Origin of the sequence: Sphingomonas sp. BK345 (genome assembly GCF_014193845.1) — a bacterium.
In the GTDB taxonomy this organism is placed as follows: Bacteria; Pseudomonadota; Alphaproteobacteria; order Sphingomonadales; family Sphingomonadaceae; genus Sphingomonas.
Map to the genome: position 1 here is coordinate 679,370 of NZ_JACHZX010000003.1, position 56,722 is coordinate 736,091.

55 protein-coding genes and 1 tRNA gene (2 of these 56 cut by a window edge) are annotated in these 56,722 nt (G+C 66.5%); 27 read left to right on the plus strand and 29 right to left on the minus strand.

Features of this window, described 5'->3' with window-relative positions; translation table 11 throughout:
• From FHY03_RS12460 to FHY03_RS12485, 6 genes are all read left to right on the plus strand, one after another.
• Positions 1-412: the 3' portion of a hypothetical protein gene (locus tag FHY03_RS12460; protein WP_311721511.1), read on the plus strand. The gene continues 254 nt to the left of window position 1, outside the view; only the last 412 of its 666 coding nucleotides appear in the window; its start codon lies off the left edge, out of view; it ends in the stop codon at positions 410-412.
• 127 nt (positions 413-539) lie between these two features.
• The gene (locus FHY03_RS12465; protein WP_183931095.1) at positions 540-908 is read left to right on the plus strand and encodes a hypothetical protein; all 369 of its coding nucleotides are present in this window, start codon (positions 540-542) and stop codon (positions 906-908) included.
• Between the two features lie 452 nt (positions 909-1,360).
• On the plus strand, positions 1,361-2,383 hold the full coding sequence (gene ruvB, locus FHY03_RS12470; RefSeq protein WP_183923785.1) for a Holliday junction branch migration DNA helicase RuvB: 1,023 nt from the start codon (positions 1,361-1,363) through the stop codon (positions 2,381-2,383).
• 464 nt (positions 2,384-2,847) lie between these two features.
• Positions 2,848-3,891 carry a heat-inducible transcriptional repressor HrcA gene (hrcA, locus tag FHY03_RS12475; protein WP_183931097.1) on the plus strand — a complete coding sequence of 348 codons (1,044 nt, stop codon included), beginning with the start codon at positions 2,848-2,850 and terminating at the stop codon, positions 3,889-3,891.
• Between the two features lie 43 nt (positions 3,892-3,934).
• Positions 3,935-4,486 (plus strand): nucleotide exchange factor GrpE, encoded by a 552-nt coding sequence (grpE, locus tag FHY03_RS12480; protein ID WP_183923783.1) that lies wholly within the window; start codon positions 3,935-3,937, stop codon positions 4,484-4,486.
• Between the two features lie 318 nt (positions 4,487-4,804).
• The gene (locus FHY03_RS12485; protein ID WP_183931099.1) at positions 4,805-6,028 is read left to right on the plus strand and encodes a threonine synthase; all 1,224 of its coding nucleotides are present in this window, start codon (positions 4,805-4,807) and stop codon (positions 6,026-6,028) included.
• A gap of 11 nt (positions 6,029-6,039) precedes the next feature.
• Here FHY03_RS12485 and FHY03_RS12490 read toward each other — a convergent pair whose 3' ends face one another.
• Entirely contained in the window at positions 6,040-6,780 is a 741-nt protein-coding gene (locus FHY03_RS12490; protein ID WP_183931101.1) for a folate-binding protein YgfZ, read from the minus strand.
• 54 nt (positions 6,781-6,834) lie between these two features.
• Between FHY03_RS12490 and FHY03_RS12495 the strand changes: the two genes are divergently transcribed.
• From FHY03_RS12495 to FHY03_RS12505, 3 genes are all read left to right on the plus strand, one after another.
• A complete protein-coding gene (locus FHY03_RS12495; RefSeq protein WP_183931103.1) occupies positions 6,835-8,169 on the plus strand; it encodes a dihydroorotase in 1,335 nt (444 codons plus the stop codon).
• A 229-nt stretch (positions 8,170-8,398) separates the two neighbouring features.
• Positions 8,399-8,863, plus strand: coding sequence for a MarR family winged helix-turn-helix transcriptional regulator (locus tag FHY03_RS12500; protein ID WP_221190140.1), 465 nt, complete (start codon positions 8,399-8,401; stop codon positions 8,861-8,863).
• Entirely contained in the window at positions 8,860-9,720 is an 861-nt protein-coding gene (locus FHY03_RS12505) for an SDR family oxidoreductase (RefSeq protein WP_183931107.1), read from the plus strand. Before FHY03_RS12500 ends, FHY03_RS12505 begins: the two co-directional genes overlap by 4 nt.
• A gap of 142 nt (positions 9,721-9,862) precedes the next feature.
• Here the strand turns inward: FHY03_RS12505 and FHY03_RS12510 are convergent, their stop codons facing one another.
• A complete protein-coding gene (locus FHY03_RS12510; RefSeq protein WP_183931109.1) occupies positions 9,863-10,624 on the minus strand; it encodes a DUF1134 domain-containing protein in 762 nt (253 codons plus the stop codon).
• Between the two features lie 159 nt (positions 10,625-10,783).
• Between FHY03_RS12510 and FHY03_RS12515 the strand changes: the two genes are divergently transcribed.
• Positions 10,784-10,873, plus strand: a tRNA-Ser gene (locus FHY03_RS12515).
• 869 nt (positions 10,874-11,742) lie between these two features.
• On the opposite strand, the gene FHY03_RS12520 is transcribed toward FHY03_RS12515, so the two are convergent.
• From FHY03_RS12520 to FHY03_RS12545, 6 genes are all read right to left on the minus strand, one after another.
• Positions 11,743-12,498 carry a hypothetical protein gene (locus tag FHY03_RS12520; protein ID WP_183931111.1) on the minus strand — a complete coding sequence of 252 codons (756 nt, stop codon included), beginning with the start codon at positions 12,496-12,498 and terminating at the stop codon, positions 11,743-11,745.
• On the minus strand, positions 12,495-12,881 hold the full coding sequence (locus tag FHY03_RS12525; RefSeq protein ID WP_183931113.1) for a hypothetical protein: 387 nt from the start codon (positions 12,879-12,881) through the stop codon (positions 12,495-12,497). The genes FHY03_RS12520 and FHY03_RS12525 overlap by 4 nt, the downstream gene beginning before the upstream one ends.
• 471 nt (positions 12,882-13,352) lie before the next feature.
• On the minus strand, positions 13,353-14,036 hold the full coding sequence (locus FHY03_RS12530; RefSeq protein WP_183931115.1) for a hypothetical protein: 684 nt from the start codon (positions 14,034-14,036) through the stop codon (positions 13,353-13,355).
• 152 nt (positions 14,037-14,188) lie between these two features.
• A complete protein-coding gene (locus FHY03_RS12535; RefSeq protein WP_183931117.1) occupies positions 14,189-16,192 on the minus strand; it encodes a phage/plasmid primase, P4 family in 2,004 nt (667 codons plus the stop codon).
• Positions 16,189-16,365 carry a helix-turn-helix domain-containing protein gene (locus tag FHY03_RS21090; protein WP_260158895.1) on the minus strand — a complete coding sequence of 59 codons (177 nt, stop codon included), beginning with the start codon at positions 16,363-16,365 and terminating at the stop codon, positions 16,189-16,191. The genes FHY03_RS12535 and FHY03_RS21090 overlap by 4 nt, the downstream gene beginning before the upstream one ends.
• A 76-nt stretch (positions 16,366-16,441) precedes the next feature.
• Positions 16,442-17,626, minus strand: a complete 1,185-nt coding sequence (locus FHY03_RS12545) for a hypothetical protein (RefSeq protein ID WP_183931121.1) — start codon at positions 17,624-17,626, stop codon at positions 16,442-16,444.
• Between the two features lie 283 nt (positions 17,627-17,909).
• On the opposite strand from FHY03_RS12545, the gene FHY03_RS12550 reads away from it, so the two are divergent.
• On the plus strand, positions 17,910-20,915 hold the full coding sequence (locus tag FHY03_RS12550) for a type ISP restriction/modification enzyme (protein ID WP_183931124.1): 3,006 nt from the start codon (positions 17,910-17,912) through the stop codon (positions 20,913-20,915).
• A 100-nt stretch (positions 20,916-21,015) separates the two neighbouring features.
• On the opposite strand, the gene FHY03_RS12555 is transcribed toward FHY03_RS12550, so the two are convergent.
• The 4 genes from FHY03_RS12555 to FHY03_RS12570 all read right to left on the minus strand — a co-directional run bounded on the left by FHY03_RS12555 (position 21,016) and on the right by FHY03_RS12570 (position 24,177).
• Positions 21,016-21,174, minus strand: a complete 159-nt coding sequence (locus FHY03_RS12555) for a hypothetical protein (protein ID WP_221190141.1) — start codon at positions 21,172-21,174, stop codon at positions 21,016-21,018.
• Positions 21,175-21,249: 75 nt separating this feature from the next.
• Positions 21,250-21,519, minus strand: a complete 270-nt coding sequence (locus FHY03_RS21415) for a GIY-YIG nuclease family protein (protein ID WP_409314198.1) — start codon at positions 21,517-21,519, stop codon at positions 21,250-21,252.
• A 65-nt stretch (positions 21,520-21,584) separates the two neighbouring features.
• Entirely contained in the window at positions 21,585-22,712 is a 1,128-nt protein-coding gene (locus FHY03_RS12565; protein ID WP_183931128.1) for a DGQHR domain-containing protein, read from the minus strand.
• A gap of 244 nt (positions 22,713-22,956) precedes the next feature.
• Positions 22,957-24,177 carry a site-specific integrase gene (locus tag FHY03_RS12570; RefSeq protein ID WP_183931130.1) on the minus strand — a complete coding sequence of 407 codons (1,221 nt, stop codon included), beginning with the start codon at positions 24,175-24,177 and terminating at the stop codon, positions 22,957-22,959.
• A gap of 767 nt (positions 24,178-24,944) precedes the next feature.
• Here FHY03_RS12570 and FHY03_RS12575 point away from each other — a divergent pair.
• The 3 genes from FHY03_RS12575 to terL are packed head-to-tail and all read left to right on the plus strand — an operon-like array spanning position 24,945 to position 28,211.
• Positions 24,945-26,366 (plus strand): site-specific DNA-methyltransferase, encoded by a 1,422-nt coding sequence (locus tag FHY03_RS12575; RefSeq protein ID WP_183931132.1) that lies wholly within the window; start codon positions 24,945-24,947, stop codon positions 26,364-26,366.
• Positions 26,353-26,862: a DUF5681 domain-containing protein gene (locus FHY03_RS12580; protein ID WP_183931134.1), complete on the plus strand. Its 510-nt coding sequence runs from the start codon at positions 26,353-26,355 to the stop codon at positions 26,860-26,862. The genes FHY03_RS12575 and FHY03_RS12580 overlap by 14 nt, the downstream gene beginning before the upstream one ends.
• Positions 26,859-28,211 carry a phage terminase large subunit gene (gene terL / locus FHY03_RS12585; RefSeq protein ID WP_183931135.1) on the plus strand — a complete coding sequence of 451 codons (1,353 nt, stop codon included), beginning with the start codon at positions 26,859-26,861 and terminating at the stop codon, positions 28,209-28,211. Before FHY03_RS12580 ends, terL begins: the two co-directional genes overlap by 4 nt.
• A 202-nt stretch (positions 28,212-28,413) precedes the next feature.
• Here terL and FHY03_RS12590 read toward each other — a convergent pair whose 3' ends face one another.
• Complete coding sequence (locus tag FHY03_RS12590) at positions 28,414-28,710, minus strand: hypothetical protein (RefSeq protein WP_183931137.1); 297 nt, start codon at positions 28,708-28,710, stop codon at positions 28,414-28,416.
• On the minus strand, positions 28,707-29,216 hold the full coding sequence (locus FHY03_RS12595) for a hypothetical protein (RefSeq protein WP_183931140.1): 510 nt from the start codon (positions 29,214-29,216) through the stop codon (positions 28,707-28,709). Before FHY03_RS12595 ends, FHY03_RS12590 begins: the two co-directional genes overlap by 4 nt.
• A 134-nt stretch (positions 29,217-29,350) precedes the next feature.
• Between FHY03_RS12595 and FHY03_RS12600 the strand changes: the two genes are divergently transcribed.
• The 3 genes from FHY03_RS12600 (at position 29,351) to FHY03_RS12610 (ending at position 30,452) form a co-directional block, all read left to right on the plus strand.
• Complete coding sequence (locus tag FHY03_RS12600; RefSeq protein WP_183931142.1) at positions 29,351-29,554, plus strand: helix-turn-helix domain-containing protein; 204 nt, start codon at positions 29,351-29,353, stop codon at positions 29,552-29,554.
• 72 nt (positions 29,555-29,626) lie between these two features.
• A complete protein-coding gene (locus tag FHY03_RS12605; protein WP_183931144.1) occupies positions 29,627-29,806 on the plus strand; it encodes a hypothetical protein in 180 nt (59 codons plus the stop codon).
• A gap of 106 nt (positions 29,807-29,912) precedes the next feature.
• Positions 29,913-30,452 carry a MucR family transcriptional regulator gene (locus tag FHY03_RS12610; protein ID WP_183931363.1) on the plus strand — a complete coding sequence of 180 codons (540 nt, stop codon included), beginning with the start codon at positions 29,913-29,915 and terminating at the stop codon, positions 30,450-30,452.
• Here FHY03_RS12610 and FHY03_RS12615 read toward each other — a convergent pair.
• The gene (locus FHY03_RS12615; protein WP_183931146.1) at positions 30,449-30,649 is read right to left on the minus strand and encodes a hypothetical protein; all 201 of its coding nucleotides are present in this window, start codon (positions 30,647-30,649) and stop codon (positions 30,449-30,451) included. The two genes, FHY03_RS12610 and FHY03_RS12615, sit on opposite strands and share 4 nt — an antisense overlap.
• 83 nt (positions 30,650-30,732) lie before the next feature.
• Between FHY03_RS12615 and FHY03_RS12620 the strand changes: the two genes are divergently transcribed.
• The 8 genes from FHY03_RS12620 to lysA all read left to right on the plus strand — a co-directional run bounded on the left by FHY03_RS12620 (position 30,733) and on the right by lysA (position 35,602).
• Positions 30,733-31,086, plus strand: coding sequence for a DDE-type integrase/transposase/recombinase (locus FHY03_RS12620; protein WP_311721522.1), 354 nt, complete (start codon positions 30,733-30,735; stop codon positions 31,084-31,086).
• Positions 31,087-31,253: 167 nt separating this feature from the next.
• Positions 31,254-31,790 carry a hypothetical protein gene (locus FHY03_RS12625; protein ID WP_183931148.1) on the plus strand — a complete coding sequence of 179 codons (537 nt, stop codon included), beginning with the start codon at positions 31,254-31,256 and terminating at the stop codon, positions 31,788-31,790.
• On the plus strand, positions 31,783-32,175 hold the full coding sequence (locus FHY03_RS12630; RefSeq protein WP_183931150.1) for a hypothetical protein: 393 nt from the start codon (positions 31,783-31,785) through the stop codon (positions 32,173-32,175). Before FHY03_RS12625 ends, FHY03_RS12630 begins: the two co-directional genes overlap by 8 nt.
• A 13-nt stretch (positions 32,176-32,188) precedes the next feature.
• Positions 32,189-33,157 (plus strand): magnesium and cobalt transport protein CorA, encoded by a 969-nt coding sequence (locus FHY03_RS12635; RefSeq protein WP_183931152.1) that lies wholly within the window; start codon positions 32,189-32,191, stop codon positions 33,155-33,157.
• A 147-nt stretch (positions 33,158-33,304) separates the two neighbouring features.
• Positions 33,305-33,568 carry a hypothetical protein gene (locus FHY03_RS12640; RefSeq protein ID WP_183931154.1) on the plus strand — a complete coding sequence of 88 codons (264 nt, stop codon included), beginning with the start codon at positions 33,305-33,307 and terminating at the stop codon, positions 33,566-33,568.
• A gap of 23 nt (positions 33,569-33,591) precedes the next feature.
• Positions 33,592-34,098, plus strand: a complete 507-nt coding sequence (locus FHY03_RS12645; RefSeq protein ID WP_260158896.1) for a class I SAM-dependent methyltransferase — start codon at positions 33,592-33,594, stop codon at positions 34,096-34,098.
• Positions 34,095-34,358, plus strand: a complete 264-nt coding sequence (locus tag FHY03_RS12650) for a hypothetical protein (RefSeq protein ID WP_183926590.1) — start codon at positions 34,095-34,097, stop codon at positions 34,356-34,358. The genes FHY03_RS12645 and FHY03_RS12650 overlap by 4 nt, the downstream gene beginning before the upstream one ends.
• Before the next feature lie 11 nt (positions 34,359-34,369).
• Positions 34,370-35,602, plus strand: coding sequence for a diaminopimelate decarboxylase (gene lysA, locus FHY03_RS12655; RefSeq protein WP_183931158.1), 1,233 nt, complete (start codon positions 34,370-34,372; stop codon positions 35,600-35,602).
• A 176-nt stretch (positions 35,603-35,778) separates the two neighbouring features.
• Here lysA and FHY03_RS21095 read toward each other — a convergent pair whose 3' ends face one another.
• Genes FHY03_RS21095 through FHY03_RS12665 form a run of 3 tightly spaced genes read right to left on the minus strand, consistent with a single transcriptional unit; the run spans position 35,779 to position 37,720 of the window.
• The gene (locus FHY03_RS21095; protein WP_260158897.1) at positions 35,779-35,907 is read right to left on the minus strand and encodes a hypothetical protein; all 129 of its coding nucleotides are present in this window, start codon (positions 35,905-35,907) and stop codon (positions 35,779-35,781) included.
• Positions 35,904-36,503 (minus strand): DUF1826 domain-containing protein, encoded by a 600-nt coding sequence (locus FHY03_RS12660; protein ID WP_183931160.1) that lies wholly within the window; start codon positions 36,501-36,503, stop codon positions 35,904-35,906. Before FHY03_RS12660 ends, FHY03_RS21095 begins: the two co-directional genes overlap by 4 nt.
• On the minus strand, positions 36,500-37,720 hold the full coding sequence (locus FHY03_RS12665) for a GTP-binding protein (RefSeq protein WP_183926596.1): 1,221 nt from the start codon (positions 37,718-37,720) through the stop codon (positions 36,500-36,502). The genes FHY03_RS12660 and FHY03_RS12665 overlap by 4 nt, the downstream gene beginning before the upstream one ends.
• 306 nt (positions 37,721-38,026) lie before the next feature.
• On the opposite strand from FHY03_RS12665, the gene FHY03_RS21420 reads away from it, so the two are divergent.
• On the plus strand, positions 38,027-38,194 hold the full coding sequence (locus tag FHY03_RS21420) for a GTP-binding protein (protein WP_409314200.1): 168 nt from the start codon (positions 38,027-38,029) through the stop codon (positions 38,192-38,194).
• 359 nt (positions 38,195-38,553) lie between these two features.
• Here FHY03_RS21420 and FHY03_RS12675 read toward each other — a convergent pair whose 3' ends face one another.
• The 7 genes from FHY03_RS12675 to FHY03_RS12705 form a co-directional block, all read right to left on the minus strand.
• The gene (locus tag FHY03_RS12675; RefSeq protein ID WP_311721531.1) at positions 38,554-40,854 is read right to left on the minus strand and encodes a TonB-dependent receptor domain-containing protein; all 2,301 of its coding nucleotides are present in this window, start codon (positions 40,852-40,854) and stop codon (positions 38,554-38,556) included.
• 195 nt (positions 40,855-41,049) lie between these two features.
• The gene (locus tag FHY03_RS12680) at positions 41,050-41,295 is read right to left on the minus strand and encodes a hypothetical protein (RefSeq protein WP_183924963.1); all 246 of its coding nucleotides are present in this window, start codon (positions 41,293-41,295) and stop codon (positions 41,050-41,052) included.
• 79 nt (positions 41,296-41,374) lie between these two features.
• Positions 41,375-43,303, minus strand: a complete 1,929-nt coding sequence (locus FHY03_RS12685; RefSeq protein ID WP_311721535.1) for a M1 family metallopeptidase — start codon at positions 43,301-43,303, stop codon at positions 41,375-41,377.
• A gap of 134 nt (positions 43,304-43,437) precedes the next feature.
• Positions 43,438-45,462: a TonB-dependent receptor gene (locus FHY03_RS12690; RefSeq protein WP_183924959.1), complete on the minus strand. Its 2,025-nt coding sequence runs from the start codon at positions 45,460-45,462 to the stop codon at positions 43,438-43,440.
• A gap of 74 nt (positions 45,463-45,536) precedes the next feature.
• A complete protein-coding gene (locus FHY03_RS12695; protein ID WP_183931165.1) occupies positions 45,537-45,920 on the minus strand; it encodes a DUF2946 family protein in 384 nt (127 codons plus the stop codon).
• Between the two features lie 441 nt (positions 45,921-46,361).
• Positions 46,362-48,269 (minus strand): M14 family metallopeptidase, encoded by a 1,908-nt coding sequence (locus FHY03_RS12700; protein WP_260158898.1) that lies wholly within the window; start codon positions 48,267-48,269, stop codon positions 46,362-46,364.
• A 37-nt stretch (positions 48,270-48,306) separates the two neighbouring features.
• Positions 48,307-48,777: a Fur family transcriptional regulator gene (locus tag FHY03_RS12705; protein ID WP_183924955.1), complete on the minus strand. Its 471-nt coding sequence runs from the start codon at positions 48,775-48,777 to the stop codon at positions 48,307-48,309.
• A gap of 146 nt (positions 48,778-48,923) precedes the next feature.
• On the opposite strand from FHY03_RS12705, the gene FHY03_RS12710 reads away from it, so the two are divergent.
• The gene (locus tag FHY03_RS12710) at positions 48,924-51,104 is read left to right on the plus strand and encodes a TonB-dependent receptor (protein ID WP_260158899.1); all 2,181 of its coding nucleotides are present in this window, start codon (positions 48,924-48,926) and stop codon (positions 51,102-51,104) included.
• Between the two features lie 63 nt (positions 51,105-51,167).
• Here the strand turns inward: FHY03_RS12710 and FHY03_RS12715 are convergent, their stop codons facing one another.
• The 4 genes from FHY03_RS12715 to FHY03_RS12730 all read right to left on the minus strand — a co-directional run.
• On the minus strand, positions 51,168-52,502 hold the full coding sequence (locus FHY03_RS12715) for a DUF3526 domain-containing protein (RefSeq protein ID WP_183931169.1): 1,335 nt from the start codon (positions 52,500-52,502) through the stop codon (positions 51,168-51,170).
• Entirely contained in the window at positions 52,499-53,938 is a 1,440-nt protein-coding gene (locus FHY03_RS12720) for a DUF3526 domain-containing protein (RefSeq protein ID WP_183931171.1), read from the minus strand. Before FHY03_RS12720 ends, FHY03_RS12715 begins: the two co-directional genes overlap by 4 nt.
• The gene (locus FHY03_RS12725; RefSeq protein WP_183931173.1) at positions 53,935-54,675 is read right to left on the minus strand and encodes an ABC transporter ATP-binding protein; all 741 of its coding nucleotides are present in this window, start codon (positions 54,673-54,675) and stop codon (positions 53,935-53,937) included. The genes FHY03_RS12720 and FHY03_RS12725 overlap by 4 nt, the downstream gene beginning before the upstream one ends.
• 70 nt (positions 54,676-54,745) lie before the next feature.
• Positions 54,746-56,722 carry the 3' portion of a TonB-dependent siderophore receptor gene (locus FHY03_RS12730; protein ID WP_183931176.1) on the minus strand. The gene runs 99 nt beyond the window's last position, so 1,977 of the gene's 2,076 nt are visible here — the last part of the coding sequence; the start codon falls outside the window, past its right edge; it ends in the stop codon at positions 54,746-54,748.

Consider the following 56,722-nt stretch of genomic DNA (forward strand, 5'->3'; position numbering starts at 1 on the left):
TGACGACCAGGGCAGCGACGTGATCACGCGCGTCACCTTCGACGTGCGCGCGCGCCGCGTCCGCGCCGACTCGCCGCGCGACGTGACCTTGCCCTATTTCATCGCGATCACGCGCGGCGGCAGCTCGGTGGTGGCCAAGCGGCTCGGCCAGGTCGCGCTCCACTTCGACGCCGGCCAGCCGGTAGCGACCGCTTCCGCCGAGGCCACCAGCGCGGTGTCGCGCGCCGCGGCGACGCTGCCGTCCGAGGTGCGCGACCGGCTGACGAAGAAGCGCAAGGCGGGCGACGAGGACGCCGCGCTCGATCCGCTCGCTGACCCGCAGGTGCGCACCGCGGTCGCCTCGGCCAGCTTCGAGGCGCTGGTCGGCTTCCAGCTCACGCCCGATCAGCTGAAGTATAACGCAACCCGCTGACGACGCGGTACTTTCACACCTTCTGCGACGAGCCGAGTCGGAGCGGCGGCGAGCCGGTCACCTTTGAGCAACCATTATCGGCCTAAGCCTTTGGTTGAAGGCGCTATCGGTGCCGCAGGAGTTGTTCGTGACCGCATTGACGCCGCTGTTGTCCTCCTCGTCGCTGGCTCCCACGGCCGCGCCGACGACGCGTCCGACGGTCCCGGTGGCGGCCGTTCCGGGCGCGGCCGCGACGCCGGACCGAACGATCGGCGCCCGGGTCGACTCGCAGGTGGCGGGCGGGGCGCTCAGCGCGGACGCGGGCGCCTCGCTCAAGGACTTCTTCGGCGAGACGGGGGAGGCGGGCTCGACCGGCAGCCTGATCCGCCGCGCCGGCGCGCAGCTCGATCAGTTCGACCGCGTGCTCGACACATTGCGCGCGAGCCTCGGCGGCGGCGCGACCTACGGCGGTCTCGCGCCGGGCAGCAGCGGGATGGTGGTCGACCGGCTGGCGTGAGCCAGCGGGGGCTGCTCCTTTTCTAGGGCTGGCGGTCTCACGCGCTGGCCCGAGATGGTCGCGCTCTGCCGCCTTCCCCTCGCATCATCGTCGCGCCTGTGTGGCGTCATCGCCCCTCTCCCTCCGTCATCCCCGCGCAGGCGGGGATCCAGACGCGCTGACATGGCGGCGCTTTTCCTGACCTCAGTGCGTCGTCGCTGCCGGTCATCGAAGTAAGAGACAATGCGGCCGTCGTCGCACCCCGCCTCGAAGCGCCGCGCGTCTGGATCCCCGCCTGCGCGGGGATGACGAGAAAGGGGGGCGGATGATGAAAAGGGGAGAGCCGGGATGACGATCATGGGGCAGGTCGCGCGCGCTCCTCGCCGACCCTCCCCGCGCCTTCGCCAAGGCTTTGCCCTTCCACCACCCGCCGGGGCTTTGCCCGCGCCCCGCCGCGCGCTACGGAACGAAGCGTGACCGACGCCGACCGCCTGATCTCGTCCACGCGCCGCGTCGAGGACGTCGACGCCGCCTTGCGCCCCAAGACGCTCGACGATTTCGTCGGCCAGAAGGCCGCGCGCGAGAATCTGCGAGTCTTCATCGACGCCGCGCGGGGCCGCGGCGACGCGCTCGACCATGTCCTGTTCTTCGGCCCGCCGGGGCTCGGCAAGACCACGCTGGCGCAGATCATCGCGCGCGAGATGGGGGTGGGCTTCCGCGCCACCTCGGGGCCGGTGATCGCCAAGTCGGGCGACCTCGCCGCGCTGCTGACCAACCTCGAGGACGGCGACGTGCTGTTCATCGACGAGATCCACCGGCTCCAGCCAGCGGTCGAGGAGGTGCTGTACCCCGCGATGGAGGACCGCGCGCTCGATCTGATGATCGGCGAGGGGCCGTCGGCGCGCTCGGTGCGGATCGACCTGCCGCGCTTCACCCTGGTGGGCGCGACGACGCGGCAGGGGCTGCTCACCACGCCGTTGCGGGATCGCTTCGGGATCCCGGTGCGGCTGCAATTCTACACCGTCGAGGAGCTGACCCGCGTGGTCGCGCGCGCGGCGGGGCTGCTCGAGCTCGGCATCGCCCCCGACGGCGCCGCCGAGATCGCGCGGCGCGCGCGCGGCACGCCGCGCATCGCGGGGCGGCTGCTGCGCCGCGTGCGCGACTTCGCCAACGTCGCCGGGGCGACGACGGTGGACGCGGGAGTCGCCGACCGCGCGCTCAACCGGCTCGAGGTCGACAAGCTCGGGCTCGACGCGATGGACCGGCGCTATCTCACGATGATCGCCGACGTGTATCGCGGCGGCCCGGTCGGGGTGGAGACGCTCGCCGCCGGGCTGAGCGAGCCGCGCGACACGATCGAGGAGGTGATCGAGCCCTATCTGATCCAGCTCGGGCTGGTGGCGCGCACCGCGCGCGGGCGCGTGCTCAACGCGGGCGGGTGGAAGCATCTCGGGCTCAACCCGCCGGCGGGGAGCCAGGACGGGTTGTTCGATTAGAGCGGGCGAAGATTGTCCCGGCATGGCGGGGAGGGGCTTTCCAAGTAGCGCAGCAATCGTCGGCTGACCTCGCCGGCCGGGAGCCAGGACGGCCTGTGCAATCGAGGGCTAAGATCCTCCCCGCATGGCGGGGAGGGGGACCGCCGCGCGCAGCGCGGTGGTGGAGGGGGCTCTCCACGCAGCGCAGCGCTTGCGGATGCCCCCCTCCACCACTCGCTGCGCGAGCGGTCCCCCTCCCCGTGCCGGGGAGGATCGGAGAGCGGCAGCGCTGTCCTACGCCACACACGCTCGGCTAGATCGCGCGGGTGACCGCTCGCTGCCTGCTCGCCCCGCGCCGCTCCCACCCGCGACTCAACATCCGACCCCAGACGCGCCAGCGACTCAACATTCGCAACATTCGCGCCCGCCGCCGCCGTCACCCGCACCCGGTTGAGCCCGCCCCCGCCGCCGCCTACATTGCGCGCGTGACGCCCTCGCCCCCGATCGCCGAGCTGACCGACCGCGCGCGCGACATCTTCCGCCGCGTCGTCGACGGCTATCTCCACAGCGGCCAGCCGGTCGGCTCCAAGGCGCTGGCGCAGGCGGGGCTCAACCTCTCGCCCGCGTCGATCCGCAACGTCCTCGCCCAGCTCGAGGCCGCCGGGCTGCTCGCCGCGCCGCACACATCGGCGGGGCGGATGCCGACCGAGCGCGGCCTGCGGCTGTTCGTCGACGGCATGATGCAGGCGCGCGAGCCCTCGATCGAGGAGCGCGCACAGATCGAGGCGCGCGCCGCCGCCGCCGGGCCGGTGGAGGAGGCGCTCGCCGCCACCACCGCGGCGCTGTCGGGCCTGTCCGCCTGCGCCGGGCTGGTGATGGTGCCCAAGCGCGAGGCGGTGCTGCGCTCGATCGGCTTCGTCCCGCTCGGCCCGGCCCAGGCGCTGGCGGTGCTGGTCGGCGAGGACGGCGCGGTGGAGAATCGCGTGATCGACCTGCCTGCCGCGCTCGATCCCTCGGCGCTGGTCGAGGCGGGCAATTACATGACCGCGACGCTGGGCGGGCTGACGCTCGCCGAGGCGCGCCAGCGGCTCGATCGCGAGCTGGCCGACGGGCGGAGCGCGCTCGACGCGGCCGCGCGCGCGCTGGTCGAGCGCGGGCTGGCGGTGTGGAGCGAGGATGGCGCGCGCCGCCCGGTGCTGATCGTGCGCGGGCAGGGGCGGCTGCTCGACGACGCCGCCACCGCCGACCTGGAGCGCGTGCGCGGGCTGCTCGACGACCTCGAGGGCAAGCAGGAGATCGCCGCGTTGCTCGACTCGGCGCGCGCGGGCGACGCGACCCGCATCTTCATCGGCGCGGAGAACAAGCTGTTCGCGCTGTCGGGATCCTCCGTCATCGCGAAACCGTTCCGCGGGCATGACGGGCGCGTGGTCGGCGTGGTCGGGGTGATCGGGCCGACGCGGTTGAACTATGCGCGGGTCGTGCCCATGGTGGATTTCACCGCCGCGACGCTCGCCCGCCTGCTCGGGTGACGCGCGCGCACCCGTTCGAGACGCTTAAGTAGACAGGGACAGAATGAGCGACCAACCGACTTCCGCCGACGACCTGCGCGAGGCCACCGCCGAGGCCGCGCCCGAGGTGGCCGAGCACGACACCCAGGCGCAGCGCATCGCCGAGCTGGAGGACCAGCTCGCCGCCGCGCGCCAGGAGACGCTGTACGCGCAGGCCGACATCCAGAACGTGCGCCGCCGCGCGGAGAAGGACGCGGCCGACGCGCGCGCCTATGCCGCCACCAACTTCGCGCGCGACGTGCTGTCGGTGAACGACAATCTCGAGCGCGCGCTGGCCGCGATCCCGGAGGAGCTGCGCGCCGACGACAAGTTCAAGGGGCTCGTCACCGGGCTGGAGGCGACCGGGCGCGAGCTGACCAACGTGTTCGCGCGCCACGGGCTGACCAAGATCGAGGCGATGGGCCAGCCGCTCGACCCCAACCGCCACCAGGCGATGGTGGAGATGCCGAGCGACGCTGAGCCGGGCACGGTGGTGCAGGAGATGCAGTCGGGCTGGATGATCAAGGACCGGCTGCTGCGCCCGGCGCTGGTCGGGGTGGCGAAGAGGCCGGAGTGAGGTGAGGGCGGGGGTGGCCTGCCGCCGCGTTGGTGGCGCTGCTGCGTACCTCTGAGCTGCAGGGCAGGCGCGCGATGAGCGCGCGCCGGTCACCCTCCACCGTCATCCCGAACTTGGTCCGGGATCCACCATGCCGCACATCCTGCAGGCGTTCCTCTTGCAGGGGGCTGGATCCCGGAACAAGTCCGGGATGACGGAGGGTGTGGAGGCGAGACGGGACGCGTCTCGCTGAACATGCCGCATCAGGACCGGCCACCCTCGACCGCCCGCCGCGCCGCCGCAGTGGACGCCGCCGCGCCACCCGTTAAGGCTAGAGGCATGAACGACAATCTCACCGCCGAGCGCGCCACCTTCGTGACCCATCTGGAGTGTTCGCTGACCGGCGAGCATTACGCGGCGGACCAGCTCCACAACCTCTCGCGTGCCGGACGTCCGCTGCTGGTGCGCTACGACCTCGACTCGGTCCGTGCCGCGCTGCCGCGCGACACGCTGGCGGCGCGCGCGACGGACCTGTGGCGCTGGCGCGAGCTGCTGCCGGTGCGGCACACCGCCAATGTCGTCAGCCTCGGCGAGATCGAGACGCCGCTGATCCCGGTCGTGCGGAGCGGCGGCGCCAACGTCTGGGTCAAGGACGAGGGCCGCCTGCCGACCGGCAGCTTCAAGGCGCGCGGGCTGGTGATGGCGGTGGCGATGGCGAAGGAGCTGGGTGTCACCCGCATCGCGATGCCGACCAACGGCAACGCCGGCGCGGCGCTGGCGGCCTATGCCACGCGCGTGGGCATCGAGACGATCGTCTTCTGCCCCGAGGACACGCCCGAGGTGAACGTGCGCGAGATCGCGGCGCAGGGCGCGCGCGTGTGGCGGGTCAACGGACTGATCGACGACTGCGGCGCGATCGTCGGCAAGGGCGCGGCGGAGGGACGCTGGTTCGATTTCTCGACTCTCAAGGAGCCCTATCGGATCGAGGGCAAGAAGACGATGGGGCTGGAGCTCGCCGCGCAGCTCGGCTGGCGGCTGCCCAGGGCGATCTTCTACCCGACCGGCGGCGGCACCGGACTGATCGGCATGTGGAAGGCGTTCGACGAGCTCGAGCGGCTCGGCTGGATCGGCAGCGAGCGGCCGCGCATGTACGCGGTGCAGGCGTCTGGCTGCGCACCGATCGTCCGCGCCTTCGAGGCGGGGGAGGAGCACGCCGAGCGCTGGGAGGACGCGCACACCGTCGCCGCGGGCATCCGCGTGCCGCGCGCGGTCGGCGACTTCCTCATCCTGCGCGCGGTGCGCGAGAGCGGCGGCAAGGCGCTGGCGGTGGGTGACCCCGCGATCCTGGCGGCGGTCGACGCCTGCGCGCGGCAGGACGGGCTGCTGCTCTGCCCCGAAGGCGGGGCGACGCTGGCGGCGTACCACCAGGCGCTGCGCGACGGCGAGGTCGACGAGGACGAGGAGGTGGTGCTGTTCAACTGCGCGACCGGGCTGAAATACCCGCTGCCGCCGGCGGAGCAGCGGCTCGATCGCCACGGCGCGATCGACTTCGATCGGCTGTGAGCGCCTAGATCTCAGGCGTCCGCGTCGAGCGTCTCGGCCAGCCACGCGGGGCGAAGCGCGTCGCCGAGCGCCTCGACGCGGCGCAGCGCCACCATCAGCCCCAGCTCGGGGTAGAGCGCGCGCGCCTTGGCCTCGTCGGGGGCGAGCGGCGCCACCACCAGCCGGCGGTTGACCTTGCTGCGATGGTGCATCCGCGCGGTATTCTCCTGGCCGACGTAGCAACCCTTGGCGAAGCTCACCCCGCCCAGCTCGCGCGCGTTGGCCTCGAGCCAGAGCGTCTCGCCGTCGCCCAGCTCGGCGCGTCCCTCGGGTACGCCGAGCGACAGCCGGTGCGCGCGCCACGGTGCCGAAGCGTCCCCCGCGTCCGCCGGTGCGAGCCAGCGCCAGCCGAGCGCCGCCAGCCGCGGATCCGGCGCCGCGTCCGCGCCCGCGGGCCGCTCGGCCGCCCAGTGCACCGCCAGGGAGTCCTCGGGCGCGATCGTGATCGCGCGGCGCAGCCGGTACATCGTCAGACGCCGCGCCAGCGCATCGCGCGCGTCGCGCTCGACGTCGAGCAGAAGGTCGTCGCCATTCGCCCAGACGAGGAAGTCGAACAAGGCCTTGCCTTGCGGCGACAGCAGCCCCGCCCAGCACGGCAGCGGGCCCGCCATGTCGTTGGTGACGAGCCCCTGGAGGAAGCCGCGCGGGTCATCCCCGGAGAGCCGCAGCAGCGCGCGATCCGCGAGCGTGGTGGCCGGTCTGGTATCGGTCATGCCGGCAAGGTAGGGAGGCGGCGTACACGGTGAAAGACCCGGAAAGGACGGACGATGGTGAGCTACGATCTCCTGCTGAGCGGCGGCACCGTCCATACCCCGGGCGGCCCGGTGAGGGCCGACGTGGGCGTGAGCGACGGGCGCGTCGTCGCGATCGGCGCGAGCGGCGACGCGGGGCGGCGGATCGACTGCACCGGGCTCGACATCCTGCCCGGCGTGATCGACACACAGGTGCATTTCCGCGAGCCCGGGCTGGAGCATAAGGAGGATCTCGCGAGCGGCAGCGAGGCCGCGGTGCGCGGCGGCGTGGTAGCGGTGTTCGAGATGCCCAACACCAAGCCCAACACCGACTCGGCCGAGGCGATCGCGGACAAACTGGCGCGCGCGCAGGGGCGGATGTGGTGCGACCACGCCTTCTACGTCGGCGCGACCAACCACAATGCGCGCGAGCTGGCCGAGCTGGAGCGGCTGCCCGGCACCGCGGGGGTGAAGATCTTCATGGGCGCCTCCACCGGCGACCTGCTGGTGAGCGAGGACTCGCGCCTCGCCGAGGTGCTGGCGCACGGCGTCCGCCGCGTCGCGATCCACGCCGAGGACGAGGACCGGATGAACGCGCGCGCGGACGAGCGCGTCGCGGGCGATCCGTCGTCGCACCCGGTGTGGCGCGACGACGAGAGCGCGATGCTGGCGACGACGCGGATCCTGCGGCTGGCGCGCGCGGCGCGGCGGCGCATCCACGTGCTGCACGTGACCACGCCGGCCGAGCTCGAGCTGCTCGGGCGCAACAAGGACATCGCGACCTGCGAGGTGACGCCGCAGCATCTCACGCTGGCGGGCGAGGAGGCCTATCCGCGGCTCGGCACGCTGGCGCAGATGAACCCGCCGATCCGATCGGGCGCGCACCGCGACGGGCTGTGGTACTGGCTCAACCAGGGCGTGCCCGACGTGATCGGTTCCGACCACGCGCCGCACACGCTGGAGGAGAAGGGCAAGGCCTATCCGGCGAGCCCGAGCGGCATGCCGGGCGTGCAGACGCTGCTGCCGCTGCTGCTCGACCATGCCGCCAACGGCCGGCTGTCGCTCCAGCGCGTGATCGAGCTGACCAGCGCGGGCGCGCAGCGCATCTTCGGGCTGGTCGGCAAGGGGCGGATTGCGCGCGGCTATGACGCCGACTTCACCGTGGTGGACCTGCGCAAGCGCTGGACGATCGAGGACCGCTGGCTGGCGTCGCGCGCGGGCTGGTCGCCCTTCACCGGCATGGAGCTGACCGGCAAGCCGATCGGCACGATCATCCGCGGCGAGGTGGCGATGTGGGAGGACGAGCTCGGCACCGCGCCGCAGGGCCAGCCGCTGCGCTTCGAGGCGACTCAGTTCCCGGGCGGGAAGTAACGGCGCTGCGCAACCGCGGGGCGGGCCATCGCTGACGGGGGGGCGCACTTTGGCTTAAAGCACGAGCGCCGACGCTGGTGTGCGACGGCGCGTCCGGCCGCGTCGCATGCGTCTGCCTCCACCTCGCGCGGCTCGGCCGGAACAGCTTATGCGATCACGGGTTTGACAGGATGTTGTCAATCTAACAGCAGGCTGTCCAATGCAGGGTCAGACGACCGACGTACGCGCGTTGGCGTTCGCGATCTTCGCGGCCAACGGGCGTCTGGTCAGTGCAGGAAATGACCTCGTCGCGCATCTGGGTCTCACCAGCGCCTGGTGGCAGGTGCTCGCGGCCTTGCGCTATGCCGCCACCCCGCTTCCGACCGCATCGATCGCCCGCAACATGGGTCTGGCCCGGCAAGGGGTACAGCGGATCGTCGATGTCCTCGCCGTGCGGGGACTGGTCGAGTTCAGGGCGAACCCGCATCACCGCCGCGCCAAACTCGTGGTGCTGACCGAGGCCGGGCTGCGGGCGGTCACCGCCGCCGAACAGGTCGTAGCCCCGCTCGATCAGGCCATCGTCGACCGGATCGGCGCGGATCGCCTGCGCCACGCGGTCCGGACGTTGGACGAGATGATCGACGTCATCTCGCAGGAGATCGACGCGCGCCGCGATGTCAGTGCCGCTCGAACCTCGGAGACCATGGCCTCATGATCCTGGTGTCAGGAGCGACCGGCGGTATCGGCGGCGAACTATGCCGGTTGCTGGGCGACGCCGGCGTGCCGTTCCGCGCGCTGTGCCGCAAGCCATCGCAGGTCGAAACACTACGACGTAACGGCATGGACGCCGCGCAGGGCGATTTCGATCGGCCGGAGACATTGCCGGCCGCGATGCAGGGCTGCGACACGATGTTCCTGATCACGCCGCCGACCCCTGAACAGGTTCGGCAGGAGACCGGGGCAATCAACGCGGCCAAGCGCGTCGGGGTCGGAAGGATCGTGAAGATCTCCGCGTCCGACAGCAACGTGCGATCGCCGGTGCCGTGGGCGAGATCGCACGCGCTGATCGACCATCATCTGCGCGGGTCGGGTATCGGCTGGACGATCCTGAAGCCCACCGCCTTCATGCAGAACTTCCTGTGGTTCAAGAACCCGATCGCCAGCGGCTTCTTGCCGCAGGTCGCAGGCGAAGGATCGGTTTCCTGGGTGGATACGCGAGACGTCGCACGCGTCGCCGCCACCGTGCTGACACAGGAAGGTCATGAGAAAGCGACTTATTTTCTCACCGGGCCGGAGACGTTCGACATGAAGGCCGCGGCGCTGCGGCTGTCGCAGGTACTGGGCCGCAAAATCCGCTATCTCGATCTACCGACGCCGGTGTTTCGGGCGATCCTTCGCCTGACCGGCAACTCGCGCTGGATGGCCGGCGGGCTCGTCGCGCAGTTCAACGATGTCGTCGCGGGACATCACGATATCGACCCTACCTTCGAGATCGAGCGCCTCACCGGTACGCCCTCGCTTGATTTCACTGCGTTCCTTCGCGATCACCGCGAGCGTTTCACGCTTCCCTGACGCAGCGCCGGTCGGGACCGGTGCCTCGTAGGGTCGATGGCGCAATCCGCTGTGCCGTGGGGGGCACGCGACGGCGGCCCGGCACTCTTGCCAGGCGTTCCCGAGCGACGCGCGGGCAGCGCGCGCGCCCGCGCTCACCCGATCAGAACGGCAGCCATTTGGCGGTCTCGCTGAACTTCATGTAGCCGACGTTGATCCCGGCGCGCCAGCCGACGCCCAGCCGCACCGGGATCAGCACGACGTTGCCGCGGCGCAGATACGTCGCCGCGAAGCCGCCGACGAAGTAGAGCCGTCCCTCGGCACCGGGAAAGCGGTTGAACAGGTCGTGCGTGTCGTAGAGGTTGTAGACCAGCACGAAGACCTTGTTGGCGTCGCCGCCGACGTCGAAGCCGACCGACGGCCCGGTCCAATAGACCGGGCGCTGGCCCTCGACCTTGTGCGTCATGATGCCCGAGCCGTAGCGCAGCCCGACGACGAACGCGCCCGAGGCCTCGCGCCCCGCGATATAGGCGTTGGGCTCGCCCTGGTCCTTCAGGATCTTCTCGATGATCTGCGCGAAGCCTTCCGCGCCCTTGCCGAACACGCCCTCGCCCGCGGCGATCAGATCGTCGCGCTTGTACGTCTCCGCCGCGTTGGTGGTGGCGTTGGCACGCGCGTCGCCCTGCGGCGTGGGCGGACTCGGCGTGGCGGGCGGCGTCTCGGCCGGGGGCAGCGGGTCGTCACCGCTTTGGGTCGGCTCGGCGGGCAGTGGCGCGCGCGGCGTGCGCACCGCCGGCTGGCCGCCGACGTCCTGATCGATCGCGGCATTGGGATCGATCGTGCGCACCTGCGCGCTCCCCGGTCCGGCGAGCATGAGCCCCGCCACCATCATCGCGCCCCGCGCGCCGCGCCATATCGTCCGCATCGTCACTGTCCCCACACCGGAGCGCGAGCATAGCGACAGCGGTGCTGTCGGGGCAATGAACACCGCGACGACCCGACTCCGTGACGCGCCGCGCTGAATCGCCGCAGGCCCATTGATCACGCCGATGACGCTCGCTATAGCCGCGCCTCACGCCGGCCCGGAGACGTGGGTGAGTGGCTGAAACCAACGCTTTGCTAAAGCGTCATACGGGAAACCGTATCGAGGGTTCGAATCCCTCCGTCTCCGCCACCGAGCTGGACTAGGGCGTTCATTTCGCTCGGGTTTATGGCACCATAACCATATGGCCCTACTTTCGGTCCTACTTTGTGAGTTCGGCCGATCGCGATAGACCGCGTTACCCGAGAGAATGCCAGTCCTTCGAATCGACCTATCGTGAGCGGAGTCGAACGCTCCTGATTTTTATGGGGCGTTCGAGGCGCCGTTGACGAGCAAGCGCCCTTGCGGTCGCGTAGGATGCTTTGTCGGTACTAAGCGTCTCTCAGCAAACGAACGTTGGAAGGGTACTATCCAGGTACAGCAGGCCGTGTTGACGGCGCCAGCAGAGGGCGCGGACTCTGTCGAGAGGAGGGCTCCTCCGCCGCGATGTCCGCTACTGGGAGGCTGAGCGGCCCGTTCGATCTCGGGCGGCAGCCCGCGGTAAGCTGCCGTTTGTTCAGGGAGCCGAGCGGGGGCTTGAACTCTTATTGGTGTTGGTAAGCGGAATCGCCGCTTGACCGGATCGCCACGTATACGTCGGGATCCTGATGCCGTGTTTTGCGACGCACGCTGGCGGTATCCATACCCGCCCTGCTGCTCGCGCAGCGCCGCGATGATCTGCTGATCGCTGGACATGATCTTCTTCACGTCCGTTTCCTTGCGAAGCCGACGCCAGCTCAAATTGGCGGCTTTCCAAAGGGTGGTCACGACGCACTGGAAGTCCGACTGGCCGCTTTGAAGGCGAGGCGATTACCGCGTCTCGCAGTACACCATTAAGCCAGTAGACGCCGTGATGCCTATACTCTTGCCCGAGTGGCTGGCTTGTAAATGGGCATGCGGGCTGGCGCTTTCTGCAGCACAGCCCGTAGCAACAGCCAACCTACAGATCGGTGACCGGCTGGTCAACGAACTCCTTCACTGGACAAGATGTGAGTTATAGCGTCCCTAAGCTTTTCACGTAGCTCACCCAAGTTCTCAAAGAGAACTATGTACTTAGACTGAAGGTCAAACGGCACACTATCAAGAGTTGGTGCAACCAATATTGTCGGCTTACCCAGCGCGTGAGCTATTCCTAGTTCATAATAAACGTTTGGATTCCGACCGCTGATATTTGCAACGATAAACCGGGCGCTGACAATAAGTCGTACAACGTGAGGAAGAATCTCACCCGATATAAACTCATCATCGCTCTTTACCGTTCTGAACGCCAGCCTGTTTGCGACGTCTTGAATAGCCTTATAAGTCACGCGTTCTTTCTGGCTGAACGGCGTAAGTACAAAAACCAGCTTTGGATCTACTGAGATTTCATTAAGCTGAATACCAAATGGCGTTAAGAATCTCCCAATAGATACCTCTGAGTCTTGTACGCGTGGCGCACTCGCAGGATGGCTGCGTTGACTGTCAATAATTAGGTGGTTAACGTCCCTAAAGCGTTCCTCGGTAGCAAGAAGACGCTGGTTCATGTCAGCTATCTTTTCTTCATAGCTCGCTCGCATGAGGCTGAACATAGCATTTTGATGCTCTTCGTTGCTACGTATCTGAAAACGCTGTTGTCGATATATTGCATATAAGGCGACCGCCATCACAGGTATTAAAAATGATCCAGCAAAAGCTGCAAATTCGACAGCGTCTCTTGAGAGCGATAGCACATTATTCATACAATCGTCTCGCAGTGAAGTGCAAAATACAGCACGAAAAAAGCTGCAGCGTACGCACAAACGGCAGAAAGACCGACAAGTACATACTTTTCTTCATCAAGAGAGGCATCGGAGAACTTAACAATCTTTGTTGTCAGGATAGCGAAAATAATGACTGCAACCGTTAGTGTCATCACGTTCTTTGCATCGGGCTGCACTCCACGGGCAGCTGAAATAAGCGCCATTGTTGCCGCGCCATAGGAAAACGACAGGAAGGTCACGTCGACAGGGAAGGCAAGCAGGGCGCGAAAGGCGTCCACCCATCGCGGCTTTTGATCCACGAAAATTTTGAACAGGAGTTTGAGTATGAGTACACACCCAGGCAGTCCGTAAGCCGCTAACATCCGCGCAGCACCTCCAAAACCCCGGAGTGAACGACCTCCGCTCTGCTCGCCGGGTAGGCGAAAAACTGCGGTTACCGCAAGCGGATAGCTCGCACGATTAACATCGAGATAGTGGTGGGCGTCGGTGCATCGTGTTGAAACGCGAGAGCAAACCCCTCGCCGCGACCACCACCACCACCACGACCACGACCACGACCATGCCCGTCGTAGACGCCTTTAGGCTCAAGGACCCGCTGATTGAGAGCGAGCCGCTAAGTTTCTTCCGGTAGCCTCAAACTTTGAATCTGCCAGTCTGCTGCCTGCCCATCCGCTGCCGTTGCAACCTCCGTGAACTAACGTCTGTCACCGGAGCGCCGCTAAGGTGGCGTGAATGGCCGATTTTGGGCTTGCTGACGTTCAGCGTGTCTGGCTCACCGGCCCTCTCGCTGCTCCACTAGCAGTTCGTGCATCAGCTCGCGAAGTCGCGTCAACTCAATCCTGAGCGCCGGCCGCCTTCCGCCTTTGTCGGCGTTGCGGCTTGCGAGTGCCTTGCCGTCCTCCGTTCGCGGACCCGTCGACTGCTCCCAAGGCTTCCAGCGCCGGATCGCTGCCGATTGTCGTGCCCGCCGCTCCAGGCTCCAGCCGTTTGCCATGCTCCGTCTCCAATAGTCCGTTCGGCGAGCTTCCCGAATTGCTCGCGCGCGGGAGCGGAGCGCCGTTGTTCACCTGTTGCGGTCCGTTCGCGATGTTCGCCTGCCGGGCATACACGACTGGCGGGTTCTTGATCGTGGCCAGCGTCTCCAGCGTCGCGCGGCATTGCGCCTGCGCCTTCAGCGCCAGTCGCATGTAGGTTTCGGCGGCTTGCATATACTCGCCCATGTTCGCGCCCGATCGCCGGGCCAGCTCCAGGAACATGGCGTTCAGCGCGGCGGCCTGCGCCGTCAGCATATCTTCCGCGCTGGCTAGCTTGTTGTCTCGAACTGCCTTGGCGCGGTCATGGAGAGCCTGGTACAGCGCTGTCAGGTCGATCTCACCAGTTATCAGCTTTCCAAACGACGACGTGACGATGGCGCCACCGAAGAGAGGGTCAAGCGCGGTTTCCGCGAGCTGCCTCTCTGGCGAGACGCCTTGCTCGTCGGAGACCTGTAGCGTTCCCGTCCGGTTCGGTGTTGCCATGATTTTTCTCCCACTTGCCGTTTCCGGTTGCTGCCACTCAGCACAGAAGCACAGGAAGCACAGAACAATAAGTATCTCTCACATGCGCGCGCACGTGTGAGCTATAGTTCAAAGTACCTGTACTTATCTGTGCTCCGGTGCTGATCTTGGCCTCAGTCATGGTCGACACCGCCGAATATCGGTCGAAGCTCAACCCCGCGGTGAGCACGTACACCATTTGCGGAGTTGGTGCCGAGCCCTCGCTTCTTCATTCGTTTGCCAAAGCCAATGGCCGTGCCGGGCGACTCCCCGTGCTCCTCCGCGTACTTGCGCCAATCGTTGTAGAGCTTGACAGGGAGCTCGAACGCGCCGGCACGTAGCGTGCAGCGTTCATCCAACCACTGCCCCAAAAGGTCTTCGCCCGCGAAATACTCGGCCGTAGCGTCCTGAACCGCAGCCGGCCGGATCAAGCCGGTCGTTTGCCACTCGCGGCAGCCGGCGATCGCCCAGGCGAGGATGCGACCATGCTCCGCCTTCAAAGCGCTTTCGAGCTGGAGGTCGGGCGTGGCCGGCTTCACATTGAAGCCTAGAATGTTGAAACGCCGCCGCATCGCGTCGTCCGGGTTGCTAAGACGGGGAGCATGATTGCCGACGATCGTCAGCTTGAACTGCGGCCGAAACGTGAAATTGTCCTGCCGCATGAAGCGAGCCGTAATCGCGTCGCCGCCCGTAATTTGTTTGATCCGTGCCTCAGCCCAAGCTCGGCCTTCCTCCGTCTCGCTCGCCGTCACTAGCCGGGCACCGCGAAGCATAGCCAGTTCGGTGGAGTGCCGGTCGTACTTGGACGCGGTAAACGTTTCCATCGCTGCGGTCACGGCATAGTCACCGAGGATCGCAGCGGCGGTGTTGAGGAACACGCTCTTGCCCGTCCCGGCCAGACCGTGAAGGAAGATAAGGGCGTGCTCGCGCGTTTCGCCCGTCAGGCAATAGCCCATCCACAGACGAAGGAAGCGTATAGCCTCTTGGTCGCCAGCCAGCGCCTCATTCAGGAATCGCAGCCATCGCGTCGGCCCGCCGTGCTCAGGCGTACAGCCCGCCAACTTGGTTATGTAATCGCACGGTCGGGCATCGAAAAATTCGCCAGTGCGAAGGTCCACCGTGCCGCCTGGCGTGCCGAGCAACATTGGATTGGCATCCCAAACGTCGGAGGTGACGGCGTGCGCCTGGTCGGCCCCGGCAAAACGCTCCACACCGGCTGCGAAGTTGGACTTGCCGGAGGCACCGTGTTGGCGTGCGATCGCACGAGCATAAGCGAAAGCGCGACGGCTGTTGTTCGGGCACCAGCGTGTGCCGTCCCATTCAAACCATAGCCCCGCGTCGTGATCGAAGCGAAGCGTATCGCGGTACTGCGCGGTGAAGGCTAGGGCGATGTCATCCTCCGAGGGATCGCCGCGTCTTGGGTTCTCTCGGCCAGCGCAAAGCCCGCTAGCCAGCGTCTTGCTCGTCTCATCTGCCCCTAAGCCAGCAATAGCCGCCGCCGCCGTAAGCGTGCGGCGAGCCTCGGATGAGTCGGCGCCCTCCTGGCCCAGCCGGAAGGCCGACTTATTCAATTGATCGTTCCGCAAACCGGCTGGCGCGCGCCGCACCTTCTCTGCCTCGCGGGCAATTAGCGCGGGCTTGCGGAGCATCACGGCCAACCATGCTGGCGGCGGCGCCAAACCGAACAAGCCCGGAGGGTTCTCCCACTCGTAGGCGCTGCCGTTGGGATGAATCGAACCAGGACCGACGACATAGCCGCCATCACCTCGGATATCGGCTCCGGGGAAGATGCCGATCCGATTGCCTACCTTCCCACCGGGATGAGCCAGATAGACGTGGCGTCCCTTGCCGGTACGAACAGCAATCGTCTTGGGCAGGCCCTGCGCCTCCGCAATGGCGATCGCATCTGCATTGTCGAGGTCGAGCACAAGCAAGCCTGATATGGCCCCGGTTGCAATCCCGATGTTGCGATTCTCGCGCGCCCATTCTGCCACCTTCTCCAGTGGCGGTCGCGCGGTCTGATACGCCTTCCAGCTCGCGAGAGCTGGTCGTTTGTCGCGATGCCGGACGGGAAACACCGAAAAGCCAAGCTCAACGGGTGTGCGCCAGGCGTCTGGAAGCTCAGCCACGCTCGTCATGCGTCAAGCAACTTTACGAGAGAGGCGGCCGGGATCACCGTCCGCTTGCCGATCTTGCGCGTCTCCAGCCGGCCTTCCGCGATCAGCGCATATACCTTGGAACGCCCGATACTGACAGCGGCGGCGGCCTCGGGGATGCTATAGGCTAGCTTAAACTGGCTTTTGGGGTCCAACACGGTCCATCCTTTGTATAGTGGATGAAGCCATTGTTCGAGAATATTGAAACAGCGGCAATAGTAGCGTGTGCGGTTATCCTGCCGACTTACCTGCCACATTTCTGCGGACCTGCTTGGGCCGCCCCTTGGACAATGTGCCGCTCACAAGGCGACGGGCATGCTCGTTGCCAACCTTCTCGAAACCGGGGAGGGTTCTGATGCGCTTTGCCGCCTCATCACGCGAGAACCCGGTGGCTTTTAGCTCATGCATCTTAGCTATAATCACGTCATCGGATGGTAGGTCGCCGCCAAACTTTCTAGCCTCTTCGGTTTGCGCCTCTTCCGGCTCACAAAGCGTCATCAAGCCTCGCCGCTCGACTTTCACATCCACAAACTCGTGTGTTGTTGCGGGCAGCGCTCGGGCCAGGGTTGTCGAGCCAAAATCGGTCCAGTCCCAGCTAAGCCCTGTGCCATAGCGCAGACCGTCGAACGCCACGTTAAATTGACGGAAGTCCTCCAGCCGCTCGGGCTCAATCTGCGCCGTCAGCGCCGCCCCATAATCACCGTGTATCGGCACGAACTTGCCAAGCATCGGAAGCCCTCCGGTTCCGGCTGTAACAAGCCGATCCGTCGCTTGCTCAAGCCGACGACGGGCGTAGGCTCGGCTTGACCCCAGCACGCCAGCCCCGAGCGCAGAGGCGAGGTTTTGCGCGTCCAACGATACGCCGAAAGCAAGCCAAGACAGAGCGTGAGCTAGCGAGACGTTCGGCTTGTCCGGCGGCGCGAGGCGAGTGACGTATGCTGGTCGGTTTGCCTCATCGTAGGCGGGCGGCAGCTCCGGGAAGCCGGTCTGATCCTCGATTGCGTCCGAGTCGAGCCAGCGCATGAATTCGATCGGCTCAATCTGAACAGGCAACCACGCCCAGCGCCTCACCTCTGGGGGAGCAAGCGGATGCAGAAAGTCATTGCCCATGATTAGCGCACGCCAGTCGCCGCCTTGATCAGCCCACGCCCAGCCGGGAATCTGCCAACGCTCGCCGCCATCCACGAACCAGCCGTGTAGCGCGCCGATCAGCATCGCACGGAAGAACGTCGCATTGGCACGGGCATAGATGGCCATTTGCCGAACGTTCGGCGTCTCGTTGTCGCCCGGCAGCGCGGCGGGGCCGGCGACATACCAAAGAGCCGGATCGATCCCGCTAGTCAGCTCATCAATACGGACGCGGATTGCGAGTAGGCAATCGCGTGATTCTAGATAAGCACCTGCGCCGTCGTTCATCCCGCCTCCCGAACGGCTCCCACGTTGACCGGGGAAGCACGTGGGAAGCGCGCTTGTCGGCTGGCCGGCCTATCCCCCAGCCGAACATAGGAGGAGCGCGACAGCGACGAAAGGTGGTAGGGGAGGTCAGCGGAACGGTCAATCTTCTCCTTCGAGGAAGGTCGGTGTCGACGCTCATCGGCCGGCCGAGAGGGAGTTGCCGATCACGACGGGCTATCAGGCCACATTCCGCTTTGCAGGAAAATGTAAGCGCCGGTACCGTCGTACCGAACGAGGGGACGGCATGCAGATTTCCGATTATCTCGACCGGGTCCAGCGGACCTACGCCAGCGGCCATGCGACAGAGCACAGCTACCGCCCAGCACTTCAGGCGTTATTCGAGGGCATCGATCCGGCGATGCGTATCGTCAACGAGCCGAAGAAGTCCGAGGCGGGGATGCCCGACTTCCTATTCGAGCGTGACGGCGTGCCGGTGGGCTGGGCCGAGGCCAAGGACATCGACAAGGACGTCATCCGACTGAAGGGCTACTCAATTGAGCAGCGCAAACGGTACGAAAAGGCGTACCCAAACTTGATCTATACCAACGGCGTTGACTTCGAATTTATCCGTGAGGGCGAGCCGGTCCACTTCGTCTCTATCGCCGATTTCCTTATGGGGTTGCAGCGGCGGCCCGACCGGTTTGACGAACTGGCGCGGCAGCTCAAGCTGTTCGCGCAAGCCAAGCCGATCAGCATCCGATCGGCGTCCAAGCTGGCGGAGATGATGGCAGCCAAGGCGGCGATCATCAAGGACGAGATCGGGATCGCACTGGCTGACGATCCGCAGTTCCGGAGTGGGCTTGGCGGGCAGTTCAAGAGCTTCAAGGCCAACCTGCTGCCGGCGCTGGAACCGGGCGAGTTCGCCGACATCTATGCCGAGACGATCACCTACGGGCTTTTTGCGGCGCGCTTCCACGACGACACGCTCGACACGTTCAGCCGCGCCGAGGCGCTGGAGAAACTGCCCGCGTCCAACCCGTTCCTGAAGGGGCTATTCGAATATATCGCCGGACCGGGGCTGCCCAAGCGGCTGATCTATATCGTTGACGATCTGGTGCAGGTCATGCGCGCTAGCGATCCACATTCATTGTTCGAGAATTATGGCAAGTTCACCGCGAGAAACGATCCATTCGTTCATTTCTACGAGGACTTTCTCGCTGCCTACAATCCGAAAAAACGCAAAAGCCGGGGCGTCTGGTACACACCCGAGCCCGTCGTTGACTTCATAGTTCGCGCAGTGGACCACGTGCTCAAAACCGAGTTCGAGCTGGCGGATGGGCTGGCCGACACCAGCAAGGTGACAGCCGACTGGGACACGGGGACCAACCATCCAAAATCGGGCAAGCCGTTGACGGTCAAGCGCGAGGTCCACAAAGTTCAGATCCTTGATCCCGCGACCGGAACCGGCACCTTCCTGGCGAAAGCGGTGCAGTTGATCAGCGACCGAGTGAAGGCGCGCGCTCCTGGCAAGTGGAGCGGCTACGTCGAGAAGGACTTGCTGCCGCGGCTCCACGGGTTTGAACTGCTTATGGCGAGCTACGCCATGTGCCACATGAAGCTCGACATGCAGCTGACTGAATCCGGCTATCGACCGAGCGCGATCTCGCCGCGCCTGTCAGTCTGGCTGACAAACGCGCTGGAGCCCGCAGAGCGCGAGGTCCGCGACCTCTTCTTTCAGCCACTCGCGGAGGAGGCTCGCGGCGCGAGCGACGTCAAGCGGCAGACGCCAATTATGTGCGTGATGGGGAATCCACCTTACTCTGGCGAGAGCGCTAACAAGGGGCCGTACATTTCGACTTTGATGGAAGCGTACAAGAAAGAGCCTGGCGGCAAGAAGGCGCTTGATGAGCGTAACGCTAAGTGGCTGAACGATGACTACGTAAAGTTTATCCGGATGGCGGAAGACGTAATCTGCAAAAACCCGGCGGGTGGCATTTTAGCGTTTATCACTAATCATGGCTACCTTAACAACCCCACATTTCGCGGTATGCGTTGGCATCTGCTGAACTCATTCGAAAAAATCTGGGTTATTGACCTTCACGGCAGTTCCAACAGGAAGGAACGCGTTCCGGTCGGTTCTACCGACAAGAATGTCTTCGACATCAAACCAGGCGTGTCAATTATCGTCTGCTCCCGCACGTCGCGACAGTCGAAAGCGTTGGCTGAAGTTAGTCACGTCGATTTGTGGGGCACACGCGCCGCGAAGGGGGAGGCGCTGTTCAGCTTGGACTTGGCAACTGCAAACTGGAGCAGGCTTGCTCCGGAAGCGCCTCACTACATGCTGCTGCCCTGGGATCATCCAACGGATCGTGAGTTCCGCTCTGGCTTTTCCCTCGAGACAGCCATGCCCGTCCACTCAAACGGGATCGTGACAGGAGCGGATTCCCGATATGTCTCCGACAATGCCGCCACGCTCCGCGCGGCGCATGGCCAGGACGCGCGTGTCGAACCCCTGTCGTACAGGGTTCTAAACCAATCGTTTTTCCTAAATGACTCGAGCCAACTGGAACGAGACCGATCCGAAGTAATGAATAACTATAAAAGCGGTGATAACATCGGCCTGCTGACATCTAAGGCATTCAATGATCTTGAATTTGCTCACGTGTTCGTCACTAGATTTGCGTCCGAAGCAATCTTTCTTTCCGGAACGAGTGGTTCGAATGCAATGAACTTTCCGCTTTACGTCGGAGATGAGCACGGCTTTGTGACTCGAAGAGCCAACTTCGACCCCAGACTCATTTCGAGGCTCACGAGTGTATTGGGCACTGCACCAACTCCGGAGCAGTTGTTCGACTACATCTACGGCGTTCTGCACTGTCCGGCATATCGAGCTAAATATCGCCAGGCCCTCAGCATCGCTTACCCTCACATTCCTTACCCACCCAGCCCTGCCGTCTTCGCGCAAGTCAGCGGGATGGGTGGGGCGCTACGCCGCTTACACCTAATGGAGCCGGTAGCGGTCGGCGATACCCCCTATCCATTCAACGGCGATGGCGACGACACCGTGGCAAGCAATTATCCCAAACTCGCAGGCGGTCGGATCTACATCAACAAAGACCAGTTCTTCGACGCCGTGCCCGCAGTCGCCTGGACCTTCCCCATCGGCGGATACCTACCCGCCCAAAAGTGGCTGAAGGACCGTCGCGGCCGCGCGCTCTCGTGGGATGACATCGGCCACTACCAGAAGCTTCTCAAAATTCTCGCCGAGACCGACCGGATCATGCAGGGCATCGCGCTGCCGCTGGATTAGGCGCAAGCCTCCGCTGTGATCTTCGACGGCTGGCCCGAGGTGCGAAGCGCGCGTGGCGGTCTCTGCGTCTGCCGGTCGGTCAACTGCTTTGGCGCCGCACTCACGCGCAAGCACTGCCGGTCGCCAGTCGAACAACGTTCCCGGAACCTTCGCGGCAGTAGCTCGCCCAAGCATCCATGAGTCCGCGCCGCTTGCTGAACAGGTCGCCGCGCCGGTAATCCGCCTCGGCCTTGTTTCCAGTCGTATGCGCCAGCGCCATCTCTCAACCTTTATACTGGGAGCCAGTCGCCCCCCTGGCGCGCGCGCCAGTCTCCCGAGAATGCCACTCGCCTGCTCAGGTCGAGGTGGGTGAGTATAGATTGTTAAGGACTGGTAGTTTGCCTTCTGACACAAGATGCATGTTGAGCCATGTGCGTTCGACCTTGTTCGTTTCCGGTGTCACAAGCCAATAGAACCACACGGCTTTGCCTACTGCCGTGAGCGCCACCTTGCTTGGGCTATCTAGATGTTCCCCCATTCGTCGGCGGAGGCTGACTGAGAGCCCTACGTATAGAACGGTCCCGTCAAATGTTGTCAGAACATAGCAGCCGGCTTTATCAGGCACGAAGCGTTGGCGGCTGCGCCGGAAGCTTTCCTGGGCCGGAGGCCTTGGCAACAATGCGTTAACGTTCAAATCTCGATCGCCGTGGCCATGGAGGCCTTATGCAGCGCTCCGGTCATCTCCTGACTAACCACATTGATGGCACCTGCGTTTAGAAAGCTGGCCTTGCCGCCCTTTGCCCACCAATCAGGGTGCCCGACCCCGGCATAATCACCCTCGACGTGATCGAAGCAGGATTGCAGCAAGGTCTGCATCGTTGAAACCGTGAAGTTGCCCTTATCCTGAAGTTTCATAAAGAACGGAATACTAAACTTGCAAAACAATTCGACGCCGTTGTATTTATACAAAACTGTGTCTACTCCATCATCGAGAAGACTCGCAACCGCCTTCCAGTAATTCAGGAAGACTCTCTTCTCTTTATCAAAGTCCTTGAACACCGTAAGGGGATTGTTCGCAGTAAGAACGTAGCGCACGATAGCCTTTACAAACGACCTTTGATTTACCGTCTTTCCGTCGCCGCCGTCATTGGCCATGCTTATTTTTCCCAACCATGGGGAGTCCGGCGCCTCGTTGAGGAAATCGACGTATTTGATAGCCTTATCAACTTCACCCTTCTCGACGGTGTTCATTATCCACTTGGGTAGACTTGGCATGTCCTCTACATTTAGTGCGTCGGTCAGTCTCGCGATGATTCTTTGCTCGACTGACTTATCAACGCTCTTCTGTGTCGTATTGACAATAAGAAAGTGGCACATTTGAGCGATACGCGGCAGGCAAACAGCAATGTTGACGGGAACCTCAAAGTCTAGAACCCTATCATCCTTTTCCGCAGCAAGCTTTAGCCCCTCTAAGCGATGTTGCCCGTCCACGACGCTAAAAGGGCCGATGGAGGCGCTGTTGATTTCGAGCGTGTTGTCACCGCTATTAAATGCCAGCGGTTTATCTGTTGCAAGAAAAACAGAGGTTGGCAGGAACGCATCCTCACTGTCCTGACCTTTAACCACATAGTCAGCCAACTTCTTGGCACGCGACGTATTCAGCAGCCTTTGATACCCTTTATCGCCCCCATCTACTGGATCGAGGGTTTCTACGTTGTAGAAACCCTTGGCGACTAAGTCGCGGACCTTCAGAGATGTTGCATACAAGGTTAGCGCGCCCTGACGAACAGGGGCCGCTGGCACAGTAATCGTGGTCATGTATCCCCCAATGTGCGATCGGCATGCACGTCAGACCGTACATCTCAGCCGGTGAGGCAGGAAGCAAGAGGCCTTTGCGCAGGAGGCCTGCAGAGGCGATCCGCCCAACAGCGTGGCTCGGCTGGAGCGGAGATGTAAGAGAGTAGGTTCGCGTAAGCACGCTCGGAACCCAGATGGCAGCTTCTGACGCCCCGGTCTTCAAGCGTTCACGAGTTTAGCAGCTTTCGCAGCCAGCATCCGCCGATCACGTGCGAGCGCCGCCGGCCGCCAATTGAATCACATTGCCGGGATTTTGACCGCAGTAGTTCGCCCAAGCATCCATGAGCCCGCGCCGCTTGTTGAACAGGTCGCCGCGCCGGTAAGCGGCTTCGGCCTTATTCCCGATCGTATGCGCCAGCGCCATTTCGCAGACCTCATGCGGGAAGCCGGTCGTCTCGCTTGCCCAATCGCGGAAGGCTGAGCGGAAGCCGTGCGCCGTCACGGCCGAGCCCATCCGACGCAGCAGCATCGCCATCGCCATGCTCGACAGGGGCTTGCTGCTTTTGACGCTCGGGAACACAGGATCGTTTGGCTTCGCCTTTTTGGCACCGCCGGCAGCCTCCAGCCCCTGCAAAAGCTCCACTGCGGGTGCAGAGAGCGGCACGCGATGTTCGCGGCCTGCCTTCATGCGGGTAGCCGGTACGGTCCACACGGCGCCCTCCAGATCGATTTCCGCCCATGTCGCGCCAAGCACCTCGCCAGAGCGGGCGGCAGTGAGGATGACAAACTCCAGCGCTCGCGCTGCCGTTGCTTCACGGGCACGTAGATCGGCCATGAAGGCCGGCACGTCCGCATAGGGCAAAGCCGTATGATGGCCGCGCGATAGCCGCTGCCGCTTCGGCAAGAGCTGATCGAGGTGGCCGCGCCACCGTGCCGGGTTCTCGCCCGTCCGCAGTCCCTTTGCCTTGGCCGCGTCCAGCACGTTCTCAATCCGACCGCGAAGCCGTTCCGCTGTCTCCGGCGTCCGCTGCCACAGCGGTTGCAGCACCTCCAAAATGTCGCGCGTGCTGATAGTCTCCACCATGCGCGGGCGGATCGGTGCGGCATACTTGGTTAGGGTCATGGCCCATTGTGCCGCATGCTTGGCGTTGCGCCACGAAGGTCGCATGGCTTCCACGTATGCGTCGGCAACTTCGCCGAACGTCTGCCGCTCCTGCTTCTCGCGCGCGGAGCGAGGATCGCCGCCACTAGCGAGGATCGTCCGCAGTGTGCCGGCCTCCTTGCGTGCGTTCGCCAGCGACAGGTCGCGCCCGCCGCCAAGGCCAAGCTCGGTCCGCTTGCCGCCCCGCGTGTACATGAACACCCAGCGCCGCCGGCCAGTCGGATCGACCGACAGATAGAGCCCGCCACCGTCCGAATGCCGGCCGGGAGCCTTGATCGTAGCCGCCGTGCGCGGGTCTAGCTTGTTGAGGGTGCGCGTCGCCATGTCCGGTCCTACTCCGGTCCCACTACCGGCCCCACTTCTTATGCCGAATTTAGGCGAACGTCCACAAGCGATAGAGGACGGATGGCCACAATAATGTCAGCGTCTCAGCGGCTTTAGCGCTCCTGAGTGGACGTAGGCGAACGGCCGCAAACAGGTAGTTCGGCGGACTCCGTCTCCGCCACCCAGTCTGCGACATCATTTTCCCTGCAGAGCACACCTGCGCAAGCGGCGCAGTTCCGCGCGATTTCGCTGCTCTGTCCGTAGTGGGAGAGCGCTGAAAGCGGAGAATGGGGCGCCGTTTTTCCCTGCATTCTCCGCGGGCATGGCGCGCAGTACGGTTCCCTGTTCTGGGGCGGCCGATTTCCCATTTACCCGCGATCTGCAGGCAATCTGTCGATTCGACGTCTGAGAGGGGGGATCGCAGCCGGCCGAACGTGGCTCAAAACCGTGGTTCTGACAGCCGAATTCCCTACACGGCGGAGCAGGGAAATCTGACGCTGGAAAGCCGGCGATGTGGGATCGCGGTACCCTGTTCGATCGACTCGATGGATTTTTGTCGATCCGACGCTTGTCAAGTCTAATCGACATACCCAGTCTCCGGCCAAGCCAACCGGCCCAGGGGCAGTCCGCGACGCAAGGTCAGCGGCATCACCGACTACATCATCGCCGTTGCCCGTCACGAGGGCCACGCTGACCTGGTCGCTGGTGACGGCGGCTTGGGAGACGCGCGGGCTCGTGCCCGGCCGGCGCTCACTGGAGCCAGCGCCATGTCGCACAAAGGAAAGACGCACCGACAGCCCGACAGCAGCAACCTCTTCGCTCGTCTGGGTCCCATCGCCTACCGCCGACCAGACGAACTGGTCGCGTACAAGCGCAACGCGCGCAAACACCCCGAACGCCAGCTCGTCGCACTCGCCGCATCGATGCGCGAGTATGGCTTCAACGTGCCCGTGCTCATCGCAAGTGAACGAGAGATCATCGCGGGCCACGCCCGCGTGGAAGCGGCCAAGCGGGTGGGCTTGAGCGAGATCCCGACGATTTCGGCGGATCACCTCTCGCCCGCGCAGGTGAAGGCCTATCGCCTCGCCGACAACCGCCTACCCGAACTGGCGACGTGGGACCTCGACGCGCTCGCCGCCGAGCTTCAGGAGATCATCGCGCTCGACGAGATCGAGATCGAGAGCCTCGGCTGGTCGACCGCCGAGATGGACGTGCTGCTGACGGCGCAAGCCGAGATCGACGGGGACGCTGATCCCGCCGACACCGTGCCCGAGACGCCGTTGCACCCGGTTGCACGATCGGGCGACCTATGGATCCTCGGGCGCCATCGGCTGCTCTGCGGCTCGGCCCTCGAAGCAGCCTCGTGGCAGCGCCTGTTGGGCGATCAGCAGGCAGGGATGGTGTTCACCGACCCGCCGTTCAACACGAAAATTAACGGCCATGTCAGTGGTCTGGGCAAGGTCAAGCACCAGGAGTTCGCACAAGCGTCAGGTGAGATGACGCAAGCCGAGTTCACGGCCTTCCTCACCGACTATCTCGGCGCGATGCTGCCGCACGTGCGCGACGGCGGCGTGGTCGACATCTGCATGGACTGGCGGCACTTGCGCGAGCTGCTCGCGTCTATCGACAACAACAAGCTGACGATGCTCAACCTGTGCTGCTGGTCAAAAAGCAACGGGGGAATGGGCTCCCTGTACCGCTCAAAATATGAATTGGTGGCCATCACCAAGGTAGGGCGTGCACCGCACATTAACAACGTCGAACTCGGCGCCAACGGCCGCTATCGCACCAACGTGTGGGAATATGCCGGCGCCAACAGCTTCGGTGCCAGCCGCGACCGCGATCTCGCCGACCACCCCACCGTCAAACCCATCGCGCTGGTGGCCGACGCCATCCGCGACGTGACCCATGTCGGCGACATCGTGCTCGACGCGTTCATGGGCTCAGGCACGACGCTGCTCGCGGCGGAGCGGACCGGCCGTGTCGGCTACGGCACCGAGATCGAGCCGCGTTACATCGACGTGGCGGTGCGGCGTTGGGCGGAGATGACCGGCGGCAGCGCGACCCTCGACGGCGATGGACGCAGCTGGGCGCAGATCGCAGCCGAACGGCGCGTCGATGCACTGGATGACGCAGACACGCGGGAGACGGTCCGCGAGCAGATGGAGGTGAGCCATGTCGCCGCATGATCATCTGCCGCCGGCGCGCCACCGCGTCCGCCCAGTGCCCAAGCCCGTCAGCCCCCCACCACCGGAGCCACCGGCAAGCGCGCCGCGGCAGGCCGACTATGACATCGGCTACGGTAAGCCGCCAAAGCATAGCCAGTTCCAGAAGGGTCAGTCGGGCAATCCGAAGGGCCGCGCCAAGGGCTCCAAGAACCTCAACACGCTCGTGCGCGAGCTGCTCGATGAGCGCATCCCGATCAACACGCCGAGCGGGCGCCGTCACGTCGCGCGCATCGAGGTGCTGCTGCGCAAGCTCATCGAGGTGGCGGCGAAGGGCAACACCAAGGCGATGGAGCAGCTGCTGCGGCAATATGCCCTCGCGCAGGCGGCCGTGGCAGCGCAGACCGCGGCCGAGGACGCGCCGACGCAGGATGTGAGCGAGGCCGACGCGGCGAGCCTCGCGCTGCTGCGCGAGCTGATGCTGGCGGAGCTGCAACCGGGCGAGGGAGGCACGTCATGACCCTCCTTGAGCACAGTGCGCTGGCGGCGGCACGCCGCCAGCGCCTCAGCCTCTTCCTCGTGAAGGCGTTCGAGACGCTGCACCCCGGCGAGCGGCCGCTCGACTGCGGCTGGTACATCCAGGCAATGTGCCATGCGCTCGAGCAGATGGAGCGCGGTGAGGAGCGGCGGCTGGTCATCACCGTGCCGCCGCGCCACCTGAAGTCGGTCACGGCGTCGGTGGCGTTCGTGGCGTGGGCGCTGGGGCGCAACCCCGCGCTCAAGATCATGGTGGCGAGCTACAGCCAAGAGCTCTCGCGTCAGCACGCCACCCAGTGCCGCACGCTGCTCGAGGCACGCTGGTACCAGCAGCTCTTCCCCAACACCCGCATCAGCGACGGCGGCAACCGCGCGCTTGAGGTCGTCACCACGCAGGGCGGTGTGCGCAAGGGCGTGTCGGTCGGTGGGTCGGTGACCGGCTTCGGTGCCGACCTCATCATCGTCGACGACTGCATGAAGGCGGACGAGGTGAAGAGCGTCGCGGTGCGCGACGAGGTGAAGGGCTGGTTCGGCAACACGCTGTTCACCCGCCTCAACGACAAGCAGAGCGGGGGCATCCTCTCGATCCAGCAGCGGCTGCACGAGGACGACCTGCCCGCGATGCTGCTCGAGCGCGGCTACCGCCACCTCAACCTGCCCGCGATCGCCGAGCGCGAGGAGGAGGTGCCGATTGGCATCGGACGGGTGCACCGGCGCGTGGTGGGCGACCTGCTCAACCCGGTGCGCGAGGACAAGGCACTGCTCGATCAAATCCGTCGCGAGCTGGGGCCAGCGGTGTTCTCGGCGCAGTACCAGCAGAACCCGGTCGTGCCCGAAGGCAATTCGATCCGCATGGAGTGGTTCAAGACCTTTGACGAGACCCCGGCGCGGTCGTGGTTCACCAAGGTCGTGCAGAGCTGGGACACGGGCATGAGCGCGGCGCCGACGAGTGACTTCTCGGTGTGCACCACATGGGGCTTCAGAGAAGACAGGTGGTATCTGCTCGATGTCTTCCGGGAGCGTCTAGACTTTCCCGAACTGCGCGATGCCGCCATCCGGCTGTGGCGCAACTGGAAACCCGATCGCGTGCTCATCGAGAAGGCGGTCTCGGGTATTCCGCTCATGCAGGAGATCCGTGTGCGCGGCCTCTTCATCCCCTTCGCCTGCAAAGTCCACGTCGACAAGGAGACGCGCTTCACCGGCTGCTTCGGCGAGATCGAAGCGGGGCATATCCTCCTGCCCACCAAGGCGCCGTGGCTCGAGACCTTCTGCCAGGAGCTACGCGCCTTCCCCCTCGGGAAGCACGATGACCAGGTCGACAGCATGAGCTAGTTCATCAACCATCAGAAGATCCAGTGGCGCTGGGTTGTGACGGAATATGGCGCCAGCGGCCGCCCCATCCGTCAGCAGCACCGGCATCGCCCGTGGGACGGCAGTACGACCAGCCGACTTGATCCACCGCGTCTACGCTGAGGAGGGCAGAGGGGCCCGGTCGCATCAGCGACCGGGCCCCTCTCGCATCAACCGCACCAGCTCAGACGGCCGGAGCGTCGCTACATCGCATCACCGCCTGATACTGGAAGATGTGGGTACCAAGCTTGTTGTCGGCGCGCCGGGTGGTGAGTGAGGCGAACTCGAGACCGTGCGGGCAGCGCATGCGCTCGGTGAGGCGGCGGCGCACCTCGTCCTCGCTGTCGGTCTTCATGAACCCGGTCATCGACACGCCCTGCTTGTCGCCGATCATGGTGGGGACCGGAAAGTCCCACGGCGTCGCCGCACAGCCGCTCAGGAGCGCGCCAAGCGCGAGCGCGGCGGCTCGATGCCACCTCATGCCGTCGCTTCCGTGTCGCTGCGGCGTAGATGCCGCACCAGCGACATCACACCGACGAGAAGCGCCAGGAGCACGACGCTGCCAACCAGCCCCAGGCCGATGCAGAGCGGCACGAGCAGCAGGACCGCCAGCACCGTGGCGAGCTGCTTGCGCAGCTGGCCGGGCTTGTACGACTGGATGGCGGCGACCTGCCGGCGCAGCGCCGGGTAGTGGCGCTGGTGCACCACGCCCTTGCGGGTCGTGCCGTCGCGCAGCACGAACTCGAACATGACCTTGGGCCCCTTGCCGAGCAACACGCCCGCGGCCGCGCCGACAGGGCCGAGCAGGAGGAAGCCGCCGGCGGCGCGCTTGCCCGCACCGGCGTCGGCCGTCACGAGCGGGCGAACCTCGACCGGCACGAACTGGATCGTCTTCCACTCGTAGAGAGCGGTCACGTCGCGGGGCGTGAGCCGCGCCTTGGTGAACTCGGCACCGACGTCGTCGATAAACAGGATGAACTGGGTCATGACACTCCCTGCTGCTGTCGACCTGTTTGTCGACGATCAGTGACCGACGTCATGCTCGACGTGGCGGTCAAATCAACTGGAATGTCTCTCATCGTCTGTAGATCGCTCGTCGACATCGCGTTTTTCAGCGCTACATGGACGTCCGCCAGCGCCTCTCCGCCAATCTGCGCCGCCTCCGGCTCGAACAAGGCTGGAGCCAGGAGGATTATGCCGACCGCGCCGGCGTTCACCGCACCTATGTGAGCGACATCGAGCGCGGCGCGCGCAACCCGACGATCACGGTCGTCGAGAAGCTCGCTGTGCCCTTCTCGCTCAAGGCCGGCGACCTGCTCGCCTGAGCACCGCGGCTGAAAGCTGCGGCTCGACTTCTGCGTGCACCCACGGCTCTGTCGTGCCCGAGGAGGGCGCGTGTGAACGACGATCTGATCCGCAGCTATATGACGGCTGCCGGCATGCTGATGGAGGACGTGTCGGCCAAGGTCGTGCTCGATCCACTGGCACCGGAGCGCGTCGGCGACCTGCGCCGCCTAGTAAATGAACTCAAGGCGACCGCCGATGTTGTAGACGCCGTCAGGCGAAGTGATGGTTAACTCTCGCCCTGATCTGATACGGCTTGGTGGAAGCTGGCCCAAGTTGCCGGTGACCAACCAGCAGTGCGCGTGCTACGACGAAGGGGTGATAAGCTTGGACAACGAGATGAGCGGCGAAGAACAAAATGACACCGTGGGCCTGGCCGCCGCGGTAACGATGGCGTGGCTCGCCAACCCGCACACGCGCGTGAGCGCCAGCGACGTGCCGGCTATTCTACAGTCGATGCATGAGGCAGTCCTGTCACTGACGGCGCCGACATCTGAGCAGAACGTGCAGTCGGCGTCGGAGCACACACCCGCGGTGTCGGTGCGCAAGTCGCTCGCCAATTCCGATCGCATCATCAGCATGATCGACGGCAAGCCGTACGCCAGCCTGAAGCGGCATCTCGCCGGACACGGGCTCACGCCCGCGGAGTATCGCGCGCGTTTCAATCTGAAGTCCGACTATCCGATGGTGGCACCGGGCTACAGTGAGAAGCGGCGAGCTCATGCCACGCAGATTGGTCTAGGCCGCAAGGCGGTGGCCGCTGTCGAGGAGGCCGGCGCCGCCGTCGAGCAGGCGGCCGAGGAGGTCGTCGGCAAGGCGAGGAAGCGCGGCAAGGACGCGCTCGCGTCGGCGCGCAAGACGCTCGGCATCCGCTCCTAGGCTCGCCGGATGCCGGCGTCTGCGGGCGTCGGCAGCAGCCGCGCCTCCTGCGCACTCCAGCTCGCATCCACGCCGCCCGTCGCGGTAAGCGTCGCCGCGCTGACGCCGGCGCGTAGCCGCCCGGCGAGGATCGCCTGGGTGACGCTGGGCGCCAGGAAGGCGAGCCGCAGCACCCGTGTGACATAGGAGGCGGTCAAGCCTTCGCGCGTGGCTAGCCGCGTGATGTCGATCTCGCCGCCCCGCAGCTCCTTCCACCACGCGCGCGCGAGCAGCAGCTGGCGTGTCAGCAGCGCTTGCCTTCATGAAGAAGGCGCTCAAGCGTCACGGCTCGCCCGAGGCAATCACCACCGATGGTCTGCGTTCCTACGGTGCTGCTCTGACGGAGCTCGGCAGCCGCGAGGAGCAGGAGGTTGGCCGCTGGGCCAACAACCGGGTGGAGAACTCGCACCTGCCCTTCAGGCGACGAGAGCGGGCGATGCTGCGGTTCCGGCAGATGCGAACCTTACAGAAGTTCGCCTCGGTTCATGCCAACGTCCACAACCACTTCAATCACGAACGCCACCTTGTCGACCGCCAGACCCACAAGCAGCGCCGCTCCGCGGCGCTGGCTGAGTGGCAGGCGCTCGTCAGCTGAGTCGGTGCAGGCGAAGGGCGAGGTGCATCGTGGAGAGACGAGTTCGCGTTAGACTGACAGCACCTTCGTCGCATCACTATGCCGAGGCTATGGTGTTTCCGCTTTTCGATCTCGAATTGCTACACCGCACGGAATAGCTGGATCGCCACCTCAACGAGGATGGTGGCATGGTTCGGTGGCATCGATCGAGATCCGGTGACGTCGCGCTTCGCGCCGGCGGCTTGTGTCTGTGGGCGCTATCCTATTTCGCTGTCGCACGCCTTGTTTCGCTGAACTTGCCTCCGATGAAGGCAGGTCCGCTCTCCTTCACTCTGGCATCCATCGGCTTCGTGGCAGCGAGCGCAGGCGGCTTGCTGCTCAGCCTCGGACGGCACCTGTTCGATGAGGTGGAGGTGAGCGCGCGGTGGCGACACCGCGCATGCGTGAGTGTCTCTTCTCTGACGGAGCAACTCTCGATGAACAACATCAAGGAGCCTGCGCTGCTCGTTGTGGGGCGCGATACTGACGGCAGCTGGACTGTGCGCGAGAGCGCGGGAATGCTGCTCGGCCGCTTCGCGTCTGCCGACGCCGCGCGGCGCTTCGTGCAGACGGAAAGGGGATGGCAGCCGCAGATCGCGATCGCGTCCTCTGCAGGAACGGCGCCCAGGATCGACGGACGACTCAGCCTGCGGGTGACGGACACGACGGCGAGATCACGTGCGTAAATTCCCTGCTCGCTTGCTCGGCGTCATCCTTTTAGTCGCCGCGACCGGCACGTCTCTGCTACACCGCGCCGTGTACGATGTGGTACGGACCGGACCGGCACACCCGGCAGAGTTTGCGCTTGGTCTGCTCAGCTTCCTGCTTGCCACCTGCGGCATCCTACTGCTGGTGCACGGCAAAAAGCTGCTTGAGCCCGGCAGGAATGATCAAGCCAAGGTAAAAGCGTCACTGAAGGAGCGATTCACCCGCCCGATCTCGCCTGGAGGACGCGCATTTGACTCGCGTCGTTCCGCCTCGTTGATGCAGGCACGCCACGTCATCGCGGTCGCCCGTGCCCGATCGGCGAAGGTGCGGCAGACGGCGAGCCTCGCTCACCGGCACCGCTGAGGCGCTCTCGCTCGTGCCGGTCATTGCCGCCTACCTGTACCGCCATGGACGCCGCGTTCGCGAGATCGCGATCGAGGAGCAGGTCAGCTGTCCGAGCGACCGCTCCGAATTCGTCTGGATCGGGCTCAGCGACCCGTGTTCCGACGAGATCGAGACGTTGCAGCGGCTCTACGGCCTGCATCCGCTCGCGGTCGAGGACTCGCTCAAGGACGGGCAGCTGCCCAAGGTCGACGTCTATGGCGACCAGCTGTTCGTCATCGGCCGCACGGCTTACCTGTGCCATGGGCGCATTGTCTACGGCCAGACCGCCGCCTTCCTCGGGCACAGCCACATCATCACCGTTCGCCAAGGCTCGACCCGCTCGCACAGGCCGCTACGTGAGCATCTCGAGGCCGCGCCTGACCTGCTCGGCAAGGGCGGCGACTATGTTCTCCACGCCGTGCTCGACTTCATCGTCGACGGCTATCTGCCGCTGGTGACCGCGCTGGAGGAGGAGGTCGCGGCGATGGAACAGCGCATGCTCGACACCTTCCTCGATCGCGCCGAGATCGCGCGCATCTTTGCGCTCCGTCGTGACCTCATGCGCTTCGACCGGATCCTGGTGCCGATGGAGGAGGTCGCGCGCAAGCTCGCCAGGAACGAGCTGCCGTGCGTCGACGCCGAGGCGCGGCTCTACTTCCGCGACGTGCTCGATCACGTCCGCCGCGTCGAGGCGATGACGAGTGGGCTGCGCGAGCTGCTGACCTCGGTGTTCGAGTTCAGCAACCTCATCGAGCAGCAGCGTACCGGCGCGATCGCGCGTCAGCTCGCCGCCTGGGCCGCGATCCTGGCGGTGCCGACCGCGATCGCGGGCATCTACGGCATGAACTTCGAGCACATGCCCGAGCTGCACAGCCGGTACGGCTACCCCGCCAGTTTGCTGGTCATCCTCGCGATCTGCTCGGCGCTGTACTGGCGGTTCCGTCGCGCTCGCTGGTTGTGAGTGCGCCTATAAATGCGACGGGCCGTTGGCATGATTATGCGGCCACTATGCCGATCCCGGGAATCGATCTCGAAAGACTATGGGAGCAAGCGTAGCTGAGATGGGCGGGCACCCGATGTCCGGTTATCGAAGGCATCAGCAGCGATCATGTCGTCTGAACCTCTTCCGGAGCCCGACGAACGCGGCCCGGTCATCTACGTCGGTCAGGACCTTGCGGGCCACTGGCTCGTCCAGGACGGCGCGGGCAAGCTCGAGGGCCGCTTCACCTCTCGCGGCGCCGCGTTGAGCTTCGCTCACGCCGAGCGCGAGATCTATCACGCCAGCCTCGAGATGGTGGTCACGCCGCTGAAGCCCCTCATCCCGTTCGGTCCCGTCCCCGCCTGCGAGCGCGCGCTCGTGCGGGCGGCCTGAAGGAGGTCATCATGACAGCGACGATGAAGAAGGCCGGCCAGTCGCCGGCCAATGGTCCCCGCGCAGCGCGCGACTTCGCAGTGCCGGGCTCGCGCACGGTGCACGCCGATCCGCGCTGGCTTCCGCTCGTCACGGCGCTGGCCGATCTGCGGCAGCGGCACCGCTGCTCGGTCCGGATCGTCGACGCCGACTGCGGCAATGGTGCGCTGCTGATCGAGGCGGCACGTGAGGCGCGTGCGCTCGGCTTCACCGCCATTGAGGCGCGCGGCATCGACGGTTCACCTGCGATGATCGCCCGTGCCCGCTCGGCCGCAGGCATGATGCGGGACGGCGCGATCGGCCTCACCTTCGACCAGGTCGACATGGCGCAGGCGCTGGCTCAGGAGGCGGTCTTCCCCGCCGATATCGTGCTTTGGCACGGCACCGCGCGCGACGATCATCGGGCGGGTCTCAGCGGATTGCTCGCAGCCGCGGGTGAGCGCGTGATCGGTGATCCAGCCGCCGTTGCGATCGGAGGTATGCTCGCGTGACCCACCGCGACCTCGCCTGGAAGGCCACCGGCTTCGCCCTGTTCGCCGGCGCCTGTGCGGCCTGCCTGATGCTGGATCGATCACCGTTGATGGTGCCGCTCTTCATCGTCGCCCTGCTCGGGCTGCCGCTGATGGTACACGGCAAGCGCGTGGCGCAGGTGTTCCGCGCCGAGCGGCGCGGCCACTATCATACCGCAACCGCGGTCCATGCCGCACGCGTGCGTCGGCGTGGGCAGAACAGCGATGGCTTCGGCCTGTGAGCGACAGATCCATGAGCTTCTTCGCGTACAAGGATAACGCCCTTCACGCTGAGGACGTGCCGCTGTCGGCGATCGCGGAGGCGGTCGGCACGCCAGTGCACGTCTACTCCGCCGCCGCGCTTCGCCACGCAGCGGACGCCTTCCGCTCGGCGCTGCGGACCCTGCCTGCGGCCCGCTTCGCCTTCGCCGTGAAGGCCAATCCGAACAGCGCGGTGCTGCGCCTGCTCGCCGGGCGCGGCTTCGGTGCCGACATCGTCTCGGGTGGCGAGCTGCGCCGTGCGCTTGATTCGGGCATGGCGCCGGCCGGGATCGTCTTCTCGGGCGTCGGCAAGACCGACCGCGAGCTCAGCGATGCGCTTGACGCCAACATCGGCCAGTTCAACCTAGAGTTGGAGGAGGAGGGGCGAGTGCTCTCGCGCCTCGCGTACGTTCGGGGTCGGCGCGCGCCGGCGGTGCTGCGCGTCAACCCCGACGTCGACGCGGGCACCCACGCCAAGATCTCGACTGGGCGCCGCGAGAACAAGTTCGGCGTCAGCATCGCCGATGCCGCCGACATCTACGATCGGCTGGGCCAGCTCGACGGGCTGCACCTGCATGGGCTGGCATTGCACATCGGCAGCCAGCTTAGCGACCTTGCTCCGCTCGAGGCGGCGTACCGCCGCGTCGGCGAACTCATCCTCGAGCTGCGTGCACGTGGGCATGTGATTACCCGCGTCGACCTCGGCGGCGGGCTCGGCATCCCGTACCGCGAGGAGGATCATATCCCTTCGCTGACCGACTATGCGGCCATGGTCGCGCGCGTCACCGCGCAGTGGAACGTCGGTCTGACCTTCGAGCCAGGTCGGATCATCGCCGGGCTCGCCGGCGTCCTCATGACGCGCGTCATCTGGGTGAAGCCGGGTACTGCGGCACCGTTCGTGATCGTCGATGCGGCGATGAACGATCTGGCGCGGCCGGCGATGTACGGCGCCTACCACCGCTTTGCCGCCGTTCAGCCCTCCGGCGAGACGATGGTCGCCAATCTCGCTGGACCCGTCTGCGAGACCGGCGACACCTTTGGCACGAACCAGGAGATCGACCGGGTCGCCCGGGGCGATCTGGCCGTCTTCCATGCGACCGGTGCTTATGGTGCCTCGATGGCCTCCAGCTATAACTGCCGCCCGCTGAGCCCGCAGGTGCTCGTAGATGGAGGGCGCTTCGAAGTTGTTGGAGAGCGCGCCATTCCTACCGAGCGCGCGGCCTGACCCGAAATCAGCAAACCAGGAGCGGCGTTCAGCACCAGGGAGAAAGCCCGCCTTTAGCGCGTGCTACAAAGCGCGAACGGGTCACGGCACGAGCTACCTTCATGAGCGGCTGGTGCTCTCACCGTTATTAGCTGGTTGCGCTAGCCACCCTCCCGCCCACGTGGCGTACAGGCGTGTCACATTGAGGAACGATGGCGTCCCAGCAACGTACCGGCCGACGATAGCGAAAAGGGGCAGACCACTTCCAACACCGTCTGCAAGCACTCGCTGCCGACCATGATTTTGCTTCCGTTGCGGGTGGTCATGCCTCCTCGTGCCCGGTCCAGGGATCGAGCGCCAGCAGCAGTCGCGTCTCGCCCGTCTCGCTGACGGGGGGCGAGCGATGAAGGATGAGCGGCTCGTCCGTCCAGCGTCGGCCCTTGAACATGCCGACTTCACCCGCGCGCAGTTGCTCTATCGGGCCGTCGCTCCCGGCATGGATCCACTGCGTGCCCGGACCTATCAGCGACATCAGCAAGCGAGCGGTGACGAGGTCGGCGTGGAAGCGGCGGCAGGCGTCGGTCTCGATCACTTCCAGGCGAAACCTCAGCACCGCGCAGGACATGATCGCGGCGAAGCGGCGAGCGAGCGCGATCAGCTCATGCCCGAGCGCGCCCGCGCGGTCACCATAGCCGGCCCCGGCGATCAGATGGGGTAGCGTGCTCGCGAGTTCGTCCAGCGCGACGGGCGCGTCGATGTCCTCGATCTTACCCCAGTCGAGCGCTGGCAGGCCGGAGAGAGCGTGCGGCATCGCCCGCCGCCACACGGCGAGGTGGACGTCCACCTCGCCGATCCGGGTCAACGCCCCGGCGTCCCGGCTGATCACTACCGCCTCGTCGCGCGGGCTAGCAGCGGCGATCATTCCGCCGCCTCCATCCGCGGCTCCCAGCTCGGGAACGGGTCGCGCAGGGCGGTCCATGTCTCCGGCGTGAAGCGCGTGACCGGCAGCAGCGCGGCGTCGAGCCGGTCGCGGATGCGGCGCTCATCCATCCCGATGCCAATGAAGACGAGTTCCTGGCGGCGATCGCCCCAGACGTCGTCCCAGTGCCGCGCGACGAAGCGTTCGAAGCGGTCGTCGTCGGGCCAGTGATGCCTGGGCAGCGCTCCCCACCAGCGGCCCATCCGCGCGGTCATCGTCTGGCTGCCGGCAACCGCTAGCTCGCCGACCCAGTCGGGACGGGTCGCCAGCCAGAAATGCCCCTTGGCGCGGATGACATGATCGAGCCCGCCGTCGGTCAGGAAGGCGTGAAGCTGGACCGGATCGAACGGCGCCCGCGCGCGATACACGAAGCTCTCGACGCCGTATTCCTCCGTCTCGGGCTGGTGATGCGCATAGCCGTAGAGCTCCTTGGCCCAGAGCGGGTGCTGCGACGCCTTGTCCTCGTCGAACAGGCCGGTGTCGAGCATCGCGTCGAGCGGCACGCGGCCGTGGTCGCAGGTGACGATCCGCGCGTCGGCGTTGAGCGAGGCGACGAGCTTCTTCACCACCGCCAGCTGCTCGGGCAAGACCGCGCTCGCCTTGTTGATGGCGACGACGTCGGCGAACTCGATCTGCTCGACCAGAAGGCCGACGAGGCTACGCGTGTCGGCCTCACCGAGGCTCTCGCCGCGATCCGCGAGAAAGTCCTGGCTCGAGTAGTCGGCGAGCAGGTTCAGCGCGTCGACCACGGTCACCATCGTGTCGAGCCGCGCGACGTCGCCCAGGCAATGTCCTTCCTCGTCGCGGAAGGAGAAGGTAGTGGCGACCGGCAGCGGTTCGGAGATGCCGGTGCTCTCGATCACGAGGCTGTCGAACCGGCCCGTTTCTGCCAGCGCGCGGACCTCCTTCAGCAGGTCGTCGCGCAGCGTGCAGCAGATGCAGCCGTTGGTCATCTCGACTAGGCTCTCTTCCGATCGAGCCAGAGCGGCATCGCCGCCGCGCACAAGGTCGGCGTCGATGTTCACCTCCGACATGTCGTTGACGATCACGGCGACGCGACGCCCCTCGCGATTGGCGAGGATGTGATTGAGCGTGGTGGTCTTGCCCGCACCCAGGAAACCGGACAGCACCGTGACCGGCAGACGTGCATTGAGCGACATGAGATCTCTCCGGCGAGACAGTATATCATCACTTAGTAGAGGCAGGAGCGTGGAGTGTCTAGCATCATGGTGACGAGCCTTCTGCAGCCGCGGGCGTGACGAACGACATGGTCCAGAGACGACGGGACCGCTGTCACCTTGAGGCGCTCGACGACCTGTCAAATTGTGCGACGCAGCGCTCTTTCCAGACATGGGCGAGGCGCATTCACGACCGGTGAGGATATGGTTTCGGCACGCCCGCGATGATCTGGCGGCAGGAGGACGCGCGAGACCGATCTGTTCGCCGGACCGGACGCACTGATCCCGATTCCCGTCCTCACTGGTTTGCTCGGCAGCGGGAAGACGATGCTGCGCAATCGACTGGTGCGCTCACGCCAGTCGCAGCGCCCGTTCGTCGTGATCATCGAGTTCGGTGCGATCGACCTAGACCATGACCAGCTCGCTGAAACGACGAATGATTGGCGGTTGAGATGACGGTTGAGTGCCCCTGTTGCACCACCGCGGCGATATGCAGCGCCTGCATTGCGTAGCACCGAGGTCCCGCGCGCGCAGCGGCGTCTGCTGGTTCGATCGCGTTGTAATTGGGAGGAACGGCCTAGCCGCTCCCGCGCCCATTCTGCGCGCGCTGATGCGGGACGTGTAAAGCCCGCCCATAAGCGGGATCATTCTGGGCGAGGAGTTTAAGGCGAGCAATGGGTGACTGGCGTGCCCCCGCGGAGCATGCCGCCTTTCGACTCGCCAAACTTCATAGGTGCTTACGCCTAGAAAGATCTCTCCTTCGACCGGGTCGAATGAGGCGGGTGCCGTAGTGGTGCTGCAGCACCCGCGATAAATTAAAAGGCGTGACGCATGCCGATGACGACGTTGCGGCCACGCAGCGGCGACTGATCCTTCACGAACGAAGTGTGCACGAAGGCCAATTCGTTAAGGAGGTTGGTGCCGCGAACGTAGAATTTCACCGACTTGGCCGGTTCAAGGTCAATCCGATAGCTGAGCGTGGCGTTCAGCAGATCGTAGCCGGAGGTTGGCGTCTCGTAGGACGCGACGTTGGTCTGGCGGAAAGTGTGCGCATATTCGAGGTCGCCCGACAGCGGACCGGCGCGATGTTCGTAGCGCGCGCCCAGGCGGCCCGGTGGGATGCGCGGCAAGTTGTCGTTCTCACTCTTCAGCTTCGCATCCACATAGTCGCCAAACAATGCAACACGCGATGCGGGCGTGATCTGGTAGCTCACTTGCCCGTCAATACCGGCGAATAGCGCGTCGGCGGCGGTGTAGACCAGAAAGTTGTGCGGAACTCCCGTCTCGTTCTCGGTCTCGATCAGCCGCGCGAAGACATAGTCGCCCACGTCCTGGTAGAAGAGGCCGACCTCGAACCCTAGCGCGCCTTCCGTTTTGCGGAGCGTCAGGTTGATCGCATCGGTGGTCTCCAGGATGTCCTCTGCCGACACGCCCCTGTTCTGCAAGCCGTCGACCTCCGCCACCAAGCCGAGTTCGTAGCTGTTCGTCGCCAGGTTGTTGCCACGAGCGTAAAGTTCGCGGACGCCGGGTGCGCGCTCTGTATGACCATAGGAGAGCCCGATCGAGTAGCCCTGACCGGCGTTCCACGTGCCGCCGATCGATGCTGAGAAGGGATCGTGCCGCACGGTCGGATAGCGTTGTCGGAACGCTGCGACGTCCTCAGCCTCCAGGATGGTCCGCCAGTCGGATCCGTACCATTCGACGAACAGATCGGCGAGTTCAGTGCCGAGTGTTTCGCGCCATGGGGGCACGCCCACGTCGATACGGCGCCAGTCCTGGCGCACCGCTGCCTCTAGATCGAACGCGCCGAAGGAGCGGCGTTCGGTCAGGAAGATCCCGACGTTCTCTGACCGATAATCGGGGCTGCCGTCCAAGCCGTAACCGCCGTCGCCGAACGGAACATGCAGGTTGTTGACGTTGATGCCACTGAACGTGCCATCGGTATATTGAACGCCTGCCGTACCGGTGAAGCCCAGGATCGGCTTGTGCGTCATTTCTACGCGACCGTCCCAGACCTCGTTGGTGAAGCGCGAGAACAGAAGCGTGCCATCCACTTCGTCATGCGCGTAATCGGTGTAGGAACCGCGCAGGCGCACATGCTCGAACCCGGGCAGCAGATCGTCATAGTCGGCGCGCAGGTCCACCCGATCGCTTTCCAGGCGGATCAACGCCGTGTGGCTGTCGGGACCGCCGAACGGATCCTCGAACCCGCCATGCGCTTCGCAATGCAGGTCGAGTCCGTGGGTATGGCAGACGCCGTTGACGTGGCTGTGGCCAGGCAGGCCATATTCGCTCTCGAAACGTGAATAAGCGGCGCCGAGATAGCCCTTAGCCGTGATCCACGACGCGCCGACCGAGTAGCTGGTGCTCTCCGCGAACGAGTCGCGCAGCTTGTCCGAGCCGTATCCGTCGGGGACGTTGTAGTTCTCGGCCGAACGGCGTGCCCCCTCGGCATGGATGGCAAACTGGCCCACGCCGGCGGTGATACGGCCGACAACGGTCTTTTCCTCATCCCCGGTGCCGTAGCGAACCTCGGTTGCGCCGCTTAGGCCGCCGACGGGGATGGTCTTCGGAACCTTGCTGTCGATGAGATTGATCGCGCCGTTGGTAGCATTGCCGCCGTAGCGGATCGCCGCCGGTCCGCGCTGGATCTCGATCGCGTCGAGCAGCAGCGGGTCGGTAGTGATCGCATGGTCCGGCGACACGGAGGCCACGTCGAACAGGTTGGCTCCGTCGGTCAGGACTTCGATCCGAGGTAGCGCCTGCCCGCGGATGACCGGGCGCGAGGCGCCACCACCGAAATTGTCGAGGTGAACACCCGGCAGCCCGGCCAGCGTCTCACCTAGCCCACCCTGGCGTCGGTGGACCAGTTCCTCGCCGGCGAGCACCTCGACCGGCAGGATCGTGGCGTCGCTCTCCAGCGAGCGTCCGGTGACTACGATGTCGTTCGGCGTCGAGCGGAGGCGCCGGTCTCCCGCTTCCTCACGTTCCGGCTCGACCGCCGCGTCTTGCGCCGACGCCGCCGCCGGCGCTCCCATAACGAAGACTACCGATGCGAGCAGCGTCGTGCTGCGTCGCCCCATCCGTACCAACTGCAATGATTTCACTCCGCCCACCGAGGTGACGTGAATGAGATACGTTGTAACATTAAGTCAACGATGAAGCTGTAACGTATTGTATCTGCTGCTGGTCGCCGCCACTCCTCGCAACCATCTTTGACGCAGTTCGACCAGAAGCGCACTTGCGGAGATGGTCGCTGTCGACGTGGTGAGGCCCTGCCAAGCCCCCGCCTGTAGCGCGTTACCCGACGCTCAGCGCTTCCACTCGGCCGCTTCAGCGCGGTGACGCACGCCGCGCGCGCTCGCCTGGACGTAGGGCCGGACGAAGCGCTCCTCGCCCTCGACCCAGCGGCGGGGCAGCCGGGCGGGTGCGGGCGGGGCGTCACCCTGACCATCATCGCCCGCCGGGGCGGGCTGCGGTGCCGGGCGGCCGGTCTGCGTCAGGAGCGGCGTCGCCAGCGTGGCGGCGGGCAGAACGAGGACGTCGCCACGGCGCATGACGAGGCTCCTTGTTCAACGGTGCGGTATCGAAGCGAGGGCCGGCGCCCGTCAGCGTCGGCGACGGGCATCTCGGTGCTCACGTCGCCGCCCTATTATTGGAGCGATCGCGGTCGGGAAGGACGTGGTCCGGGTCGAGTTCGGCCGAGCGGACGACGCCGGCGGGCACGGCGACCGCGACCGAGGGCGAGCGGATCCAGGCCTCGGCAGGTAGCCGCACGTCGGCCGTGTGCCCGTCGGCGTAGGTGACGCGCAGAGTGACCGGCATGATCAACCGGTCACGCGCCTCGACGCGGACCAGAGGCGCGCCGCTGGCGGCCCGCTCGATCCCGCCGACGGCGAGGTCCATCTGCCAGTTTTCGGCGTACCAGCCGCGCCACCACCAGCTCAGATCCTCCCCGGCCTCGCTCTCCATCGCCCGGAAGAAGTCGGCGGGCTTCGGGTGTCTGAAGGCCCAGGCGGCTATGAAGCGGCGGAATGCCGGGTCGAAGCGCGCCGGTGTCAGGATCTGTTCACGCAGCAGCTTCAAGCCGAGCGCCGACTTGAAATAGGTCACCGGGTGCCGATAGGCCTCCACCACGGTGTCGGAGCGCGAGAGGATGGGCGGCGCTTTCGGATCGGCGAGGATTGGCAGGATCTCGTCCACCGGGTTGCCCCCGCCGGGAGCGAACTCGCTGTCGCGCTTGGGCGCATACTCTCCGTGGTTGAATTCGTCGGACTCGTAGGTGTCGATGAAGGTGTTGAAGCCCTCGTCCATCCACGCGTGCCGCCGCTCGTCGAAGCCGACGATCATCGGGAACCAACCGTGGCCGATCTCATGCGCGGTGATCCAGAACAGCTCCTTGCCGGCGTCGTCGATGCCGTCGAAGACGATGCCGGGATATTCCATCCCGGCCGCCGGGCCGGCGACGTTGATCGCGTTCGGCCAGGGATAGGTAAACCACTTCGCCGAGAAACGCTCGACCGCATCTTTCAGATACTCGGTCGAGCGACCCCAGCGGTCGTGCCCCTGGCTCTCCGGCGGGTAGAAGCTTTGCGCCACCGCGACGCCGCCCCCCGGCAGGTTGATTCGTGCCGCGTCCCAGGCGAAGACCGTGGACGCGCTCCATGCGACGTCGCGGGTATCCTTCATCCGGAAATGCCATGTGCGGGTGCCGCCGGTCGTCCTTCGTGGCGCGGCCGCCTCGGCCGGCAACCAGATCGTCACCGTCGCGTCGCTCCCTCTCGCACGCGCGAGCGCCGAACGCTGCGCGGCGGACAGCACCTCCTCCGGGTTCATCAGCTCGCCCGAGCCCGCCACCAGCATGTCGGCTGGCACGGTCAACCAATAGTCGAAGGTGCCGTATTCGAGGTAGAACTCCTGCGCCAGATACGGCAGCGTGTCCCATCCGTGCACGTCGTCGTAGACCGCCATGCGCGGGTACCATTGCGCGACGGAGAAGATGTCGCCCGACCTGCTCGTCAGCCAGCCGGTCCGTCCGCCGAAGGACTCGGACGGCACGACATAATGGTAGCGTAACCGGATCGTCGCCGTGCCTCCGGCGGGAAGCGCCTCCTCCAGGCGGAGCTGCGCACGCGTGTCGCTGACGAGCGGCGCGACGGTCGCCTCCCGCCCCGCGACGATCACCGAGACCGCGTCCAGTGCCATCCCCGCGGTCGTGCCGGCCGGCGCCCCGCCGCGCGACAGGCTGCCTCGCGAGCCGTCGCGGTAGAGGTTCTGATCAAGCTGCAGCCAGAGGACGTCGAGTGCGTCGGGGCTGTTGTTGCTGTAGGTGATCTCGACCGACCCGGTGATGGTCTTGCTAGAAGGGTCGAGCGTGGCGCGAATCGCATAGTCGGCGCGGTTCTGCCAGTAATCGGGGCCGGGCAGCCCATTGCTGCCGCGATACCGGTTCACCGGCTGGGGCATGTCGAACGGCGCGAAGGTCTTCCGCGGTTGGTACGGGTCTGCCGTCGCGGTCGCCGCGAGGGTCAGCGTCGTGGCGGCGAGGATAAGGCGTGCGGCCACGTTGGCTCCCAGCAGATGAGGATATGATGTAACCTCGTCGTAAGCGGTGCGCCGAGCGCTCGCAAGCGGACGGCGCACCATGCCGGCGCGCCGCCCGCTTCAGTCGCGCCGGTCCTTGTTCCGGCGCGGGCGGATCAGTTGGTCGCGATGCGGAGCGTGGCCATCAGCCGCCGCCCGGGCATCACCACCTCGTCCTTGTTGAGCGCGGTGGCGAGCCGCTGGACGTCGTTGGTCAGGTTCTGCCCCACCAGCGCGAGCTCGACGTTCGGGTGGGCGGTGAAGGGCCGCAGCGCGAGCTGCCCGTCCAGCGCGACATAGCCGGGAGTGACCGTATCGAACGTGCCATAGCGGTTCTGGCGCCCGGCGTAGATCAGGTTGAACCCCGCGTCGAGGCGATCACCCTGCCAGTTCAGCCCTCCGCCGACGCGATAGGGTGGGATTCGCGGGACGTTGTTGCCGTCGTCGAGGGTCGCTCGGGTATAGTCGGCCAGCAGGTTGAAGCGGTACGTACCGTGCTCGGTACGGACCAGGTCGTAACTTGCCTCGCCCTCGACGCCGCGGAAGTGCGCCCCCTGCTGCTTGTAGTTCAGCTCGCGCAGGTCACCGTCGCCGTCGACCGAGCAGGTGCCGTCGTCGTCGCAGACGCGGCCGGTCAGGTCGCCGTAGATATAGTTTCTGAACCAGCTGCTGTAGACGCTGCCGTCGAAGCGGAACCCGCCCGACCGTATGCGCAGCGTGCCTTCCAGGGAGTTCGACCGCTCGATCCGGAGGCCGGGATCGCCGGTCTCGAACGTGTTGGGCCCATCGTGACCCCCGCGCGCGAACAGCTCGGTCAGCGCTGGCGCGCGCCCGGTGCTGGAGAAGGTCGCCCCGATCTTGATCGCCGGCGATATCTCGTAGAGCGCCCCGATCGCGCCGCTCAGCGGCGTGAAGTCCGGTGTCACATAGACGTCGGAACGCGGGGTGCCGCTCAGACTGACGTGCTCGACGCGCCCGCTCGCCTCCAGGTGCAGGCGGTCGGCGATCCGGGTATCGGTGAAGAGGTAGCCCGCCACACTCTCCAGCGTCGCGGGGAACAGGTAGGAGCTGTCCTCGCCGATGGCGGAGAAGTCGCGGTGCTGGTATTCCACCCCGATCGCGGAATCGTCGACGAAGCCGATCCGGCTGAGCAGCAGCTCCGCCCGCGCGTTATATTCCTTGTTGCGGAATGTCGTGTCGACCGTGCCGTCGGGTTCCTTCTCGTCGTGCGTGTAGGTCGCGTAACTCCCGTCCAGATTGAAGCGTTGGAGCAGCCCGGAGCCGAGCCCGAACGACGAGCGCGTCATCACCTTTGTCTGGCGCATGTCGATGAAGGTGCTGTCGCTGGGGATGCCGTATTTGGCGTCATATTGCGTGATGGCGGCGCCCACATGGCTGTCATTACCGCTGCCGAAGAAATACGAGCCGCCGAGCGCGCCGCCGTAGCCGCGGAAGAAGGAGTTCTGCTGCACGCCCAGCGGCGTGTCATAATCGCCCGCGTGCCGGCCGAAGCCGTCGGCGTGCAGCGCGAGATTGCCGACAGCGGCGTCCACCAGCGCCGCGCCCTGGTAGAGGTCGGAGACGGTGCCGTAGGTACCGTCGAGCTCGGCCGACAGAGGCTTGTCCGGCAGTGCTGTGGGCACACGGTTGTTGAGGACGTTGACGACACCGCCGATCGCCTGGCTGCCATATCGCAGCGTGCCCGCGCCGCGCACGACCTCGATGCTGCGCGCCGCCAGCGGATCGATCGGGATGCCGTGGTCCGGGCCGATGTCGGACACGTCGGACGAGCTCGTGCCATCCTCCAGGATGCGGACGCGGGTCGCGTCCATGCCGCGGATGATCGGGCGGCTGGCACCGGTCGCGAAGCCCGTCGCCGAGATACCGGGCACGCGCGCGAGCGCGTCGGCGATGCTGGCGCCGCCGCGGTGGAGGATGTCCTCCGAGTCAACCTTGGCGACGATGGCGGGGGTGTCGTCGCGATCGTGACTGATCGGCGAGGCCGTCACGACGATGTCGCGGCTCGTGTCGGCTGACGTGACCCGCGGGGAAGAGCTGTCGGTCGTTGGTGCCTGCTGGGCGGCGGCGCAGGCGGGCAGGAGCGCGGCGAGGGCCGCGCCCGCGAGTAGGCAAGGGCGCATATGATCTCCGAGGATGTCACCGTGGTCGGCCAGCGGCGCGCGGATCGGCGAGGCCGCGCTCCGTGAGTGTCAGGTCAGGTCGGTGTCGCCGCAGGTGGCGCTCGGCTGCGCCAGCTGTGCGCGCGCGAGTACCGCTGACCCACGGCCAAGACGACGATGGCAGCGGCGGCCTGGTGCACGCGCGGCGCGACCAGGACGGGCGACGGCGGCGGCATGAACGGCTCGAGCACCGCGGCGGCGGCGCAGAACGCGCACGCCTGGGCTTCGTCGGAGGCGGTGACGGGGCGATCAGGATGATAGGCCGCGGGGGCACGATGAGACCCGTACTGGTGGCCGACGCGAGTGACGCCGTTGAGGACAAGGGCACTCAGAACTAGGCAGGCGATCAGCACGATGCTCGACGCGCGCCAAGTCGCCACGGATTGCCGTTGGTTCACCCCGCCTATCGACACGAGCACGGGTCTCCCGAAGGTGGCAGGTTGATGATATAAAGTTAACTTGACAGATCGGTGATCGTGGAGGCGGAGCGGATGGAGAACGTGCCGGGCGGACGCGGCTCTCGCGTCATCACGCTTCTAGGCCGCCCGCGAAGCGCGTCGCCGGGCGAGAGAAGCGGCCTGGCCGACGATGTTGGGGAATGCGTCGCGCTTTCGTCTTTCTCCGCCGTCACGTGGGGCGCGTGGCAGCGTCGCTCTCTTCTCGCCGGCACTCGCGAACGCTCGCCTGCCGGTGCTGCCCGGCGGCGTGTAGGCCGCGAGGCCGGATAACGGATCGCGCTGCGTCATGCGCGCGCTGCGGCCGCTCCATGTTCCAGACGTTTCGGCTTGAGGCTGCAGGCACGCGCGATCGCGAGCTCGCGCGGTCTCGACGACCGACGCGTCAGCGCGCGCCCGGTCACCCTACCGCTTCGGCTCGCGCGCGATCGGGTAGCGCAGCGCGTAGGCATGCCCCGGCCCGGCGCGCGCGTAGAGCCATGCGAGGCGGGCGTCCGGGTCGGCCGCGAGGGCGCGATCTGCGGCCAGCGCGGCGTCGAACTCGGCGCGCAGCCGCGGCTCGGTCGCCAGCATCCGGTCACCGAGCGCGGCGAGGACGAACGCGTCGGTGCTGGGCGCGGGTGACAGCATCTCCGGGAAGAACCCCCATGCCAGGAACGAGTCCTGGCTCTCCGGCTCGAGCAGCGCGGCGGCGAGCAGACCCAGCGGCTGATCCGCAGACACGCGCACGCTGCCCGCCGGCATCACCTCCTCGGCGGCCTCGTGGACGAAGCGCGCGGTGACCGGATAGCGTCCCTCGCTCGGCCGCGACACCGCCGGATCGACGAGGCGGACGCGATCGACCGTCAGCCGTCGCGGCGCGTCGATCGGGTCGAGGCGGATGCCGTGCAGGCGCAGGCGATCGATCACCTCGGTCTGCGCGGCGGGCACCCACCACGCAGCGGGCAGGCGCACGGTCTCGGTCGCGGTCTGGCCGATGACCGGCATGCGGAAGGTGATCGGTCGACCCAGCCAGCGCTGCTCCTGCCGCCCCGAAGCGGGCGACAGGTACGTGTCGAACGCCACGCCCCTGAACCGCTCGACCCAGCCGATCGGCTGCGCCGCGGGCGCCCAGCGAGTGAGCAGCTCGCGCGGCCGGCTCGTGCGATCCCGCGCTTTCGCCGCGCGGATGCGGGCGGCGTCGGTGCCCGCGATCCGGAGCGCCGCCTCGAGCAGGACATAGGTGCCGAGAACGCGCTGCCGGTATGGCTTGAGCATGTGATTCTCGACGAGCACCGTCGGCACGCCGATGAAGTCGCCATAGCCGGTCGAGTAGCGCGGACCTTCCGGGCTGCGTCGGATGCCCCTCGCCGGTTCACGAGTGTCGATCGGACTGGGGTAGAGGATCGGGAGGTGCCCCGACTTGGTCAGCGCCCTCGACACGGCCGGGCCGAACCGCGTCTCCAGCCAACCCGCGGTCGCGCGGTGCCGCGCGTAGGTGCCCCAGCCGGCGTAGGTGTAGGTGATGTCGTACTGCATGTCGAAGCCCTCGCTGACATGGCAGTCGACGTACAAAATCGGGTCGAGCGACCTGATCAGCCCGATCATCGCGCGCGTCTCCGGCGCGTCGGCCTTGGCGTAGTCGCGGTTCAGGTCGATGTCGCGGGCGTTGCCGTCGCGCCCCTTCTCCGCCGGGCCGCGCAGATGAACGAAGTTGTACGCGCTCATCTGCTCGTGACCGTCGATGTTGTATATCGGCACGAAGACCAGGTCGACCTGATCGAGCAGGTTCGCCTTGCCGCGCAGGGCGATGTCGCGCAGCAGCATCAGCCCGGCGTCCTTCCCGTCGATCTCGCCGGCGTGGATGCCCGCCTGGACGAGCACGACCGGCCTGTCGGCCTCGCCCTTGCTGGCGCGGACGTACAGCAGCTCGCGCCCCTCGGTCGTGCGCCCGAAGCTGTGGAGGCTGATCAGCGGCGACGCCGCATCAAGCCGTTCCAACCATCGCCGGACCTCGGCGTAGCGTGGCGTCCTCCGGAATGCGGACGTCTCCGCCGGGGTGATCCACGGGTCTTCCGGTGCGGCGACGAGTGCCTCGCTCGTGCCGTGCCATGGCAGCTCGGGTGGTAGCGGCGCCGGCCCCTGCGCGGCGATCAGCGACAGCGAGACGAGAGCGAGCGTGATCGCGCGTGAGAGCAAGGCGTGACGTCCATGATCGAAGGCGGGGACATGCAGCGCCGCGCGCGTGACACGGCGCGCGACCAGCGGAGCACCGACCCGCCACCCTCCAGCGGTCGGCCCCCCGCGGCGCTCACCTATGTGATGATGCAACATGCGGCAACCCCTCGGCCGCCCTGTCGCGTGACCCTCGTCAGTCGCTCGGCGCGCACCGACGGCACACGCCATGTATCTCCAGGACCGGACGTTGAGCAGTGAAGCCGGAGTGCGTGGCGGCCCGTCGGACACCTTCCGCAGCGTCCTCGTCGTCGACGTGCTGCGTGTCGCCGCACTCGCCGCAGATGAGGAAGATGCAGTCGTGACGGCATCCCGGATGAGCGTTGGCGACATAGGCGTTAACGCTCTCGATCCGCTGTGCCACGTTGGCGGCGACGAACAGGTCGAGGATGCGGTACACGCTGTTGGCGGCGATCCGCCGCCCTTCCGTCTTCGACAGGGCCTCGGTGATATCATAGGCGGACGCCGGCTTGTCGAAGCTCGTCAGCGCGGCGAAGACTTTCTCTCGCATCGCCGTCCATTGCTGACCGGCCGACTCGGTCGCGGCCGCGGCCGCCGTCAGCAAGGCGTCGCCGCTGAGATCCACGTGATGATGCATGGTGGCCATGAACCTATTTATGCACGCCAGCCGACAACCGCAATCACGTCTCGCCGGCTACATGGCAATATAACGTCACAACGGCGTTGATATAACGAAACATCGCGCATAACGCGAGGACGACAGGGATCGGGGAATCAAGAATGAAGATCGTCATGAGAACATCCGTCAGCATCGTTGCGCTCGTGCTGGCCGCACCCGCGATGGCCCAATCCGGCTCGGGCGGCACCGGAGTCACGAGCACGGAGCAGGGCGGCGGCGCGGCGAGCGTCCGCACCTCGTCGCGTCAGGCCGCCGTGGGCCGCGACGTCATCGTCACCGCGCCGATCCAGCGAAGCGAGCGAGACGTGCTGCAGGGCACGTCCGTGCTGACGGGCGAGGCGCTCACGCGCGACCTGCGCCCGACGATCGGCGAGACGCTGTCGCGGCTGCCCGGCGTCTCGGCGACGTCCTTCGGTCCCAGCGCGTCGCGCCCGATCCTGCGCGGCTTTCAGGGCGAGCGCATCCGCGTTCTCACCGAGGGCATCGGCTCGATCGACGTCAGCAACACGTCGGTCGATCACGCGGTCATCATCGACCCGCTGCTCGCCGAGCGCGTCGAGGTGCTGCGCGGGCCGAGCGCGCTGCTGTTCGGCTCGTCGGCGGTCGGCGGCGTCGTCAACGTGATCGACTCGCGTATCCCGCGCAGCGTGCCCGAGAACGGCTATCGGCTGAACGGCATCGCCACCTACGGTTCGGCCGCCAGCGAGCGGTCGGGCGAGATGGCCGGCGACGTGGCGGTCGGGCAGCACCTCGTCCTCCATGCCGACGGCTCGTACCTGAAGACCGACGATCTGCGCATCGGCGGCTACGCGCTCTCGCCGGCGGCGCGCGCGGCCGCGCTCAGCCAGGTGGGCCTGCCGCAGGACACCGACGAGCCGATCGACTTCGCCGCGAGTGCCGCGATCCGCAAGCGTCTGCCGAACAGCTTTTCCGAGACCTGGACCGCGGGTGCCGGCGCCAGCTTCATCACCGATACCGGGCAGCTGGGCGTCAGCTACAGCCACTACGACAGCTTCTACGGCATCCCGCTGCGCTACGCCACCGAGGTGGGTCAGGAGCAGGAGGCCCCGCGCCTCGACGTCGTCCAGAACCGCGTCGACCTGCGCGGCGAGGTCGAAACCGGCGGCGGCTTCCTCGACCGGATCCGGGTCCGGGCAGGGCACGCCACCTATCGCCACTTCGAGCTGGAGGAGGACGGCAGCGTCGGCACCGCCTTCTACAACAACGGTCTCGAGGGCCGGCTCGAGCTGGTCCAGGCGCGCAAGGGTGCCTGGTCCGGCGCGTCGGGCGTCCAATATTTCAACCGCCAGTTCAACGTGGTCGGCGAGGAGGCCTTCCTGCCGCGCAACGAGACCAACCAGACCGGCCTGTTCACGCTGCAGCAGCTCGACTTCGGTGCGCTGAAGGCTGAGGCGGGAGCCCGCTACGAGTGGAGTGACCTGACCGCCAAGAACGACGCCGACCAGCGCTTCTTCGCCGGCCGCCGCAACTTCGGCGCCTTTTCGGGGTCGCTGGGCGCGTCCTACGGTCTCTCCGACGCGATCCGCGTGGGTCTGAACGGCTCCTACACCGAGCGCGCGCCGTCGGCGGAAGAGCTGTTCGCGAACGGCGGCCACGCCGGCACGCAGGCCTATGAGCTGGGCAGCGCCGACTTCCGGCTGGAGCGCAGCTGGGGGCTCGAGGCCACGCTCCACGCGCATAACGATCGGTTCAACTTCGACGCCTCGGCCTATTACAACTGGTTCTCGAACTATATCTCTGAGAACCAGACCGACCAGGCGGTGTGCGAGGCGGCCGCGATCCAGTTCGGCGCGATCGACCGCGAGGTCGATCTGCCGTGCTTCCAGTACCAGCAGGCCGATGCGCGCTACTACGGCTTCGAGGCGGATCTCTCCGCCAACCTGTTCACCCTGGGTACCACGCGGATCAACGCCGACGTGCTGGGCGACTATGTGCACGCGAACATCGTCGACCAGGGTCCGGTCCCGCGGATCCCGGCGCCGCGCGTGCTCGGCGGGCTCGAGGCGCAGGGCGACCGGTTCACCGCCCGCGCGGAGGTGGAACATGCATTCGATCAGAACCGCACTGCGCCGTTCGAGACGCGGACCGACGACTATACGATGGTCAACGCCAGCGTGAGCCTCTCGCCCTTCGGACGTGACAGCAAGACCCAGCTGGTCCTGAGCGCGAACAATATCTTCGACGTGACCGCGCGGCGAGCGGCGAGCTTCCTCAAGGACTTCGCCCCGCTCGCCGGCCGCGACCTGCGCGCGACGCTGCGCTTCGGCCTCTGACCGCTCCCGGCGCTGCCAGCGGACATCGCGTCCGCGGGCAGCGCCGGTCTCGGCGCGTCAGGATCAGGAGGAGGGCGGCGCGAGAGGGCGTCGGTCGAGCATCGCGGCGGGTGTCACGAACCGCGCCGCCATGCCTTTCGGGCGGGTGACATCCTCGTAGCTCGGTGCGAGCCGAAAGTCGTCCGCGCCGAAGGGACGATCGTGGAACAGGTAAGCGTAATAGAACTCGCGCAGCCGGCGGTGGAACGCCCGGATGCGATCCTGGTAGGCGAGTTGCGCGCGTAGGTCGGTCTCTGCCAGACCGGTCAGCAGCGCCTGTACGCCGACCGACGGCAGCGCCCAGCCGAGCGCGCGCGCGAGCGCGTCGCGGCGCTCGAGACCGTCGCGATAGGCCGCGACGCTGGCGGCGACGCTCTCGTCGCCGACCTGGTGGAAGGCGAGGTACCATTTGTAGTGGAACGCCGCCCCGAGCGGCGGCGAGTCGGCCCAGCGCGGATGGTGCGCGTAGAAGCGCCGCATCGTCTCCTCGCGCGGGATGTCCCAGGCGTGGTTCACCTGCTCGCGCTGCGCCAGCGCGATCTCCGCACCCTGCGCCACCGGCACCGCGCGGTTGATCGCGACGTGCGCCAGCGTGGGCACGACGAGCACGAGCACCAGCCAGCCGGCGGCGAGCGTCGCCGCGTTTGCCACCGAGCTCCAGCGTAGCCGGCCGACCAGCGCCGCAATGCCGATCCAGAACAGCAGATAGGCCGCGATGACGAGCGTCACAACGAGGATCGATCCCAGCAGGACGCCTGACCAGGCCGCGACCACGGCGAAGGGCAGTGCCAGCGCGAGCCACAGGAGCGCGAGGCGCAGCAGCGTGCGCCGCCGCGTCAGCGCGGTGCCTCCCCGCGGCAGCGCCGCCAGCATGCGCCAGCGGCCGGCCTCGCGCTCGCCCGACACCATGTCGTGGAACAAGGCGATCACGAACAGCGGCGCCAGGAACACCAGCACGAAGGCGAAGTCGAAGCGACCGGGCAGCGCCAGCTCGGGGTTGAACGTGTCGCCGTCGTAGATCTGCGCCTCCAGCCCGAGCGCCCGGACGCGCAGGATATAGGGCGACACGTCGCGCATGCCGATCGCGGCGAAGGCGAGCGGCGCGGGCGAGTCCCACGTCGGATGGAAGCTGTAATAGGCCGCGCTCCCCGCGTCCTTGCTGCGATCGACATAGGCGGCGACGGCGGCGATATCCTCCGCCTGCGCCGCAGGGATTGCCGCGATCGCGGCGCGCTGGCGCGACACCTCGGCCACGCCGGCAGCGAGGGCGGCGATCGTCAGCGCCACGAGAAGCGCGAGAACGACGACGGTCAGCCGCGCGCGGAGCAGCAGCCGCACCTCATGCACCCAGAGCCTCATCGGCGGTCTCCCAGACGGCGCGCGACCATGGCGAGGGCGCCGCCCGCCGTGACGAGCCAGACGAGCACCACGGCCAGCCCGGGCAGGGCTCGCGCCGCAAGCTCCGCGCCGCTCGGCGCACGATAGTGGAAGTCGGGGAGCCGGCCCCAGCTGTCGCCGGAGACGCGCTTGCGTCGATCGGCGTCGACGTCCTCGGCGACATCGTCGGCATAGCTGACTGCCTCCGCCTCCATCCGGTTGAGCCGCTGCACGAGATCGTAGCGATAGGCCTCCGCCTGCTCGAGGAAGCGGCGGTGACCCGTGAAGTCAGTACCCGCCGCCGCCATCGACAGCGATCGCAGCGCGATTGCCGGGCTCAGCACGCCGGCGATGCCGACCAGCATGTTCTGGCGGTCCTGCGCGGCGTAGCTGCGATCGGCGTAGCGGTCGAACAGCGCGGACGTGAGCCGCTCGCCCTCGACCGCGAGCAAACCCTTGTAGTTGACGGGCAGGTCCTCGATCCGCGTCACGCCGAAGCGGCGCAGCGTCGCGCGTTGGAACGCCGCGAAGTGGGCGTCCTCGGGATCGTGACTGTCGCCCAGCTGGCGCAGGTCGCGCGCGATGGCGACGTCGGTCTGCAGACGGTTCGTGAGCGGCACGGCGGCGCTCGCTAGGTCCGGCGCGACGCGGGGCAGGAGCACGACCGTCACCGCCCAGAGCGCCACCAGGATCAGCAGCGCGTCACGGCTTCGGCGCACCAGCGCCGACACCAGCATGATCAGCATTACCCAGAGCCCGAGGTAGCCGGCATAGCCCAGCGCCAGCGTGGCGATCGGAAGCGCGAGCGCGCCCGGCTGCGCCGCGATGGCGATCAGGCCGACCATCGCGGGGAGACCCGCGACGAGCGCGACGGCGCCGAGTGCCAGCAATTTGCCCGCTACCAGGCGCGTCCGCCCGACGCCCTGCAGCAGGAGCAGACGCAGCGTGCCCCGCTCGGTCTCACGCGCGACCGCCCCGAAGCCGAGGAAGATGAGCAGCAGCGGCGCGACCGCCTGCAGGACGAAGGCCGGTGTCAGCTGACCGAAGCGGACCAGCAGCGAGCTCTGTCGCACGTCGCCGAAATTGGCGGTGTTCTGGCGGTGACCCTCGAGGAACATGCTGCTGCCGGTGAAGGCGTCGACCCCGGGGTCGAACGCGGCGAGCGGGCCGAGCGGGCGGAAGATGAAGTGGCCGTAGTGCACCATGCGGTGCGGGTGACGATCCGGCTGGGCGTCGAAGGCATGTTCCGCCTCATGCTGGTGGCGGAGGCGCAGGTCGGCGCTCGCGCGCTGGTGCGCCCAGGAGCTGAGCGTCGCGGTCAGCGACAGCAGCACCAGCAGCGCGAGCGCGATCACCGCGACCCGGTTGCGCCGCATCAGGCGTAGCTCGTCGCGAGCGATGAGGGTGAGCGCGCTCATGCCGCGTCGCGCTTTGCGGCGACGGCGAAGCGCGCGTGCAGCGCACGCACGTCGAACCGCGCCGGGCCAGCCGCGGCGACATCGTGGACGATCCTGCCGCCCTCGAGGAAGCCGATGCGGTCGGCGATGTCGGCGGCGGAGAGCAGGTCGTGCGTCACCATCAGCACCGCGGTGCCGCGATCGCGCACCGCCACCAGCAGCGCGTTGAAGTCGGCGGTCGCGCGCGGGTCGAGCCCAGAGGTCGGCTCGTCGAGCAGGAGCACGGGCACCTCGCGCAGCAGCGCGACCGCGATCGCCACCTTCTGCCGCATGCCCTTGGAGAAGCCGCCGAGCCGCTGGTCCCACGCGTCCCGCTGCAGGCCGGCGGCGGCGAGTGCCGACGTGATCGCCTCGCGACCGTGACGCTCGTCCGATAGCGCGAGCAGATAGTCGGCATTCTCGACGGCGGTGAGGTGCTCGTAGAGGGCGACGTTCTCGGGCAGGTAGGCGACCCGCCGCCGGACCGCGTCGGGCGCGGCGGCCGGGTCGATGCCGTCGACCGCGATCATTCCCGATTGCGCCCGCGCGAAGCCCAGCAGCGCGGCCAGGGTGGTCGACTTGCCGGCACCGTTGCCGCCCAGCAGGGCGGTGATGCTGCCGGCGGGGACGCGCAGCGACAGGCCGTCGAGGATGCGGCGTGCCCCGTAAGAGAGGACGAGTTCGTCGATCAGGATTCGCGGGGCGTCGTCGGTCGGCATGCTGCTGTCTTCCTCTCGCATCCGTCTTGCCGGTAGGCGCAATGTTACATCATTTCCGCTGTTGCGACGGTCAGATGTCGAGCCGCAGCGAGGCGCGGACGGTGCGGGGCGCACCGGGATAGATCCACAGCCGACTATAAGAGCTGGCCGCGTAGCGCGCGTCGAACAGATTGTCCGCCTCCAGCCGGAAGCGCAGCCCGGGCGCGACGGGCGCCTCTACCGCGGCCTTCGCCTTCACATAGTCGGGGAGGACCAGCGGCGTGGCATCGAGCGACCCGGCGCGATCGCCGACATAGGCGACCCCGCCGCTGAGCTGCCACTCGCCGCCGGCGAGGGGGAGGCGGTGGACGACCAGCAAGGTGCCCGCGTGCTCCGGGACGCCGAGCACCGCGGGCGTCGCGAAGGTGCTGTCGTCGTTGCGCGCGTCGACCCAGCTGTAGTTGGCGACGACCTGCCAGCGGCGACCGAGGCGGACGGAGAGATCGGCCTCGACACCACGGCTGTTGAGCTCACCGACCGGCGCGTTGAAGCCGGCGTCGAGCGGGTCGGTGGTGAGGATGTTGGTCTTGGCGATGTCGAACCAGGTGAGGCCCACGTCCACGCCGGCCCAGCGACTCGCGACCCCGACCTCGTAGCCGCGCGCCTCCTCGGGCGCGAAGCCCTCGCCGGTTCGGCCCGTGCCCGAGTTGAGCAGGAACGACTCGCCCCAGTTGGCGTGGACCGAGAGATGGTTGTCGACCGCGTAGCGCGCGCCCGCGCGGAACTTCACGGGGGCGTCGACGATGCGACCGACGCCGCCGGTCGTGTTGTTGACGATCTTCTGGCGATAGGGGTCGACGCGCGCGCCGCCGACCAGCGTGAGGCGATCGGTGACGCTCCACATGTCCTGGACGTAGATCGTGCCCGCCCAGCGGCTCTCGTCGTTGTTGGTGAACGGCAGCAGCGGTGCGGCGATCGCGCCGGCGCTCGACGCTGGGTCGTAGAGATCGACCGCATAGGGCGCGGTCGCGCTGGGATTGCGACGCATCCAGCGCTCGCCGTAGGTCAGCCGATAGCCCTTGAGCCCGAGGCTCAGCTGGTGGCGGCCGAGTTCGCCGGCGAGTTCCAGCCGCGCGGAGAGATCGTCCACCGCGAAGTCGCGCGAGCGGCGCTGGCGCCACACCTGGGTATCGACGATGCGCGACTGGTCGGCCGAGAAGCCCTTCAGCGTGCCGGTACGCCAGACGACGCCGCCGTTCAGCGACCAGCCGGCGCCGAGCCGCGCCAGGCCGGTGAGCTGGTGCCGCTCGTTGCGGAAGCGCGTGAGGCCGTTGGCGGGATCGCCGTAGTAATTCTCGCGCGGCACGGCGTTGGCGTCGTCGCCCACCGCCGGCACGCCGCGATCGAACGGCGTGTCGGACTGCATGAACTCACCGAGATAGGTGAGACGGAGCGAGTCGCTCGGCGCCCAGGTCAGCGAGGGCGAGACGATCCGGCGTCGGAGCGTCACGGTGTCGCGCCAGCCCTCGCTGTCCTCCCCGGCGACGACGATGCGGCCGGCCATCGTGTCGGTGAGCGGCCCGGTGGCGTCCAGCTCGACCCGGCGCGTGTCGAACGACCCGTACAACGCGACCGCGCTGGCGCGCGGGGTGAAGCTCGGCACCTTGCTGACGATGTTGACTCGCCCGCCCGGGTCAACGTCGCCGAATACCGCGCCGGCGGGCCCCTTCAGCACCTCGATCCGCTCGACCGTCGCAGGGTCGCGCGGCGGCGCCATGCCGCGGTTGGCGACGAAGCCGTCGACGTAGAATTCGGCGCCGCCGTCGGGCGTCCCGAGAAAACCGCGGATCGCGAAATTGTCCAGCACGCCGCCGCGGTTGTTCTGCTGGCTGAAGCCACTCACCAGCTCCAGCGCGTCGCTCAGACGATAGGTGCCGGCGGCCTCGAGCACGTCGCGTTCCAGCGAGCGGCTCGACTGCGACATGCGCTCGGTCGCGGGATCGGACGAGAGCGTGCGATCCACCGCGCGACGCGTGCCGAGGACCACGATGTCGGTCCGCTCTTCCGC

Coding starts and splice junctions, on each gene's coding strand:
- FHY03_RS12545 (WP_183931121.1), bottom strand. CDS start 17,626: ATGAACGACGGCGCAGGTGCTTATCTAGAATCACGCGATTGCCTACTC.
- FHY03_RS12485 (WP_183931099.1), top strand. CDS start 4,805: ATGAACGACAATCTCACCGCCGAGCGCGCCACCTTCGTGACCCATCTG.
- FHY03_RS12505 (WP_183931107.1), top strand. CDS start 8,860: ATGATCCTGGTGTCAGGAGCGACCGGCGGTATCGGCGGCGAACTATGC.
- FHY03_RS12715 (WP_183931169.1), bottom strand. CDS start 52,502: ATGAGGCTCTGGGTGCATGAGGTGCGGCTGCTGCTCCGCGCGCGGCTG.
- FHY03_RS12495 (WP_183931103.1), top strand. CDS start 6,835: ATGGTGAGCTACGATCTCCTGCTGAGCGGCGGCACCGTCCATACCCCG.
- FHY03_RS12510 (WP_183931109.1), bottom strand. CDS start 10,624: ATGCGGACGATATGGCGCGGCGCGCGGGGCGCGATGATGGTGGCGGGG.
- FHY03_RS12625 (WP_183931148.1), top strand. CDS start 31,254: ATGGTTCGGTGGCATCGATCGAGATCCGGTGACGTCGCGCTTCGCGCC.
- grpE (WP_183923783.1), top strand. CDS start 3,935: ATGAGCGACCAACCGACTTCCGCCGACGACCTGCGCGAGGCCACCGCC.
- FHY03_RS12690 (WP_183924959.1), bottom strand. CDS start 45,462: ATGCGCCCTTGCCTACTCGCGGGCGCGGCCCTCGCCGCGCTCCTGCCC.
- lysA (WP_183931158.1), top strand. CDS start 34,370: ATGAGCTTCTTCGCGTACAAGGATAACGCCCTTCACGCTGAGGACGTG.
- FHY03_RS12535 (WP_183931117.1), bottom strand. CDS start 16,192: ATGACGAGCGTGGCTGAGCTTCCAGACGCCTGGCGCACACCCGTTGAG.
- FHY03_RS12725 (WP_183931173.1), bottom strand. CDS start 54,675: ATGCCGACCGACGACGCCCCGCGAATCCTGATCGACGAACTCGTCCTC.
- FHY03_RS12720 (WP_183931171.1), bottom strand. CDS start 53,938: ATGAGCGCGCTCACCCTCATCGCTCGCGACGAGCTACGCCTGATGCGG.
- FHY03_RS12680 (WP_183924963.1), bottom strand. CDS start 41,295: ATGCGCCGTGGCGACGTCCTCGTTCTGCCCGCCGCCACGCTGGCGACG.
- FHY03_RS21095 (WP_260158897.1), bottom strand. CDS start 35,907: ATGACCACCCGCAACGGAAGCAAAATCATGGTCGGCAGCGAGTGCTTG.
- FHY03_RS12570 (WP_183931130.1), bottom strand. CDS start 24,177: ATGGCGACGCGCACCCTCAACAAGCTAGACCCGCGCACGGCGGCTACG.
- FHY03_RS12565 (WP_183931128.1), bottom strand. CDS start 22,712: ATGACCACGATTACTGTGCCAGCGGCCCCTGTTCGTCAGGGCGCGCTA.
- FHY03_RS12705 (WP_183924955.1), bottom strand. CDS start 48,777: ATGGCCACCATGCATCATCACGTGGATCTCAGCGGCGACGCCTTGCTG.
- FHY03_RS12600 (WP_183931142.1), top strand. CDS start 29,351: ATGGACGTCCGCCAGCGCCTCTCCGCCAATCTGCGCCGCCTCCGGCTC.
- FHY03_RS12530 (WP_183931115.1), bottom strand. CDS start 14,036: ATGGCAACACCGAACCGGACGGGAACGCTACAGGTCTCCGACGAGCAA.
- terL (WP_183931135.1), top strand. CDS start 26,859: ATGACCCTCCTTGAGCACAGTGCGCTGGCGGCGGCACGCCGCCAGCGC.
- FHY03_RS12710 (WP_260158899.1), top strand. CDS start 48,924: ATGAGAACATCCGTCAGCATCGTTGCGCTCGTGCTGGCCGCACCCGCG.
- FHY03_RS12640 (WP_183931154.1), top strand. CDS start 33,305: ATGTCGTCTGAACCTCTTCCGGAGCCCGACGAACGCGGCCCGGTCATC.
- FHY03_RS12610 (WP_183931363.1), top strand. CDS start 29,913: ATGAGCGGCGAAGAACAAAATGACACCGTGGGCCTGGCCGCCGCGGTA.
- FHY03_RS12700 (WP_260158898.1), bottom strand. CDS start 48,269: ATGTTGCATCATCACATAGGTGAGCGCCGCGGGGGGCCGACCGCTGGA.
- FHY03_RS12665 (WP_183926596.1), bottom strand. CDS start 37,720: ATGTCGCTCAATGCACGTCTGCCGGTCACGGTGCTGTCCGGTTTCCTG.
- FHY03_RS12595 (WP_183931140.1), bottom strand. CDS start 29,216: ATGACCCAGTTCATCCTGTTTATCGACGACGTCGGTGCCGAGTTCACC.
- FHY03_RS12575 (WP_183931132.1), top strand. CDS start 24,945: ATGTCGCACAAAGGAAAGACGCACCGACAGCCCGACAGCAGCAACCTC.
- FHY03_RS12550 (WP_183931124.1), top strand. CDS start 17,910: ATGCAGATTTCCGATTATCTCGACCGGGTCCAGCGGACCTACGCCAGC.
- FHY03_RS12555 (WP_221190141.1), bottom strand. CDS start 21,174: ATGGCGCTGGCGCATACGACTGGAAACAAGGCCGAGGCGGATTACCGG.
- FHY03_RS12660 (WP_183931160.1), bottom strand. CDS start 36,503: ATGATCGCCGCTGCTAGCCCGCGCGACGAGGCGGTAGTGATCAGCCGG.
- FHY03_RS12520 (WP_183931111.1), bottom strand. CDS start 12,498: ATGAATAATGTGCTATCGCTCTCAAGAGACGCTGTCGAATTTGCAGCT.
- FHY03_RS12490 (WP_183931101.1), bottom strand. CDS start 6,780: ATGACCGATACCAGACCGGCCACCACGCTCGCGGATCGCGCGCTGCTG.
- FHY03_RS12580 (WP_183931134.1), top strand. CDS start 26,353: ATGTCGCCGCATGATCATCTGCCGCCGGCGCGCCACCGCGTCCGCCCA.
- FHY03_RS12525 (WP_183931113.1), bottom strand. CDS start 12,881: ATGTTAGCGGCTTACGGACTGCCTGGGTGTGTACTCATACTCAAACTC.
- FHY03_RS12645 (WP_260158896.1), top strand. CDS start 33,592: ATGAAGAAGGCCGGCCAGTCGCCGGCCAATGGTCCCCGCGCAGCGCGC.
- FHY03_RS12590 (WP_183931137.1), bottom strand. CDS start 28,710: ATGAGGTGGCATCGAGCCGCCGCGCTCGCGCTTGGCGCGCTCCTGAGC.